Here is a 51,536-nt window from a genome sequence, read left to right on the forward strand (position 1 = left end):
CACCAGGACGGCCCGCAGCGTCGAGCTCGCGCCGCCCTCGAGGAGGTCCAGGGCGTCGGCCAGGTGATGCGGGGTCCCGTGCATCAGGGTGGGCCCGGCGAGGTCGGCGGCGCTCAGGCGTGCGCGGCGGGGCACCGACCACTCGATGCCCCGCGCCCGGGCGTGCGCCGCGCCGTAGACGGTCATGGAGGAGACCGGGTGCACCGGGAGCAGCATGCGGTCTCCGGCGCGCACGCCGAGCGCCCGGTCGATGCCGGGGTAGGAGGCCGCCCAGGAGGCGTCGCTGCGCAGCAGGATGCGGGGGCTCCCGGTGGTCCCCGAGGTCATGGTCGCCCATTCCGCGTCCTCCGGGAGGCGGGCCCCGGCCGCGCGGCGCACCAGGGTCGCCCAGGCGTCCTCGGACCACCTCTCGTCGCCGATCAGCGGGACCCCGCCGGCGGCGCGGACCTCCAGGGCGCGGCGGATCGCGGCGGCGCGGTCGGCGCTGCGGATCGGCGTGATCCGGCGGGCGCCCCGGGGAGTGCTCGTCACGGCGCCGCCCCTACTCGAAGGCCCGGGGGTAGGCGCGCCACAGGCCCATGGTGATCGCCGTGGCGAGCACGGCCTTGAGCAGGTCCCCGGGGAGGAAGACCATCGAGGCGAGCGCCGACTCGCGCAGGCCCAGCCCCGTGACCAGGGACTGGACGGGGATGCCGAGCAGGTAGATCGCCGCGATCCCGCCCACCACGCATCCTAGAAGGCCACGCCACCAGACCGGGCGCCGCGCGCCCGCCCGCACGATCAGGCCCACCACCACGACGCCGAGGATCCAGCCGAGCAGGAACCCGGCGCTGGGCGCCACGAAGACCCCCAGACCGCCCCGCCCCCCGGAGAGCAGCGGGAGCCCGAGCGCCACGAGCGCCTCGAAGAGCAGCACCGCCCCCAGCCCGCGCCACGGTCCCAGGACGGCGCCGGCGAGCATGACGCCCAGCGTCTGCAGCGTGATGGGCACCGGGATGACGGGCACCGGGATGGGCCCGGCGAGGCCCATGACCGCGATGAGGGCCGCGAAGACGGCGATGCGGGCCAGGCCGCGGGACGAGGACCCGGCGGCCGGGTTCCGGGGCCCGCGGGGGGCGGCCCCGGATCGCTCGGATCCGGGGGCGGGACGGTGCGCAGCGGTCATGGAGGCCCTCCACGGTCTCGACGGAGATTTTTGAACAGTGTTCAACTTATCCCATGCGGGCCCGCCGGGGTAGCCCAGCGGCCCGCGGCGCGCCCGTCCCGCGCAACCGTGATGTCGCCCACGCCCGCGTGCTCGCCGGTCCGCGACCCGCCGGGCGTGGCGCTACGGTGGGGGTGAACCAGATCCGTCCCCGCCCGCGAGGGCTCGCGCCATGGAGGCATTCGTGACCGTCCGTCCCATCACCATCACCGGGGAGCCGGTGCTCCACCGCCCCACCCGGCCCGTCACCAGCTTCGACGAGGAGCTGAAGCGGCTTGTCGAGGACATGTTCGAGACGATGGACCGCGCCCACGGGGTGGGGCTGGCCGCGACCCAGGTCGGCGTCGACCTGCGCCTGTTCACCTACGCCTACGAGAACGACGACGACGCGCCGGACCGCGGCGTCGTCGTCAACCCGCGCCTGACGCTCGGGAAGATCTCCGAGGAGGAGCCGGACCGGGACGAGGAGGTCGAGGGCTGCCTCTCGGTGCCCGGGCTGAGCTTCCCGCTCAAGCGTGCGGACGACGTCGTCGTGGTCGGCCAGGACGCGGACGGCGCGCCGATCCGGTTCGAGGCGCACGGCTGGTTCGCCCGCGTGATGCAGCACGAGACGGACCACCTGGACGGCCGCCTCTACGTGGACCGCCTGAACAAGCGCTGGTCCGCGAAGGCCCGCAAGGCCATCAAGCGCGAGGGCTGGGGGAAGCCGGGGATCACCTGGATGCCGGGCGAGGACGAGGACCCCTTCGGCCACTGAGCCCGACGCCGCGCCGCTCAGCCCTCGCGCACCACCAGGATCAGCTCGGCCGGCCCGCGGCCCGCGGGGGTCAGCTCAACCTCCCACCGCTCCCGCAGGACCTCGGCGAGTTCCGCGGGCGTCGCGGGGTCGACGTCGGCCTCCAGCAGGTACCGGGCCACCTCGCCGCGGTAGTGCTTGGCCATGTGCGAGACGACCTGGCGCCTCCCGCCCCGGACCCGCTCGACCCGGATGGCCGCGGTCGAGGCGGGCTCGGGCTTCCAGGCCGCCGCGTAGCCGGAGGAGCGGCAGTCGACGATCAGCTGCCCCCGCCCGTAGTCCTCGAGCACCGGGGCGAGCTCGCCCTTCCACCAGCTCGCGAGGGTCCCCTTCCGCGCGACCTTGGCCCCCATGGACAGCCGGTAGGCCGGGATCCGGTCGGCGGGCCTGACCGCGCCCCACAGCGCCGAGACGATGACGACGCTGCGGGCCGCCCGCTCCCGCGCGTCCTCGCTCAGCGTGGCGTAGCCCAGCGCGTCGTAGAGCACCCCGGTGTAGACGCCGATCGCGGGCCCGGCCGGCTCCGCGGCGAGGCGCGTGTTCCGCTCGACCTCCCCCTTCAGGCTCGCGCCGACCTTGAGGCGCTCGAGGGCGTCGTCGGCGGCGCTGACGTCGGCGAGGTGGCCCAGCATGGCCTCGCGGGCCTCGGTGAGCTGGGGGAAGCTGAGGTCGAGGAGGTCGGCTGGGGAGCCGGCGTCGGGGGCGGTCTTGGACTCGGAGGGCGGCAGGAGAATCAGCATGGCCCCTCCAGTGTAGAGTTGGACGCTGGACGGGTCGGCCTGGCGATCGCGCGGCGTGGTGAACGTCTCGAGGAAAGTCCGGGCTCCGCAGAGCAGGATGGTGGATAACGTCCACTCGGGGTGACCCGCAGGCCAGTGCCACAGAAAACAGACCGCCCGCCGTCTCGGCGGGTCAGGGTGAAACGGTGGTGTAAGAGACCACCAGTTCCCGCGGCGACGCGGGAAGCTCGGTAAACCCCATCCGGAGCAAGGCCAGACAGGATGCGCCACGAGGGCTGCTCGCCCCAGCATCCGGGTAGGCCGCTCGACCCCCGGAGCAATCCGGGGGCTAGATGGATGATCGCCCAGGCGCTCGGAGCGATCCGGCGCCGGACAAAACCCGGCTTACAGGCCGTCCCGTCCCCCGCCTTCCTCCCTCGTGCCGCGGCGCCCTCCAGCTCGGCGCCTTTTGCTCGACGGGCGCCTCCCCGCGCGCTGCATCAACGGGCGACGTCGTTCACGCTTGCGTGATACCGACGAGTCGAGCACCCGCTTGCCCGTCACATCCGGTGCGTACTGGTGAGCCCGCTTCCCCGCCTCCTAGGGTCGGAAGCATCGCACCATCGCCGAGAAAGGCCCGGGCCACCATGTCGGATCAGCTGTCGCCACCGAGGACCTCGATCATCATGCCGGTCCACGGCACCGAGGCCACCGTGCTGCGGGCCGTCCGGAGCGTCCTGGCCCAGACGGACTCGGACTTCGAGCTCATCGTCGTCGACGACGCCTCGCCCGACGACGCCCACCGGGTCCTCGCCGACCACCTGGCCGCCCACCCCGACTCCCGCGTCCGCTGCCTGCGCAACGAGCGCAACCGCGGCCTCGCCGCCTCCCGCAACCGCGGCCTGGACGAGGCGCGGGGCGCCTGGCTCGCCTTCCTGGACTCCGACGACGCCTACCGCCCCGAGTTCCTCGCGACGATGCACGCGCACTCCCCCGGCGTCGACGTCGTCGCTGCCGCCCACGACGTCGTGCACCCGGACGGCACGCGGCGGCGCCGCGAGCGCGGGCCCGCGGGAACGTACGGCGGCGCGGAGGCGCAGCTGATGGGTCTGCGCGACGAGCTGACCCCCTACGCCTGGGACAAGATCTTCCGGTCCGAGACCGTGGGCGACCTGCGCTTCCCCGTCGTCGACCGGGTCGAGGACGCGGGGTTCTGCATCCCCCTGCTCGGCCGCGCCCGGCTGGTCCGCGTCATCCCGGACTCCCTGCACCTGTACTCGATGAACCCGCGGTCGATCACGTGGGGCTCCGTCCCGCCGATCCCGGACAGCTACCGCTTCCTCGCCCACCTCAAGGCCGCCACGGGCGCCCACGAGGGCTCGGAGGGCCAGCGGGACGCCTTCGCGGTGACGTGGTCCCTGGTCTTCCTGAACTCCGCGCAGAGCGCCCTGCGCCTGCGCCCCGACGACCTGCGCGGGCACCTCCAGGCCTGCCGGGAGGCGCTCCGGCTGCCCATCCTGCGGCGCTGCCTGCGGGTCCGCCCGCTCTTCGGCGCCGCCGGGCTGCTGCTGAAGCTCTCCCCGGCCCTGTACATCCGCCTGTACGGCGCGTACGTCCGGCGGGCCTACGGGCTCTGAGGGGATGGGGGTGCCCGACCGCCGGGCGGAATAGACTCGGGGGATGCCCGCCTCCACACTCCTAATGGTCCTCCTCGCCGCCGTGCTCCGCGCGACCTGGAACCTGGCGGCCAAGGCCAAGCGGGGCGACTCCTACGTCTTCGTGTGGTGGTACGCGGTGCTGGGCGGCGTCGTGATGCTGCCGCTCGGGGCCCTCGAGGTGGTCCGCAGCGGCGGCTTCGACCGCTACGACCCCGCCCTGTGGTGGGCCCCGGCGGTCTCCGCGGCCCTGCACATGGGCTACAACCTCGCGCTGCAGACCGGGTACGAGCGCGCCCCGCTGAGCACGGTCTACCCCACGGCGCGCGGGACCGGGCCGGTGATCACCATGCTGGTCGCGATCCTGGTGCTCGGCGAGCGCCCGGGGTGGCTGGCCGCGGGCGGGGCGCTGCTGATCGTGGGCGGCATCGTGCTGGCCGCCGTGCCGCCCCTGCGGCGCGTGGGCGCAGCGTCGAGGGCCGCGGCGGTGCCGGGACCCAGCTCGGGGCCGGGCGTCGGGGTGGCCACGGGGCCCGGCTCAGCACCGAACGTCGGGGCCGCCCCGGGGCCCGGCTCAGCACCGAACGTCGGGGCGCCCCGGGCCCGGCGCGGCGCGGAGGTCCGGGGCCACCGCGGCGCCGCCCGCCGCGCGACCCTGGCGGGCGTCGGGTGGGGCTCGGCGACCGGACTGTTCATCGCCGGCTACACGCTCTGGGACGACCACGCGGTCACCGCCCTGGGCCAGCTGCCCCTCTCCTACTTCGCGGTGTGCAGCCTCTACCAGGCGGTCCTGATGACCGCCGGGATGAACCGCCGCCGGTGGGCCCTGGCGGGCACGACGCTGCGCCGCAACCTCTGGCCCACCGCCGCGGTCGTGGTGCTCTCTCCCGCCGCCTACATCCTCGTGCTGACGGCGATGCAGACGCAGCCGGTCTCGCTGGTGGCGCCGCTGCGGGAGACGAGCATCGTCGTCGGGACCCTGCTGGCGTGGCTGCTGTTCAAGGAGGCGGCGCCGGTGCAGCGGCTGCTGGGGGCCACGGTGGTGGTCGGCGGGGTCGCGCTGATCGCCGCCTGAGGCCCGCCCGCGCCGTCCCGCCGCCGGGGTCAGGCCCACCGGCCGTCGACGACGCGCCCGTCAGAGCCCCAGCCGCCGACGAGGCGCCGCTCGGAGCCCGCGCCGCCCCGCCTCCCTACCGCCCCGGGTACTCGGCGCGGTCGGCGTCGGTGCTGGCCGACCCGGGGTGCCGCTCGGGGCGGACCACGAAGTCCCACGGGTCCGTGTTGAGCCGGCTCAGCACCGTCTCGACCTCGAACCCGCGCGCCGCCAGCGCCTCGCGCAGCTGCACCGCGGCCGTCCCCAGCCACAGCTGCTCGCTCGCGAAGTGCGAGCAGTCGATCAGGTACGGCGTCCCGCCGCCCAGCAGGGCCCGCTCCCTGGCCTCCGACGCCGGGTGGTGCCGCAGGTCCGCGGTCACGTAGACGTCGGCCCCGGAGGAGCGCACGGCGTCGAACAGGGAGTCCCCGGCACCGCCGCAGACCGCGACGCGCCGCACCTGCGCCTCCCGGGGCCCCGCGACGCGCAGGCCGCCCGCCGTGGGCAGCAGCTCCCCCAAGAGCCGTCGGGCCAGCTCCTCCAGGGTGACGGCCTCGGGGAGCTCGCCCACCCGGCCGATCCCGGTCGGCTCGTCCCCGCCCAGCAGCGGCGCGGCGTCCTCGACCCCGCAGGCCCGGATCAGCGCGTCCGAGACCCCGCCGACCGCGCTGTCCGCGTTGGTGTGCGCGGCCAGCAGGCCCACGCGGTTCTCGATCAGCTCGTGGATCACCGCGCCCTTGTCGCTGGCGTCGGGGAGGAACTTGGCGCCGCGCAGCAACAGCGGGTGGTGGGTCAGGAGGAGGTCGGCGTCGCGCTCCACGGCCTCGCGGGCGGTGGCCGCCACGGCGTCGACCGCGAGCAGCACGCGCGCGACCGGCCGGGACCCCCTCCCGCAGATCAGGCCGCTGGCGTCCCAGGGCTCCTGCAGCCCCAGGGGCCACAGCTCGTGGGCGGTGCGGACGACGTCGTCGAGGGTGGGTCGGCTCATGGCGCCATTCTACGAGGCCGCGGCGCGCCGGCCGGGGAGCGTATCCCCCACGAGCGAAAGCGCCTGTACGCGTCCGGGGCCGAGGGGAAAGATGGAACGCATGCGAGAATTCACCGTTGCCGCAGGATGTTTCTGGTGCCTCGACGCCGTGTACCAGCGCACCGAGGGGGTCCTCTCCTCGGTCGCCGGCTACACCGGCGGGTACACCGAGGACCCCGACTACGAGCAGGTGTGCTCCGGGCGCTCCGGGCACGCCGAGGCGATCCGGGTCGTCTTCGACGAGACCGTGGTCCCGCCGGAGGTCATCATGGACATGTTCTTCACGACCCACGACCCCACCAGCCTCAACCGGCAGGGCTACGACGTCGGCACCCAGTACCGCTCGGCGCTGTTCTACCGGGACGAGGAGGAGCGGGAGTTCTTCCAGGGCGAGATCGAGCGCGCCCAGCGCCTCTTCGACCGTCCCATCGTCACGACGCTGGAGCCGCTGGGGACGTTCCACCGCGCCGAGGAGGTCCATCAGGACTTCGAGCGCACCAACCCCTACAACGGCTACTGCCTCGCGATCATCAGCCCCAAGCTGCGCAAGGCCCGGGAGCACTACAGCATGTGGCTCACGGCCTGACCGTCCCGCCCCCCTTCTCCCGGCCGCCGACGCCGGGGCGGGGCCGCCGCCCGCACCGGGCGAGGCCCCGCGCGACACGCCGGCGATTGTTACAGTATGTGGCTCGATCGAGAGCCCGGACGCTCCCCCGGACTACGGTGGTGAGTGACTGCCCGGGTCCCGACCGGCCCGGCCCCAGCCACGATCTCCAGAAAGGCCGACCATGGCGAAGATTCTCAACAACATCACCGAGGCCATCGGGAACACCCCGCTGGTGCGGCTCAACGAGCTGGACAAGGATCTGCCCGGCAACGTCGCCGTCAAGCTCGAGTTCTACAACCCGGCCAACTCCGTCAAGGACCGCATCGGCAAGGCGATCATCGACGCCGCCGAGGCGGCCGGGGCACTGAAGCCCGGCGGGACCATCGTGGAGGGCACCTCGGGCAACACCGGGATCGCCCTGGCCATGGTCGGCGCCGCCCGCGGCTACAAGGTCATCCTGACGATGCCCGAGACGATGTCGACCGAGCGCCGCGTCATGCTGCGCGCCTACGGCGCCGAGATCGTCCTGACCCCGGGCGCCGAGGGCATGCGCGGGGCCGTGGACAAGGCCCGCGAGATCGTGGACAGCACCGAGAACGCGGTGCTCGCCCGCCAGTTCGAGAACGAGGCCAACCCCAAGGTCCACTACGAGACCACCGGCCCGGAGATCTGGGACGCCACCGACGGCCAGATCGACGTCCTGGTGCTCGGCATCGGCACCGGCGGCACCATCTCGGGCGGCGGCAAGTACCTGCGCGAGCAGAAGCCGGACCTGCGCATCGTCGCGGTCGAGCCGGGCGACTCCCCGCTGCTGACCGAGGGCAAGGCCGGCCCCCACAAGATCCAGGGCCTGGGCGCGAACTTCGTCCCGGACACCCTGGACCGCGAGATCTACGACTCGGTCACCGACGTCGCCCTCGACGACGCCGTCCGCGTCGCCCGGGAGCTCGGGGCCAAGGAGGGCATCCTCGGCGGCATCTCCACCGGCGCCAACGTCTGGGCCGCCCTGGAGGAGGCCAAGAAGTCGGAGAACGAGGGCAAGCTGATCGTGACCGTGGTCTGCGACTTCGGCGAGCGCTACATCTCCACCGTCCTGTTCGAGGACATCCGCGGCTGACCGTCCCGGGAGGATCCCCGGTGTCCCTCCCCGAGGGGGGCCGGGCGCTCCCGGAGCGGTGCCGCACGGCGCCGGGCCCGGGTCGGTTCGTCCAACCGACCCGGGCCTTCTCGTGCCACGACGTCATCCGGCCGGGCGTTTTGGATCGGTCGTCCCCGCGCCCCTAATGTGGCATACGTAACCCAGGGGCCAGTCCTGGCCGGGACCCGGTCCGCGGGTCCTGCTGGGCATCGCCTCCCCGGCGTCGGACCGGGGCCCGATCTCTCAGGAGCGACCCCATGGCCCCCCTCGCCCAGCAGCTGTTCAGGCGCCGGATGCCCTACGGCGTGCACGACGTCGGCACCCCCATCTCCATCGCCCAGGTCCCGGCCCGCGGGGAGCAGCGCCGCTCCCTGCGGCGGTCCCTCTCCACGACCCAGCTGACCCTGGTCGGCGTCGGCGGCACCATCGGGACGGGCATCTTCTTCATCCTCTCCGAGGCCGTGCCCGAGGCCGGGCCCGCGGTGATCGTCTCCTTCGTGCTGGCCGCGGCCGTGGCCGGGCTGACCGTGCTGTGCTACGCCGAGCTCGCCTCGACCATGCCCTCCTCGGGCTCCTCGTACTCCTACACCTACGCGACCATGGGCGAGATCACCGCGTTCGTCGTGGGGGCGTGCCTCGTGCTCGAGTACGGGGTCTCCGCGGCGGCGGTCGCCGTGGGGTGGTCCGAGTACGTCAACCTGCTGCTGGAGAACCTCCTCGGGTGGAGCCTGCCCGCGGCCCTGTCCGCGGCGCCGGAGGCGGGCGGCGTCGTCAACCTCCCCGCGGTCGTCCTGGTCGGCCTGTGCGTGTTCCTCCTGATGCGCGGGGCGCGGGAGTCGGCGCTCGCCAACTCGGTCATGGTGATCATCAAGGTCGGGGTGCTCGTGCTCTTCGCCGCGATCGCCCTCACGGGCTTCCGGTCCGACCACTTCGAGAGCTTCGCCCCGGCCGGTCTCCCGGGCATCTCGATCGCGGCCGGCTCCCTGTTCTTCTCCTTCATCGGCCTCGACGCGATCGCGACCGCCGGCGACGAGGTCAAGGACCCGCGCCGCACCATCCCCCGCGCCCTGGTGCTCGCCCTGTGCATCGTGACGGGCGTGTACCTCCTCGTCGCGGTCGCGGCCCTCGGCGCGCAGCGGTGGACCGACTTCGAGGGGCAGAGCGCGAGCCTCGCGACCATCGTGCAGAACCTCGTGGGCTCCTCGTGGCCGGGGACGCTGCTGGCCGTCGGCGCCGTCATCTCGATCTTCTCGGTGACCCTGATCTGCCTCTACGGGCAGACGCGGATCCTGTACACGATGGGCCGCGACGGGCTCATCTCGCGGCGCTTCGCCCGGGTCAGCGCCCGCCGCTCGGTCCCGGTGTTCAACACGCTCACGGTGGGCGCCGGCGTCGCGATCCTGGCGGGCCTGCTGCCGATCGGCATCCTCGCCGACCTGACCAGCGTCGGCACCCTGACGGCCTTCGGTCTGGTCGCGGTGGGCGTGATGGTCCTGCGCCGCACGGCCCCGGACCTCGACCGGGGCTTCCGGGTGCCCGGCTACCCCGTGACGCCGCTCCTCACGGTCGTGGCGTGCCTGTACCTCATCTCCGGGCTCAGCGCGAGCACGCTGACGGCGTTCGCCCTGTGGATCGCCGTGGCCCTCGTCTTCTACCTCACCTGGAGCCGGCGGCACTCCGAGCTCGCGACCCTGTGAGCCGCCCCGCCTCCCCGGCCCTCGTCCCCACCCCCTACGAAAGGTTCCGCACCATGTCCACCATCGCCCTCGTCCGCCGCCCCGGTCCCGGACTCGACTCCGGGCTCGTCGAGAACATCGAGAAGGTCCACGTGGACCTCGACGCCGCCCGCGAGCAGTGGGAGGGCTACGTCGCGGCCCTGAAGGACCACGGCTGGAGCGTCGTCGAGGTGGAGGCCGCCGACGACTGCCCCGACGCCGTGTTCGTCGAGGACAGCGTCGTGATGTTCCGCAACGTGGCCGTGCTGACCCGCCCCGGCGCCGACGAGCGCAAGCCCGAGATCGAGGGCACCCGCCGCGCGCTCGAGGAGCTCGGCTGCTCGATCAACGCCATCAAGGCCCCCGGGACCCTCGACGGCGGCGACGTCCTCAAGGTCGGGGACACCGTCTACGTGGGCCGCGGCGGGCGGACCAACGCCGAGGGCGTGGCGCAGCTGCGCTCGATCCTGACCCCGCTCGGCGCGCGGGTCGTGGCCGTCCCGGTCACCCAGGTCCTGCACCTGAAGACGGCCGTGACCGCGCTGCCGGACGGCACCGTCATCGGCTACCCGGACTTCGTGGACGAGCCGGGGATCTTCGGCCGGTTCACGGCCGTGCCGGAGCCGCACGGGACCGCCGTGGTGTGCCTCAGCGAGACGGACCTGCTGATCTCGGCCTCGGCCCCGCGCACCGCTCAGATGCTGCGGGAGCGGGGGTACCGGGTCACGGAGGTCGCGATCTCGGAGTTCGAGAAGCTGGAGGGCTGCCCGACCTGCCTCTCGGTCAGGGTCCGCTGCCTCGTCTGACCGCCGGCGCGGGGGCCGCGGGCGGGGCGACCCTGCCCCGTCCCCCGCGGCCGCCGGCCGGCCCCGGACGCCCCGGGAATAGGACGACGCCGGACGGGGTTGTCCCAGCAGAATCCCGCCCCGGCGGGCCGGAGGCCGTCCTGGACGCCGCCGCATCCACCGTCAGACGAAAGCGTGACACGTGAGTTTCCTGAGCCGACTGCGAGAAGACCTCGACACCGCCCGCACCCACGACCCGGCCGCCCGGGGCGACGCGGAGATTCTCATCAACTACTCGGGGCTCCACGCCATCTGGATCCACCGTCTGGCGCACGCCCTGTGGCGCCGCGACGGGCTGCGCACCCTGGCTCGCACCGTCTCCCAGGCGGGCCGCCTGATCACGGGCATCGAGATCCACCCGGGCGCTACCATCGGCCGCCGCTTCTTCATCGACCACGGCATGGGCGTGGTGATCGGCGAGACCGCGGAGGTCGGCGACGACGTCATGCTCTACCACGGGGTGACCCTCGGCGGGCGATCCCTGGCCAAGGTCAAGCGGCACCCGACGCTGGGCGACGGCGTCACCGTCGGGGCCGGGGCCAAGATCCTCGGGCCGATCACGATCGGTGCGGGCTCGGCCGTGGGCGCCAACGCCGTGGTGGTCCGGGACGCTCCCCCGGCGTCGATCATCACCGGCATCCCCGCGACCGCCCGGCCGCGCACCCCGGAGAAGACCGCGCCGCTGGTGGACCCGGTGACGTACATCGACCCGGCCATGTGGATCTGACCCTTCGGAGCAGGCCGCGCGGTGCCGCGCGGGTGAACCGGTCCGCGCCGCCGGAGCAGGCCGCGCCGGACTGACGGCCCGGAGACGACGGAACGCCCCCGCTCATCGCGATGAGCGGGGGCGTTCCGTCACGTCCGGGCCCGGGCGTGCGCGGCGGGCCCGTGGGACCTACTTACTGGGCTCCTTGTTGACGCGGTCCACGGGCTCGGGGGCGATCTCGCCGTCCGTGCGGACCTCGGAGCGGTCCTCCGACCACAGGGTGTGGAAGGTCCCCTCCTCGTCCACCCGGTGGTAGGTGTGCGCGCCGAAGAAGTCGCGCTGGCCCTGGATGAGGGCCGCGGGCAGGCGCTTGCGGCGCAGCGCGTCGTAGTAGGACAGGGAGGACGCGAAGACCGGCACCGGGATCCCGAGCGCGGTCGCCTTGACCACTACGCGCCGCCACGAGGGCACGAGCTCCTCGACGACCTCGAGGAAGCCGGGCGCCAGCAGCATGTTCACCGGGGCGTCGTCCCCCTGGTAGGCGTCCATGATCTCGCCCAGCAGCTCCGCCCGGATGATGCAGCCGGCGCGCCACAGCGAGGCAATGGTGTCCAGCTTGAGGTCCCACCCGAACTCCTTGCCGGCGGAGCCGAGCATGTCCAGTCCCTGGGCGTAGGAGACCAGCTTGGAGGCGTACAGCGCGCGGCGGACGTCCTCGACGAACTCGGGGTCGGCGTGGGCGACGCCGGTCGAGGCGATGAGTCCGCTCGTCAGCTTCTCCTGCGCCTGCTCCCGTGCCTCCGGCTCGGAGGAGGACAGCGCGCGGGCGAAGACCGACTCGGCGATCCCCGACACGGGCGAGCCCAGGTCCAGGGCCGACTGCACGGTCCAGCGGCCGGTGCCCTTCTGCCCCGCCTGGTCGACGATGACGTCCACGAGCGGCTTGCCGGTCTTCTCGTCCACCTGCGAGAGCACCTCGGCGGTGATCTCGATCAGGTAAGAGCTGAGGTCGGTCTCGTTCCACCGGCGGAAGACCTCGGCCTGCTCCGCGGGCTCGATCCCGGCGACCGAGCGCAGCAGGTCGTAGGCCTCGCCGATGACCTGCATGTCGGCGTACTCGATGCCGTTGTGGACCATCTTGACGAAGTGGCCCGCGCCGTCGGTGTCGATCCAGGCGCAGCAGGGGGTGCCGTCGTCGGCCTTCGCCGCGATCTTCTCGAGCATGGGGCCCACGGACTCGTAGGACTGCTCGGAGCCGCCGGGCATGATGGACGGGCCGTTGAGCGCGCCCTCCTCGCCACCGGAGACGCCGACGCCGACGAAGTGCAGGCCGTGCTCGGCGCACTCCTTCTCGCGGCGGATGGTGTCCTTGAAGTAGGAGTTGCCGCCGTCGATGATGATGTCGTCCCGGTCCAGGAGCGGGATCAGCGACTCGATGACCGAGTCCACCGGGGCGCCGGCCTTGACCATGATCAGGATGCGGCGCGGGGACTCCAGCGAGTCCACGAGCTCCTGCAGCGACTCGGTGCGGACGAAGTCGCCGTCGTCGCCGTGCTTGGCCAGCAGCTCGTCGGTCTTGCCGACCGAGCGGTTGTGCAGCGCCACGGTGTAGCCGTTGCGGGCCAGGTTGCGGGCCAGGTTGGCTCCCATGACGGCGAGACCGGTGACCCCGATCTGCGCCGTGCCGGACTTTTCAGAGGATGAGGTGTCTACTGCCATGGTCTTAGCCTACGCGCACGGGCCCGCCGGTCCGGGCGGATCGCCGCGAGGACACGACGGGGGCTCGGGGCTCGGGGCTCGGGGCTCGGGGCTCGGGAGTAGCGTGGCACTATGCTCGAACTCGCGGACCGCGCGATCCCCGTGCTGGGGTTCCTCCTCGGGATGACGCTGGTCGCCGAGCTGGCCGACCGCGCCGGGCTGTTCCGCGCCGTCGCCGCGCTGCTGGTGCGCTGGACCAGGGGCTCGGTCCCCGTCCTCTGGCTCGGGATCGTCGTCGCGGCGATCCTGTGCACCGCGTTCCTCTCCCTGGACACCACGGCGGTGCTGCTGACCCCGGCGGTCCTCGCCGTCGCGCAGCGCCTGCGCATCGACCCGCGGCCCTTCGCCTACACCTGCGTCTGGCTCGCGAACACCGCCTCGCTGTTCCTGCCCGTCTCCAACCTCACCAACCTGCTGGCGATCTCGGCGCGCTCGCTGAGCACGCGGGCCCTCCTGGCCGAGATGTGGCTGCCCGGCTCGGTGACGGTCCTGGTGACGGTCGCGCTCCTGGCCCTGCTGTTCCGGCGGACCCTGTGGCGCGGCGGGCGCGCCGCGCGGGCCGCGGGGCGGGGGCGCCACCCGCTGCTCGGCGCCGCGGCGGCGGTCGTGGCCGGGCTGGCGGCCGCGATCCTCCTCGGCGCGGACGTCACGCTCGCGGCTCTGGGCGCGGCGGCGGCGCTGATCATTGCCACGGCCGTGCTCGAGCCCGGCCGGCTGCGTGGCCTCCCCGTGCCGTGGCGCCTGATGCTGGGGGTCGCGGCCCTGTTCGTCCTGGTCCAGCTCGCCCGGGGGGCGGTGCTCGACGACGCCCTCGCCGGCCTCGCGTTCGGCCACGACCCGCTGGGCCTCCTGGGCGTCGCCGGCGGCGGCGCCGCCCTCGCCAACCTCATCAACAACCTGCCGGCCTACCTCGCGCTGGAGGGCATCGCGGAGGGATCGCCCCTGCTGGGGGCGGCCCTGCTCGTGGGCGTCAATGCGGGCGCGCTCGTGACGCCCTGGGCGAGCCTGGCCACGCTGCTGTGGCTCGGCCGCTGCCGGGCGGCGGGCGTGCGGATCCACCTGGGCGGCTTCACGGCCCGCGGGGCCCTGCTGGTCTGCCTCGCGGTCCCGGCCGCGACGCTGGCGCTCGGCCTCGGGACGCCGGGCTGAGGTGCGCGGCCGGTGGCCGGGCGCAGGTCTGCGATTGGCGGCCGGGCGGGGCACCGGGTCGGCGGTCGGACGCCGGGCGGGGTGCCGACCGCAGGAATGCCGACCGCTGGGTGCCGACCGCGGGCGTCGTCGTGCCCTCCCGCGGCCCGGCCCCGGCTTGGGCCGCACCGAGCGTGGCGGTCAGGCCACCCCGAAGCCGGTGCTCAGGCGACCCCGAACTCGGCGCGGTAGTGCTCCACCAGCCGCGGGTGGTAGTCCGCGAAGTCGACCGACCCCGGGTCCTCCCCCGCCTCGGCGAGCTGCATCCGGTCGAGGTAGTAGTCCCAGCCGGGGCCGAAGTCGAGGGCCGCCTCGGGCGAGGTCAGCACGTGCGTGAACGACAGAACCGTCCGCTCCCCTTCCTGGGCGAGGTCGAAGGCGAAGAGCCACTCGTCCGCGGCCGCGTGCTCCCCCGGCGCGTCCGAGGCCGAGCGCACGGCCAGCCGGCGGGAGGGCACGCACTCGTCGATGGTCACGCGGCTGGGCGCGGGATCCTCGCCCTCGAAGAGCATGGTGAACTCCACGGCGCCCGACGCCGGGTCCCCCGACCAGGTGCCGACCCAGCGGGCCAGGCGGTCCGGGTCCGTCACGGCCGCCCACACGGAGTCGAGCGGCGAGTCGAGCGAGCGCCGGTAGGCGAGCATGAGGACGCCGTCGCGCTCAATGCGGCGGCCGGTCGCGGTGGGAGGGGTCGGGAGGGGCGGGGTCATGGGGTCCTCCTAGGATCCGGGGACGGGTCGCACCGAGGGCCGGCGCGCCGGCTCAGTGCCGGGCCGAGGCCGTGCCCGCCGAGCGCGGATGCGCTCCGCCGCGGCGGGATGGCGCCTCAGCATTAGTGAGCCAGGTCACTCCCACACCATAGCGCGCTCGGCATCGAGGCCGGTGCGCGGCGGGGTGGAGTCGACCCCGTCCCGGAACACGCATTCACACCGCGTGTGACTATTTGGGCAGATACTTGACAAAAGTAGATAATCTGCCAGAGTGAGAGTGCTTCACCGGTCAATGACGTCCGTCACAGGAAAGCCGGCCGCGGTCCCCGCGCCCCTCCTGTTCGGCTTCGTCGGGAACCGGTTCCCCGCACGTCGCCCGCACCCACGAACAGGAACACCATGACCACGGAAGTCATCGCACTGATAGGACTCGTCGCGATCTTCGCGATCTCGGCGATCCGCAACGTCCACATGGGCGCCCTCGCGCTCGTCGGCTCCTTCATCGTGGGGATCTTCGTCGTCGGCGAGGGCCTCGACGACGTGCTCGGCGGCTTTCCCGTCGACGCCCTGATCATCCTCCTCGGCATCACCTACCTCTTCGGCATCGCCCGGGAGACCGGCACCATCGACTGGCTCGTCGACCGCTCGCTGGAGAAGATCGGGCACCGCGTCGCCCTGCTGCCCTGGGGCCTCTGGGCCATCGCGACGCTCGTGGCCTGCCTCGGCACCTCGCACGCCGCCTTCGCCGTCGTGCCCATCGCCATGAGCCTGGCCCACAGCCACCGCATCAACTCGACGATGATGGGGCTGATCATGAGCTCCGCCATCGTGGGCGGCGCGCTGGCCCCCACCAGCATCGTCGGCATCACCGTGATGTCGGTGGCCAACAGCGCCGGCGTCGCCTACAGCCCGCTGCTGATGTTCGGGCTGTCCATCGGGATCAACGCCCTGATCGTCCTCGTGGTCTTCTTCATGTTCGGCGGCCGCGAGCTGATCGAGCGCACCCGCGGCGCGGGCCGCGGCGGCGAGGGCGCGACGTCGGGCCCCTCCGCCGGTGGCCCGGCGGGCGGCTCCCACGGCGCCGGCTCCGGCACGGCCGTCCTGACCGACTCCGGCTCGGGCTCCGTCAAGGTCGCGACCCGGCGGGCCACGCTCACCCCGCTGCAGGTGCTGGTGATGATCTCGATCCCGGTCCTGGTGATCGCGTTCTTCGCGCTGACCGTGGCCGACGTCGACGTCAACCTGGGCGTCGTCGCCCTCACCATCGCGGTGATCATCACGCTCCTGGACCCGCAGGTCGGCAAGCGCGGCCTGAACCGCGTGGACTGGAACACCATCCTGCTGCTGGGCGGCATCATCACCTACGTCGAGGTGCTGACGCGCCTCGGGGCCATCGACCAGCTGGGCGAGGTGGCCCGCTCGGTCAGCAGCCCGCTGCTCGCAGCACTCGTGCTGTGCATCATCGCCGCACTCGTCTCGGCGTTCGCCTCGACGATCGGCATCATCGGCGCGCTCATCCCGCTGGCCGTGCCGCTGCTGCTGCCCGGCGGCGGCCTGGAGACGACCGGCTTCATCTACGCCCTGGCGATCTCCGCCTCGCTGGTGGACTGCGCCCCCTTCGGGACCACGGGCGCCACGATCGTCGCCTCGACGGTCGAGGAGCACCGGGCCCGGGTGAACCGGAACCTCACCCGGTGGGGCCTGTCCATGGTGATCATCGGGCCGGTGGTCACCCTGGCGCTCATGGTGGTGCCCTTCATGCTGGGCTGATCGCCGCGGCGCCGCCCCTGCGAGGCGCCCGCCGCGCGGACCACACCCCCCGCCCGACCACGCCCCCGCCGCCCGACCCGTTCGAGGCTGCGGGGGCGTGGTCGTCCATCGGTTCACTGCGGGGCGCGTTCGTCCGTGGCCTGGGAGTCGGTGAGGGTGAGGGCGCCGATCCCGGAGATGAGCCCGACCGCGACGGCGAGCACGATGAACGCGACCTGTTCCCCGCGGAAGTACGACGAGACGAGCTCCGTGCTCCACGTCCCGTCCGGCAGCACCGCGGTCACGAGCACGGCGATGAACGTGCCGATGAACGCCGTGCCGATGCTCGTGCCGACCTCCTGGGCGGTGTCGTTGAGGGCGGCGCCCATCGACGTGCGCTCCTCCGGCATCGCTCCGACGAGCGCCACGGCGCAGATCGTCATGACGGTGCGGAGGCCGACGGTCATGACGACCATCGCGAGGGCGACGGCGAGGTACGTCTGCTCGACCGCCCACGCCATCGCGGCGAGGCCCGCTGCGAGCAGCACGGCGCCGATGAGGCAGGCGACGCGATGACCGAACCGTCGGACGAGCCACTCCGTCACGGGCGTCGCGAGGATCATCGTGACGATGAGGGGCAGGTTCGCGAGGCCGGCGATCGTCGGGCTCCATCCCCAGGCGTACTGGAAGTGGAGCACGAGGGCGAACATGACCCCCGCCATCGCGATCGAGGTCCCGATCTGCGCGAGCGCCGCGCCGCGCACGGTGCCGAGGCGGAAGAGCGACAGGTCGAGCATCGGCGAGGCCGTGCGTCGTTCGTGCGCGACGAAGAGGGCGGCGGATACGACGGCGCCCACCGCGACCGCGAGGGTGATCGGCGCCAGCCATCCGTTCTGCACGCCGCTGGTCAACGTGTAGCACGCGAGACCGATCGCGAGGATGCTCAGCGCTGCGCCCGGCAGGTCGAGGCGGTCCCGGGTGAGCCCGCCCGGCTCGTCGGCGGCGACGCCGAAGTGCACGCCGAGGCACGCGAGGAGCGCGAGCGGAGCGTTGATGAGCAGCAGCCACTGCCACGGCAGGTGCGCGAGCATCGTGCCGCCCAGCAGGGGCCCCGCGACGAAGCCCGACATGCCGACCACCATCATGAGCGTGATCGCCCTCATCCGGAGGGTGTCGTCGTCGAACAGGCGGAAGACGAGGGAGTTGGTGATCGGCGCCATCGCGGCCGCCGCGACGCCGAGCGCGGCGCGGAGGGCGATGAGCTCACCGGTGCCGCCGACCAGGAGGGCGGCGAGGCTCAGGATGCCGAACGCGGCCAGTCCGACCTGCAGCACGCGCCGTCGGCCGAAGCGGTCGGCGATCGAGCCGGCCGTGAGCAGCAGGCCGCCGAAGGTCAGGGAGTACGCGCCGTTGATCCACTGCAGTGCGGTCGTGTCGCCGCCCAGGTCCCGCCCGATCGTCGGCAGCGCGATGGACAGGAGCGTGTTGTCGACCATCTCCACGAAGAACGCTAGGCAGAGGGCGGCGAGGGGAATCCACGCCGCACGCAGGGAGGTGTACACGCGGGACGCGGGCGCGGTGACGGATGGGCTGGTCATGGTGACTCCTCCACGGTATCGAACAGCGTTCGTTACTCGAACGCTGATCGATAGAATAGATCACCGTTCGATAGAGCGCAATCCCTGTGATGGAATGGAGCCATGGCCGAACAGCGAGAGCAGCAGCAGACGCGGACACGACGACGGGTGCGCACGTCCCACTCCATCGAGGCCGTGCTGGCCGCGGCCGTCGGGATCCTGGACGAGTCGGGGGCGCAGGGGTTGACGATCCGGGCGCTCGCGACGCGCCTCGGCGGGGGCCCGGCGAGCATCTACTGGTACGTCTCCGGCCGCGACGAGCTGCTCGACCTGGCCGCGGACTCGGTGCTCGCCGGCGTGCTGAACGACGTCTCGGACGTCGGCGGCGGCGACCCCATCGACGACCTGCGCACGATCGCCGTCGCGATGTTCGACGCGATCGTGGACCGTCCGTGGCTCGGCGCCTACGCCATGCGCGACACGGGGCAGCAGGTGAACTCGCGGAAGCTCTACGAGAAGATCGGCGAGCAGGTCATGCGCCTGGAGCTGAGCCCCCGGCAGTGCTTCCACGGGACGTCCGCGATCGTCGGATTCGTGATCGGCACGGCGGCCGACATGGGCCAGGAGCCGCCCGCCGCGGTCGTCTCGGGCGAGATGGATCGCGATGACTACCTCGCGGGAGCGACCGCCGAGTGGCGCGCGCTCGACCCGGCGGAATACCCCTTCATCCACCACATCGTCGACGAATTCGCGACGCACGACGACCGCGATCAGTTCCGCGCCGGCCTGGACCTGCTCCTGGCCGGCCTGCGCCTGACGGCCGGACGCTGACCCCGGCGGGAGGCCGGGCGGCCAGTCACGTGGTCCCGAGACGGCTCCTCGCGGTCATCCCAATAGCCTCGAAGGCGGCACCGGCGAGCGGAAGGGGCCCCGGGGCGCGGAAGGGGCCCGACGAGAGCAAGGAGTCAGCCTCTGCTCGGCCGAAGTCGGAGAGGAGGACGACGACGCCGTGGCGTCGGCGTCTTTCGTGGATTCGCGCGGAGGAGCCCCTAGGCGTCCTTCGACGGCGACATTCTGGTGGGTCCTACCGGGATCGAACCGATGACATCCACGGTGTAAACGTGGCGCTCTACCAGCTGAGCTAAAGACCCTTGGGCGGCCGGGTGGGCTACTTGCGCAGCGGCCAGCACCCGATCCGAGAGATCACAGTACAGGAACCCCTCGCGCGCCCACGACCTGTCAGACACCCGCGCAGCGTGAGGTCGGACACACGCGCGCGGCTGTCCGGAGGGCGCCTAGAACTTGGTGGTGACCAGGCGCGTCGCGGCCCAGTCCGGCGAGACCGCCGCGGTGGTGGTGAGCTTGAGGCCCGCGGTCGGCGCCGCCTCCTGGAGGTCGGCCGGGGGCACGTGCCCCTCACGGCCGGACTTCGGGGTCAGGACCCACACCACGCCCTTCTCGTCCAGGGTGATCAGAGAGTCCACGAGCGCGTCCACGAGGTCTCCGTCGCCGTCGCGCCACCAGAGCAGCACGGCGTCGACCACCTCCTGATCGTCCTCGTCCAGGAGCTCGCTGCCCGTGAAGTCCTCCAGGTCCTCGCGAAGGTCGAAGTCGACGTCCTCGTCGTAGCCCAATTCCTGGATGAGGTCCTCATCCTTGAAACCAAGTAGGACTGCCGCGCGGGTGTCGGCGGTCTTGGTCTCGTTCACGTACGTTCCTCCTGAAGGTCGATGGACCCGGACACTCCCCGGGTTCCGGCGGGATGACTGGAACATCACATCCTGCGCTGTATCCAGCCAACACCGGATTTCGCACAGTATCAAGTAGTGACCAGATCTATGTGATCCCACACACGCATTGTAATCTTCGTGACGGACGGCGGTGACCACCGCCTCATCCCGGTTTATCCACCGGGGCGACGCATGCGCACGCATGCGTGTGACACCATAGGGACGAAGCCCGGGTGACCGACGTCGAGCACCTGAACCACCCCACCGGGTGGGAGCTTCTCCTCACATCGACACAGAGAGGTTAAACGTGGCTCCCTCAGAGACGAATGACCACATCCTCAGCGCCCTCACCCGTGGGCTCGCGGATCAGGACCACGAAGAGACGGCCGAGTGGATCGAGGCGTTCGATGACCTGGTGCAGACCCAGGGCAGCGAGCGCGCGCAGTACATCATCCGCCGCCTCCTTCAGCGTGCCGGCGCCAAGAGCGTCCAGGTCCCCACCGTGACCACCACGGACTACGTGAACACCATCCCCGTCGACCAGGAGCCCGACTTCCCGGGCGACGAGGAGATCGAGCGCCGCTACCGCGCCTTCCTGCGCTGGAACGCGGCCGTGATGGTGCACCGGGCGCAGCGCCCCGAGATCGGGGTCGGCGGTCACATCTCGAGCTACGCCGGCGTGGCGACCCTCTACGAGATCGGCCTCAACCACTTCTTCCGCGGCCAGGACCACCCCGGCGGCGGCGACCAGGTCTTCTTCCAGGGCCACTCCTCCCCCGGCAACTACGCCCGGGCCTACCTCGAGGGCCGCCTGACCGAGGACCAGCTCGACGGGTTCCGCCAGGAGAAGACCAAGGGCAAGGACGGCCTCCCCTCCTATCCGCACCCCCGGTGCAAGGAGGACTTCTGGCAGTTCCCCACGGTGTCCATGGGCATCGGCCCGCTCAACGCGATCCACCAGGCGCAGTTCAACAAGTACCTGGACAACCGCGGCATCAAGGACACCTCGCAGCAGCACGTCTGGGCCTTCCTGGGCGACGGCGAGATGGACGAGCCCGAGTCGCGCGGCGCCCTGCAGCTCGCGGCCAACGACAAGCTGGACAACCTGACCTTCGTCGTCAACTGCAACCTGCAGCGCCTGGACGGACCCGTCCGCGGCAACGGCAAGATCATCCAGGAGCTCGAGGCGTTCTTCCGCGGCGCCGGCTGGCACGTCATCAAGGTCCTCTGGGGCCGCGAGTGGGACGAGCTGCTCGAGAAGGACAAGAACGGCGAGCTCGTCCGCGTCATGAACGAGACGCTCGACGGCGACTACCAGACCTACAAGGCGGAGTCCGGCGCGTTCGTCCGCGAGCACTTCTTCGGCCGCTCGCCCGAGACCAAGGAACTGGTCGCGGACATGACGGACGACGAGATCTGGTCGCTCAAGCGCGGCGCCCACGACTACCGCAAGGTCTACGCCGCCTACAAGGCCGCGATGGAGACCAAGGGCCGCCCCACCGTCATCCTGGCCCAGGGCATCAAGGGCTACGGCCTCGGCACCCACTTCGAGGGCCGCAACGCGACCCACCAGATGAAGAAGCTGACGCTGGACGACCTCAAGGTCTTCCGCGACCGCCTGCGCATCCCGATCACCGACGAGCAGCTGGACAGCGACCTCTACGGCGCCCCGTACTACCACCCGGGCGCCGACTCGCCCGAGATCAAGTACATGATGGAGCGCCGCAAGGAGCTCGGCGGGTTCGTCCCCTACCGGGACGGTTCCCAGCGCGAGCTGATCCTGCCGGACGACAAGGCCTACTCGAGCGCCAAGAAGGGCTCCGGCAAGCAGATGGCGGCCACCACCATGGCCTTCGTCCGCCTGCTCAAGGACCTCATGCGGGACAAGGAGTTCGGCAAGCACATCGTGCCGATCATCCCCGACGAGGCCCGCACCTTCGGCATGGACTCGTTCTTCCCGACGTCGAAGATCTACAACCCCAACGGCCAGAACTACCTGTCCGTGGACCGCGAGCTGATGCTCGCCTACAAGGAGTCGGCCCAGGGCCAGCTGCTGCACGTGGGCATCAACGAGGCCGGCGCGACCGCGGCGTTCACCGCCGTAGGCTCGTCCTACTCCACGCACGGCGTGCCGATGATCCCGGTGTACATCTTCTACTCGATGTTCGGCTTCCAGCGCACCGGCGACGCCTTCTGGGCCGCCGCCGACCAGCTGAGCCGCGGCTTCATCATCGGCGCCACCGCGGGCCGGACGACGCTGACCGGCGAGGGGCTGCAGCACATGGACGGGCACTCGCCCCTCCTGTCCGCGACCAACCCGGCCGTCATCCACTACGACGCCGCCTACGGCTACGAGCTCGGCCACATCGTCAAGCGCGGCATCGAGCACATGTACGGCACCGGCGACGAGGACCACAACGTCATGTACTACCTCACGGTGTACAACGAGCCGATCGTCCAGCCGGCCGAGCCGGAGGACGTGGACGTGGCCGGCATCGTCGGGGGCATCCACCGCGTCAAGACCGCGGAGAACAGCGGCCCCAAGGCGCAGCTGCTCGCCTCCGGCGTCGGCGTCCCGTGGGCCCTCGAGGCCCAGGAGATCCTCGCCGAGGAGTGGGGCGTGGCCGCGGACGTCTGGTCCGTGACCTCGTGGAACGAGCTGCGCCGCGACGGCATGGCCGCCGAGAAGGACGCCATGCTCAACCCGGGCGACGAGCCGCGCGTGCCGTTCGTCGCGCAGCAGCTGAAGGGCGCCGAGGGTCCGATCGTCGCGGCCTCCGACTTCGCCTCGGACGTGCCGGACCAGATCCGCCAGTACGTGCCGAACGACTTCGCGAGCCTCGGCGCCGACGGCTTCGGCTTCTCGGACACCCGCGCGGGTGCGCGTCGCTTCTTCCACATCGACTCGCACTCGATCGTGGTCCGCGCCCTGGAGATGCTCGCCCAGCGCGGCGAGGTCGACAAGGACGCGCCGGCGAAGGCGATCGAGAAGTACGACCTGCTCGACGTCAACGCCGGGACCAGCGGCAACTCGGGCGGCGACGCCTAGCCGATCACCGTGACGACCGTGGCCGGGACCGTGAGGTTCCGGCCACTGTCGTACGGCCCGAATGTGACTGCCCCCCTCTTTTCTGGAAAGCTATAGCTCGTGCTTGCAATACTCTGCCCCGGACAGGGCTCTCAGAAACCAGGCTTCCTCGCCCCGTGGCTCGAGCTGGACGGCGTCGCCGACCGGCTGCGGACGCTCGGGGACGTCGTCGGACTCGACCTCATCCACTACGGGACCGAGGCCGACGAGGAGACCATCAAGGACACCGCGATCGCGCAGCCGCTGATCGTCGCGGCCGGGATCGCCGTCGGCGAGCTGGTGCACGAGCGCCTCGGCGACGCCGAGATCCTCTGGGCCGGGCACTCGGTCGGCGAGATCACCGCCAGCGCCCTGGCCGGCGTCCTTTCCCCCGAGGACGCGATGCGCTTCATCAAGGTCCGCGCCGACGGCATGGCCGCGGCCGCCGCGGCCGAGCCCACCGGCATGGCCGCGGTGCTCGGCGGCGTCGAGGACGAGGTCCGCGCCGCGATCGAGGCCGCCGGTCTGACCGCGGCCAACTCCAACGGCGGCGGCCAGATCGTGGCCGCCGGCACCCGGGCCCAGCTCGAGGCCTTCGCGGAGAACCCCCCGGCCAAGACCCGCGTCATCCCGCTCAAGGTGGCCGGCGCGTTCCACACCGCCCACATGCGCCCGGCCGTGGGCCCACTGCAGGAGGCCTCCGAGCGGATGCACCCCTCCGAGCCGGTGAGCACCCTGCTGTCCAACCGCGACGGCAAGCCGGTCACCTCCGGCGCCGCGGCGCTGCAGAGCCTCGTGGACCAGGTGACCCGCCCGGTGCGCTGGGACCTGTGCATGCAGACCATGCTGGAGCACGACGTCGCCGGCCTCGTCGAACTCACCCCGGCCGGCACCCTCGCCGGCCTGGCCAAGCGGGGGATGAAGGGCGTCCCGGCCGTCGCCGTCGCGACACCCGGACAGCTCGACGAGCTCCCCGGCCTCTGAACCCCCACGCAGCATCGAGACAGGTAAGAACCGTGGTCACTCTCAACACAGCCCCCGTAGAGCACTTCTCGAAGATCCTCGCCTTCGGGGCCGCCCGCCCCGAGGTCGTGGTCACCAATGAGGACGTGTGCCAGTGGATCGACTCCTCCGACGAGTGGATCCGCACCCGCACGGGCATCAGCACCCGGCACCGCGCGGACGAGGACACCAGCGTCCTCGACCTCGCGGTGGGGGCCTCCCTGCAGGCCATCGAGCGCGCGGGCATCGCAGCCGAGGAGGTCGACGGCGTGATCGTCGCGACCATCAGCCACCCGTACGCGACGCCGTCGATGGCCGCCCAGGTCGCCGACGCCGTCGGGGCCACCCCGGCCCCGGCCTACGACATCTCGGCCGCCTGCGCCGGCTACTGCTACGGCGTGGCCCAGGCCGACGCGCTGGTCCGCTCAGGCGCGGCGCGCAACGTGCTGGTCGTCGGCGTCGAGAAGCTCTCTGACTTCATCGACAACACCGAGCGCTCCATCTCCTTCCTGCTGGGCGACGGCGCGGGCGCCGTCGTGGTCGGCCGCTCGGAGACCCCCGGGATCGCCCCGACCGTGTGGGGCTCGGACGGCTCCCGCTGGGACACCGTGAGCATGAGCCACTCGATGCTCGAGCTGCGCAACCGCGACTGGGTCAACAACCCGGTCCAGGAGGGCGAGAAGGTCTGGCCCACGCTGCGCCAGGACGGCCCCACGGTCTTCCGCTGGGCCGGCTGGGAGATGGCCAAGGTGGCCCAGCAGGCGCTCGACGCCGCCGGGATCGCCGCCGAGGACCTCGGCGCCTTCATCCCCCACCAGGCCAACATGCGCATCATCGACCAGCTCATCAAGACCCTCAAGCTCCCGGAGTCCGTCAAGGTCGGCCGCGACATCGCCGACGCCGGGAACACCTCGGCCGCCTCGGTGCCGCTGGCCGCGCACCGGCTGCTGGAGGAGAACCCGGAGCTCTCGGGCAAGCCCGCCCTGCAGATCGGCTTCGGCGCGGGCCTGGTCTACGCGGCCCAGGTGGTCATCCTCCCCTGATCGGGTAGGCTGAATCGCCGATGCGCCCGGTCTCGTCCGGCGGGATATGTCGGGTACGCCCCGGTTCACCCGCTAAAATCGAGTCCGGACACCACTGACGTCCCGGCCACCGGGCCGGCCCCGCCAGGGGGAGCACGAGATCCCACGGAACGCCGCTGCGGACCGTGATCCACTATCAAAGGAGTAACCATGGCAGATCAGAACGAAATCCTCGCCGGCCTGGCCGAGATCGTCAACGAGGAGACCGGCGTCGAGACCGCCGACGTCCAGCTCGAGAAGTCCTTCACCGAGGACCTCGACATCGACTCGATCTCGATGATGACCATCGTGGTCAACGCGGAGGAGAAGTTCGGCGTGACCATCCCGGACGAAGAGGTCAAGAACCTCAAGACCGTGGGCGACGCCGTCTCCTTCATCGAGAACGCCTCCTAGGGTTCTCCTGCGGGGCGCGGCGCCGATGCGGCTGCCGCGCCCCTCCCTCATCACCCGTCCATCCCGCCTCGAAACCTGATCCGTCGCTCGGGTTCGGCACCTTGAGCACGTTGCGTTCCGCGCGTGGCGTGGAGACGAGAAAGTACGTCTGACATGAGTCGCAAAGTTGTAGTCACCGGCCTGGGCGCGATCTCCCCCATCGGCAGCAGCGCCCAGGAGATGTGGGACAACGCCCTGGCGGGCGTGTCCGGCGTCAAGGCCCTGACCGACGACTGGGTCGCCGAGTACGAGCTGCCCGTCTACATCGCCGGCCGCATCAACCGGCCCATCAGCGAGTCCGAGTTCATCAGCCGCGTGGAGGCCAAGCGCCTCGATCCCTCGGGCCAGTACGCGGTGCACAGCGCCCGCCAGGCCTGGCGGGACGCCGGCTTCTCCGGCGAGGACGCCGAGGACAGCACGGAGCTGGACCCGGAGCGCGTGGCCGTCTCCTACGCGACCGGCATCGGCGGCGTCTGGACCCTGCTGGACAGCTGGGACACCCTGCGCGAGCGCGGCCCCCGCCGCGTCATGCCCATGACCGTCCCCATGCTCATGCCCAACGGGTCCGCGGCCGCGATCGCCCTGAACCACAAGGCGCGCTCCACGGCGCAGACCGTGGTCTCGGCGTGCGCCTCGGGCACCGAGTCGATCCACCTCGGGCTGGAGCTCATCCGCTCGGGCAAGGCCGACGTCGTCATCACCGGCGGCACCGAGGCCTCGATCCACCCGCTGCCGCTCGCGGCCTTCGCGCGCATGCAGGCCCTCTCGACCCGCAACGACGAGCCGGAGCGCGCCTCCCGCCCGTACGACGTCGACCGCGACGGCTTCGTGATGGGCGAGGGCGCCGCCGCCCTCATCCTGGAGTCCGAGGAGCACGCCAAGGCCCGGGGCGCGCGGATCTACGCGGAGCTGGCGGGCACCGGCGTCTCCTCCGACGCGTACCACATCACCGCCCCGGACAACGAGGGCGAGGGCGCGGCGCGCTCCCTGCGCGAGGCGATGGCCTCGGGCGACTTCTCCGCCGAGGACGTCGTGCACGTCAACGCGCACGCGACCTCGACGCCGGTGGGCGACATCCCGGAGGCCACGGCCCTGCGCCGGGCGTTCGGCGACGCCACGGACCAGATGGCGGTCTCCGCGACCAAGTCCATGACCGGTCACCTCCTCGGCGCGGCCGGGGCGATCGAGTCCGTCATGACGGTCCTGGCCGTCCGGGACCACAAGGCGCCCGCGACCATCAACCTGGAGAACAAGGACCCGCAGATCGACCTCGACGTCGTGACCGAGGCCCGCGACCTTCCCGCCGGGGAGATCGTGGCGGTCTCCAACTCGTTCGGGTTCGGCGGCCACAACGCGGTGGCGGCGTTCCGCAGCGTGTCCTAGCGTCGACTGGCAGACTCTTCCGCGCCGGGCGCGGGCCGATCGCTGATCGGTCCGCGCTCTGGGCGTCTCTGGGGTTGATGGGTGGGGCTCCCGTCAGGGTCGATGATCGGGCTCTCCTGGGGGTCGATGATCGGGGCTGTCCTGGGGTCGATGATCGGGGCTGTCCTCGGGTCAATGATCGAGGCTGTCCTCGGGTCGATGATCGGGACTCTCGTTCCGTGCTCGAGACGAGTCTCCCCTCTGACGTCCCGACGAGCGTGTCCCGCGCTCCGAGCTCGGGCTCAGCCGACCCGGTACAGCTGGCGGACATCGCACGGCGCCGTCGCGCAGGAGCGAAGGGGCTCGAGCTCGTCGTCCCAGGCCTCCCCGAGCGCGAGCTGGAACTGGCGGAGCAGGGCGCGCGAGTCGCCGCGGGCCATCTCGTAGGCGTGCCGCACTCGGTCCTCCGTGATCACGGTGTTTCCCAACGCGTCGGTCATCCCGTAGAAGACGCCCAGCGCCGGGGTGCAGGCCCAGCGGCCGGCGTCGTGACCGCGGCTCGACTCCTCGTAGACCTCGAAGTAGAGGCCGGTGAGCCGCCGCAGGGCCGAGGCCAGCACGGCGCCGGTGCCCGGCGGGCCGTGCCACTCGAGCGTCGCGCGGACGTGGCCGGCCAGTTCGCTCTGGACGCCCCACTGCAGGTCCGTGGTCTGCCCGGCCACGGCCTCCAGCGCCCATTGGACGTGCGGGCACAGGGCCCGCGGGGCCGCGTGGACGTGGATGATCCCGCGGGTGTCGTCGCTGCTCACGGTGGCTCCCTTGCTCGTCAGATGCGTCTTCCCCAACGATCTGACGGTGTCCGGTGGCTGTGAGGCTCTCGGTCGGTTGTCCCCCATTGTGCACCACGACGCCGGCCGCCCGCGTCACACGGCGTCGTGCGGCCCGGCGTGTTGCCCGCGCGGGGCCGCTCGATCCGTGCTTAGGCCCGGGGGTGCGCTGACCTGTAGGAACGCGCGAGCCGGTCCACGGAGACGTGGGTGTAGATCTGCGTGGTGGCCAGCGTGGAGTGTCCCAGCATCTCCTGCACGGCCCGGATGTCCGCACCGCCCTCCACCATGTGCGTCGCGGCCGTGTGGCGGAAGACGTGGGCCCCGCTGGCTCCCTGCGTGGTGGCGGCGTCGAGCACGCGGTTGAGGTCCTCCCGGAGCTGGCGCTGGTCCGCCCGTCCCCCTCGGGGGCCGATGAAGACGGCGGCCTGCACGGGCGGCGCTCCCGCTCCCCCGCCGTGGAACCATGCGGGCCTCCCGCGGCGGACCCATGCCTCGAGCGCGGCCAGGGCCGGCGCGCCGATGGGCACGGTCCGCTGCTTGTCGCCCTTTCCCGTGACGGTGACGGTCCGCCGCTCCCGGGAGACGTCGCCGAGGTCGAGCCTGCACAGCTCGGAGATCCGCAGTCCCGCGCTGTAGAGCAGCTCGGCGACGGCGCGGGTGCGCAGCGTCCGCGGGTCGCGCGGGTCCTCCTCCTCCCGCCGCCGGATCTCGGCCAGCACGGCCTCGACGTCGGCGTGGCTGAGCACTTTGGGCAGCGTCTGGCCGCCGCGCGGGGAGCGCAGCTGTGAGGCCGGATTGGCCCCGACCATGCCCTCGTTCTCGGCCCAGCGGAAGAAGGAGCGCGCTCCGGAGGCCCGCCGCGCCATGGTGGTGCGCGCCGTGTCGCGTTCGAAGGAGCGGGCCAGCCAGTCCCTCAGGTCCGCGAGCGTGACCTCGCCCGGCGCGGCCCGGCCCGCCGACTGCGCGGCGGTGAAGAGGTCGGTCAGGTCGGACCGGTAGGCGCGGACCGTCTCCTCGCTGCGGGACCGCTCGTACCGCAGGTACTCCTCGTAGCGTCGCAGCGCCTCGGCGAACTCGCGCCCCAGCTCCTGCCGCCCGGGGTGCCGCTCCGGGCCGTCGGCGGCGCCGGCGCCGGGCCCGCCCCGCGCCCGGCTCACCGCGGGCGCCCGTCGCCGCGGCGGGTTGGGCCCGCCGGGATGGCCGCCTCCCGCCGCGGGCTCCGCGTCGGCCGCGGCGTTGAGTCCAGCGGCGGCCCGGCGCCCGGTGCGCTCGATCCCCCACTCCGCCACCTGCCGCAGCATCGCCCCGAGCCGGTTGCGCGGCGGAAGGTGCACCGTCAGCCCGGCCTCCTCGAGGGGCCGCGCCGTGACCGGCCCGACCGTGAACAGCCCGAGCTCGCCCCGGCGGCTCAGCGCGGCGATGGCCGCCCGCTGCTCCTCGTCGGCCGCCCGCAGCCACTCGACCGACCCGCCGGCCGCCGTGAACAGGACGGCGTCGACCCGACCCGCGGCGGACTCGCGGACGCTGCGCAGCACCGGCCCCGGATCCTCCGGCGTGACGTAGCGGTAGACCACGACGCCGAGCGGCTCGGCCCCCGCGGCGCTCAGCTTCTCGTCGAGCCCGTCGGTGCCCATGCCGTGGTACTGCACGACGACGCGCCGGCCCGCGAGGTCCCCGCCCCGCAGGTAGCGCAGCACGTCCTCCGCCGTCTCCTCGGGCGAGGTCCACTCCGCCTCCAGCCCCGCGGCCCGGATGGCACCGTTGGCCTTGGCGCCGCGCGCGATGATGCGCGCGCCGGCGAGCGCGGCCAGGAGCTCGGGTTTGAGGCCGTGGGCGTCGGCGGCCTCGAGCCAGCCGCGCAGGCCGATCCCGGTGGTCACGATGACGATCTCGGGGGCGGCGGCGATGACCTCGCGGGTGCGGCCGGGCAGCTGATCGTCCCGGTCCACCGGGGTGGTGACCATGGACGGGCAGTGGAAGACCTCGGCCCCGCGCCGGGTGAGCGCGGCGTCGATGTCCTCGGAGCGACGCTGCGCGGTCAGGTGGACGCGGAAGCCCGCGAGGTCGGTGCTGCTGGTCATGGCGGAGACGTTCCTTTCGAGAGGGGGCTGATTCAACTGTAGTCATCCGGGGGCGGGCGGGCACGGCGTGGGGCGCCCCTCCGGGCGACGCCTCAGCTTCCACCCCGCTCCCTTCCGCTCCGCCACCCCCAGCGCCTCGAGCTGGGCGAGCAGGGTCAGGAGCTCGCGGATGCCCAGCCCCGCCACGCCCGCCAGCCGATCGGCCCGGACGGGCCGGCCGACCGGGAGGGCGTCCTTGACCCGGTGCTGCCCCTCGGTGAGGGAGGGCTCGGCCGTCGGGGAGTCGGCCGGCGCCTCGAGCGCCTCCCCCAGATCGAGCGAGGTCTGGCGGCCGGGCAGCAGGTCGCGTAGGTCCTGGGTCGTGGCGACCGCGCGCACGTACCCCTCGCGGAGCAGGCGATTGCACCCGCCCGACTGGGCCGAGAACACCGAGCCGGGGACCGCCGCCACGGTCCGGTCGAGCTGGAGGGCGTGATTCGCGGTGTTGAGCGCTCCGGATCGCAACCGGGCCTCCACGACGACAGTCACCGCGGCCATCGCCGCGATCAGGCGATTGCGCTGCAGGAAGCGATGGCGCATGGGGCTCCCCCCGGGCGCCACCTCGGTCAGGATCATGCCCCGGTCCTCGATGCGCTGCAGCAGTTCGGCGTGAGCCTGAGGGTAGGCGCGGTCGATCCCGCATGCGAGGTAGGCGACCGTGGCGGTCTGGCCGGAGGAGGCGGCGAGCGCCGCCCGGTGCGCCGCGGCGTCGATCCCGAAGGCCGCGCCGGAGAGCACGCCGTACCCCTCCGCGGCCAGGTCGCCGGCGAAGTGGCTGGCCACGCTCTCCCCGTAGGAGGTGGAGTCGCGGCATCCCACGAAGGCGACGTTCTCCTCGAGCGGGGCGGACAGGCCGGCGCGGTCGCCTCGGCCCCAGAGGCCGATGGGGGCCAGCTCCCCCAGCCCCCGCAGCGACTCGGGCCAGTCCGGGTCCTCCGGGCAGGCGAACCAGGCGCCGATGCGGTCCATGGACTCGAGCAGCCGCTCCGGGGTGCGATGATGCCTCCGAGCGGCCCACCGGGCGAGCCATCGGTCGAGCACCGGCTGGTCCAGAAGGCTCAGGCCCTGCGGCGCCCGCTCCCCGATGGCGTCGACGTCGGCCTCGGTGATCGTCTCCCCGGCCACGATCTGCTCCGCGCGCACCGGGCCCAGGGCCTGGATCAGCACCATGCCCAGGCTGTCCTGGGGTTCGAGGCGCTCCATGAGGCGCAGGCGGGCCGATCTCGCGGCATGCAGGCCCTCGGACGGGCCGGTGAGGACGGACGGGCCGGCGGGCTCCGGCGGTGGCGTCGGCGACGCCACGGTCGCCGCGGAGTGGTGGCCGGTTGGGCGGTGCGCGGCCGAATGGCGGTCGGCCGGCTGGCAGTCGGCTGAGGGAGTGCTCATGGGTCCTCCTCGAGGTGGGTGGGTCCGGGTGTTCAGGCGATCAGGCGGGGTCCGGAGCTGATGCGCAGGGCGATGGCGGCCTCCAGGTGTTCGGAGGCGGGGGACGCGGCGCCCTCCAGATCGGCGATGGTCCAGGCGATCCGCTGGACTCGGTCACTGCCGCGCACCGTGAGGTCTCCGCGCTCGATCAGCCGATGGAGGGGTGAGAGCAGCGCGGACGGCAACCGGAGCCGGTCCCGCAGCTGAGCCCCGGTGAGGTCCGCGTTGGCGCGCACGCCCAGGGGCTGAAGGCGCTCCCGGGCGGCCTCCCGGGCCGCCCGGACGCGGGAGGCGACGACGTCGGAGGGCTCACCGCGCGTGGTCGCGGTGACCTCGGCGTAGGAGAGCCTGGGGACGCTCAGGTGCAGGTCGACCCGGTCCATCAGCGGACCCGACAGCCTCCCCAGGTAGCTCCTGCGCTCCCGCGGGGAGCAGGTGCACCGGTCCCCCAGGCCGGTCGAGAGGCCGCAGGCGCAGGGGTTGGAGGCCAGGACCAGCTGGAACCGCGCCGGGTACCTCGCGCTGGCCCGGGAGCGGTCGATGGTGATCTCCCCCGACTCGAGGGGCTGGCGCAGGGCGTCCAGCACCCCGCGGCGGAACTCCGGTGCCTCGTCCAGGAACAGCACCCCGCGGTGGGCCCGGGAGGCCGCCCCCGGAAGCGGCACCCCGCTGCCCCCGCCGACCATCGAGGCCGTCGACGCCGTATGGTGCGGGGCCTCCCACGGTGCCTCGGTCATCAGGCGGGTCAGCCGCGTTCGGCGGGCGCCGAGGGAGTGCACGGCCGTGACCTCGTGCGAGGCGGCCGCGTCCAGCGGAGGCAGGATGCCCGGCAGCCTCTCGGCGAGCATGGTCTTGCCCGAGCCGGGCGGGCCGATCATCGACAGGTGGTGGCTCCCCGCGGCCGCGATCTCCAGGGCCCACCGGCCCTCCGCCTGGCCCACGACGTCGGCCAAGTCGGGCCGGCGCCGCGGTTCCGGAGGGTCCTCGGTGCGCGGCGCCTGCCCCGGAGGCCTCGAGAGGCGAGGGCTGGTGCTGCCGGCCCACTCCAACACGTCCGCGACGCTCCGGAAGCCGCTGACCTCGGCGTCGGGGACCAGGCGAGCCTCTTCCAGGTTCTCCCGCGCGACCACGACCCGCCGGTGTCCCGACCGCACGGCCGCCGCGACCGCGGGGAACACGCCGGGGACGGGGCGGAGCCCGCCGTCCAACCCCAGCTCGGCGAGGAAGACCGCGCCGCCGGTGCCCGGGACGTCCCCGGCGGCCTGCAGGGCGGCCATGAGGATCGCCAGGTCGAACACCGTGCCGCCCTTGGGCAGGGTCGCCGGGGTCAGGCTGGCCGTGATCTTCCGGCTCGCCAGGGGTACGCCGCTGTTCTTGGCCGCGGCCCGGATCCTCTCCTTGGACTCCATCAGCGCCGAGTCGGGCAGGCCCAGGAGGACGAAGGCGGGGAGGGTCTGGCCGATGTCCGCCTCGACCTCGACCATGTGGCCGTTGAGACCCAGCAGGGCCACGGCGTAGGTGCGCGCGAAGCCCATTCACACCACGCCCTCGAGGTGCTCGAAGGTGAACATGAAGGGTCCCCCGGTGATGGCGACGGCGTCGACCCGGACCGCGCTGCCGGGACGGTGCGCGGCCGCCCAGTTCCTGGCCAGCAGGCGCAGGCGCGTGGCCTTGCCCTGGTCGATCGACTCGAGCGGGTGCCCGTAGCCCAGGCCGGTGCGGGTCTTGACCTCGCACGCGACGTACTCGGTGCCGTCGAAGCAGATCAGGTCGAGCTCCCCGCGCGGGGTGAGCGGGCCCGGCGTCGGGCGCCAGTTGCGCTCCAGGACCTGCCAGCCCCTGGCTTCGAGCACCTTCGCGGCGGTGCGCTCTCCCCACGATCCGGTGGCCCGGCGTCGTTCGGTGGTGGTCATGGCGTCTGTTGTCGATCTCCTCATGAGCCTCATCATGCGACGCCCGTGCGTGCGCCCGGCGCGAGCGGCGGCGCGCGAGGGGGCTTCTGTGGACGGGCGCCCGGGGACATCAGGACGGACCCGCGCTGTGGACGACGGACCCTCCCGAGGCCTGGGAGGCCCGCCGGAGCCGGGCTCCCGTCTCGTCTCCACCGGCGTCCGGAGCCGGGCTCCCGTCTCACCGCTGCCAGCGTCCCGCACCGCCGATCGGGGGGGGGGGCGGGCGTGGGAGCCGGGCTTCGGGCCGCGGAGCACCGCGATAGGCTGGGGGTGAATCCCCGATCGAGAAGAGTCTCCCCTGATGACCGAATCCGCCGACGGCCGCGTCGCCGTCTACATCGACTTCGACAACATTGTGATCTCCCGGTACGACCAGGTGCACGGCCGCAACCAGTACCAGCGCGACAAGTCCAAGGGCCTCAGCGCGACCGACGCCGGCGAGGAGGTGGCCGAGCGGCTCGCCCGCGCGACCGTCGACATCGGCGCCGTCATCGACTACGCCTCGTCCTTCGGCACCCTCGTGCTGACCAGGGCCTACGCCGACTGGTCGACGCCCATGAACGCCGACTACCGCGGGCAGCTCGTCGGCCGGTCCGTCGACCTCGTGCAGCTCTTTCCCGCCGCCGCCTACGGCAAGAACGGCGCCGACATCCGCCTCGCCGTGGACGCCGTCGAGGACATGTTCCGGCTGCCCGACCTCACCCACGTGGTGGTCGTGGCCGGCGACTCCGACTACATCGCGCTGGCCCAGCGGTGCAAGCGCCTGGGCCGGTACGTCATCGGCGTGGGCGTCGCGGGCTCGACGGCGCGCTCGCTCACCGCCGCCTGCGACGAGTTCTCCACCTACGACGCGCTGCCCGGCGTCGAGCCGGTGCCCCCGGCCACGGCGAAGCAGCGGAAGGCCGACGAGGCGGAAGCGCGCGACTCCGAGACCGATTCCAAGGAGTCCGAGGCCGACGCGGCCAGCGGTGCGTCGAAGCGCAGGAGGGGCAGGGGCCGGAAGGCCGAGACCCCCGCCCGGGCCGACTCCACGGCCGCCGCCGAAGCGGCCGCGGAGGCCACCTCGGAGGCCGATGCCGCCGAGGCCGCCGCCGAGCCGGAGCGGGACGCCGCCGAGGAGCGGCAGGCCCCGCGGAGGCGCGGCTCGCGCCGGGCCCAGGCTCCCGCGACCATGCTCGTCGAGGAGGAGCCCGAGGACTCGGAGGACCCGCAGGAGGTCGCGAGCGTCCTGCTCGAGTACGCGCTGCGCCTGTGCCACGACCGGGACGACTCCGACTGGCTCCACAGCTCGCAGGTCAAGACCCAGCTCAAGCGCCTGGACCCGTCCTTCAGCGAGAAGTCGCTGGGCTACCGCTCCTTCTCGGACTTCATCAAGTCACGGCCCGAGATCGTCGAGATCGACGAGAGCAGCACCGCCCGGATGGTGCGGCTCATCTAGGGCCGCGCCGGTCGGCTACGCCTCCGCGGTGCCGTCCGCCGCGTCCTCCGCGGTCGCGAACCGCGGGTCGAGGGCGTACTCGTCGAGCCGCCGCCGCAGCACCGCGGCCACCTGGCCGGGCGCGTCGTCGCCCACCAGCAGCCGCAGGCGACCGTCGGACGGCGCCTCGACGTGCCGGAGCAGCTCCTCGGCGATCTCGCGCGGGGCGGTCCCGCCCCCGGTGGCGCCCGGCTCGCTCAGCCACGGCACCTCGGAGGTGCCCAGGACGCCGTCCCGGACGGCGTCGTAGGCGGGGTCCGGGGCGGCGAAGCGCATGCTGCCGGTCCCCCACTGCGTGTCCACGGCGCCGAGCTCGGCGATGCTGACGCGGACGCCGAATTCCCGGACCTCGCCGGCGAGGGCCTCGCTGAAGCCCTCGAGGCCCCACTTGGCCGCGTTGTAGAGGCCGAGGAATGGCATCGCGCCCACCGCCCCGGTCGTGGAGATCTGCAGGACGTGGCCGGAGCCGCGGGCGCGCATTCCGGGCAGCACCGCCTGGGTCAGCCAGAGCGCGCCGAGCAGGTCGGCGTCGACGATCTCGCGGGCCTCGGCCTCCGAGACCTCCTCGACGGCGCCGACGAGCCCGTAGCCGGCGTTGTTGACGAGCACGTCGACCCCGCCGTGGCGCTCCTCGGCGCGGCGCACGACGTCGCCCGGTGGCGCGGGGCCGGGCCGCACGACGTCGCCCGTCGCCGGTGCGGTGACTCAGGCGTCCGCGGTCGGACGCCCCTTGGGGGTGCGTCCGGCGGGGCGCGCCTCGGAACCGTTGAACGGCTTGCTGAAGACCGGGAGCATGATGTCGCGGGAGTTGTACTCCTCGGGCATGACCTTGCTGAAGCTCTCCCCCGGGTGGGTGTGGTGGAACTGCCGGCGCCGGGCGAGCCACAGCCCCTCGGAGAACAGGTACTGGCCCAGGACGCCGCCCACGGACAGGCAGAAGGCCGTGATGAGGGCCTCCAGCAGCGTGGCCCCGGAGTCCTCCAGGCCGAAGAGCGAGCCGAGCAGACCCTGGTAGATGAGCATGCCGGGGAAGAGCGGCATGAGCGAGACCATCATGATCGCGTTCGAGGACAGGTTGATGGGCCGGGAGATCAGCACGCACGCTGCGCCCGTGATCGCGGTCGAGACGGTGATGCTGAGGAACGGGGTGGTGCCCACCTCGAGGAGGAAGAGGTAGACCAGCTCCGTGGCACCGCCCAGACCGGTCAGCGCCAGGAGCCGCACCGCCCACCCGCCGCTGGCCAGGGTGAACCCGGCGGCCACGAACATGGCCCCCAGGATCGACGCCGTCCAGTGGGTGGTGTCCGCCTCGACGGTCTCGATCAGCTGGACGGAGGGCCCCCAGAGCAGGCGCACCGCGCCGATGCCCGCGGCCACGCCGGCCACGAGGCCCGCGGTGCTCGTGGCGACCTCCATCATGCGCCCGGTCGCGGAGATGTACCAGCCGGTGATGGCGTCCTGCACGGCGCCGTAGGAGGCGATCCCGGCCAGCCGGGCCGCGATCGCGGCCACGATGCACACGGCCACCTGGTCCAGGCTGAAGGCGGTGTTGAGGGCCGTGGCGGCCAGGACGGCGACGAAGCCGCCCGCCGCGTAGCCGAAGATGCCCGGGGCGCCCAGGTGCCCCAGGATGCGGAAGATGAACGAGATGACCATGGAGGTCAGCGCCCCGCCGATCGCGGTGAGGGGCTGCCCGCCCAGGATCAGGCCGAAGCCGGTGCCCAGGACGCCGTACCCGACCACGAGCTTCCACCACTGGTGGGAGGGCTTCTGGTTCACCTGGTCCTCGATCTCCTCGAGGGCCTCCTCCAGGCCGACGTCGCCGAGCAGGTAGTGCTCGGTGATCTCCTCGGCCCGCGTCCGCCACCGGATGTCGAGGGCCCCCGGCTCGATCTCGTGGAACCGGGTGCGGGGCGGCGAGCCGTCGTCGGGCTGGTCGCTGACCATGAGCTGGCCCAGGGTCACGCTGACGGACGGGTGCTTGAGCCCCGCGCGGGTGCACACGGCGAGCAGGGCCTTGGTCGTGGTCGCGGAGCTGGCCCCGCTGCGGATCAGCGCATCGCCCAGGCGGAAGACGAGGCGGTACACGCTCAGATCGGGGGGTGTCATTCGATGCACATTACCCGCGCGGCACGTATCCCGGGAGGCGGGGCTCCCGGTGTGATCGGTCACCTCGCAGGGCGGTCCCCGGCGGTCGGCGGCCGCTCGGCCAGCCCCGGGCCTGGGAGGGACGGTCTGCGCTGTTCTCGCGCACCGCCGCCCGCTCGGTCTCAGACCTTCTCGGTCTGAGCGACCGACCGCCCCGCCCGCTCAGCCGCCTGCAGCGCCCGGACCCGCCGCTCCTCCCCGAAGGTCACGATCGCCAGCAACAGGATCCCGAGTCCCAGGGCGGCGTAGAAGACCGTGAACACGGCCGGCCACCCGTGCAGCAGGTGCCCGAAGACGGTCAGCCCGTCCGACTCGGGGTCCGCGATGGCCGCCAAGCCGATCTTGGCCATCGAGTCGCCGAAGAGGTACGCGAAGGTCCCGGTCATGCCATTGGCCACGCTCACGGCCCGCTTGGGCACGAAGCCCACGAGCGAGACGCCGATCAGCAGCTGCGGACCGAAGATCAGGGCGCCCAGCCCGAAGAGCGAGATGTTGACCATCCCCACGCTCGTGGCGTCCTTGTAGAACCCGACGACGAAGACGATGAGGACCATGCACAGCAGGCCCACGAGCGCGCGCCGGCCCTTGAGCAGGTCGGAGACGTACCCCCACAGCAGACTCGCCACCAGCGCGCCGATCTCGAAGTAGAAGATGGTGTTCACCGCGTCGACGGCGTCGAAGTGCAGCGCCTCGGTCACGTAGAGCGGCGCCCAGTTGTCGATCCCGATCCGGACCACGTAGACGAAGACGTTGGCCACGCACAGGATCCAGATCCACGGATTCTTGAGGATGTAGGTGGTGAAGATCGACCAGCGGGTCATCGTCTCGGCCGTGGCGTTCTCCTCCTCCACCGCCTCGCCGAAGATCTCCTCGCAGCGGTTCCAGCCGAGCTCCTCGGGATCGTCCTTGCCGACGAAGAACCCGACGCAGCCGATCGCGAGCCCGATCAGGGCCGGGAAGACGAACATGCCCACCACGTGCCCGCCGAAGAAGGCGTGGGCTCCCCACAGCGCCAGGCCGCCGGCCAGCGCGCCGCCGATGTTGTGCGAGGCGTTCCAGAAGCCCAGGAACTTCCCTCGCTGGGTGCGCGGCGCCCACCGGGAGATCGTGGAGTACGACGCCGGGCCGCCCACCGACTGGAAGACCCCGTTGAGCCCCCAGAGCACCACGAAGACGCCCACGATGGAGCCGAATGCGCTGAGCACCAGCCCCATGACGAGCACCGAGGCCGAGGCGCAGACCAGCAGGAAGCTGATGATGCGCTTGGTGTTCCGGCCGTCGATGAAGTACCCGAGCAGCGTCTTGCCCAGCCCGTAGGTGACGCTGAAGGCCAGCCCGATGTACCCGAGCTCCAGGGTCGAGAGCCCGAACTCGTCCTTCAGCAGCGGCTGGGCCGCCTTGAAGTTGTTGCGGACCAGGTACATGGCCATGTAGGTCACGAAGACGACGAAGAACGCCTTGAGGAACTGGCCCAGCCACAGCTTGCGCTGGACGCTGAGGGGGATTCCGCGCGGGGGGATCTTCCGGATGGCGAAGGGGTGAGACATCGTTGTCCTCGGGGATGAAGTGGATCGACCCCGTTAGTTTAGCCCTGGGCGTAGCCGGGGTTCTTGACACATCGTCTCTGAAGTGTGGCACATCACGGCCGAATTCACCGGATGACGTGAATCGTCGTACCGGCTCCATGGTGGGTGAGGTGAGTTGATGTGGTCCAAGACACTGCTATTGTCAGCTGCTAAGTCGATATAGCAAGGATCGGCGGGGCCTCCGCGAGGGCCCGTCGACCCATGATCCGAGGGGGCACCGTGGCCGCACCGATCCGAATCATGGCGCAGTTCAAGAACGCGTCGTATCTCCAGAGCTCGACGACGTTCCTGCTCTTCTTCGCCTCCTGGGGCATCTGGTGGTCCTTCTTCCAGATCTGGCTCACCGACTCCGATCAGGGGCTGGGCCTCAACGGGGCGCAGGTCGGCACGGTCTACTCCGTCAACTCGGTGGCGACCCTGACGCTCATGCTCTTCTACGGCACCCTGCAGGACAAGCTGGACACCAAGCGCACCCTGGTGGCCACGGCGGCGGTGGTCATGACGCTGATCGGGCCGTTCGCGATCTGGGTCTACCGGCCGCTGCTGGAGAGCAGCTTCATGCTCGGGGTGACGCTGGGCGCCGTCGTCCTCTCGGCGGGCTTCCTGGCCTCCGCGGGGCTGTTCGAGGTGCTCAGTGAGCGGCTGAGCCGGCGCTACGGGTACGAGTACGGGCAGGCCCGGATGTGGGGGTCGTTCGGCTACGCCGTCGTCGCGCTCTTCGCCGGGTTCCTCTTCACCGTGGACCCGGAGCTGAACTTCTGGCTCGGCTCCGTCTTCGGGCTGGCGTGCCTGCTGGTGATCCTGCTGTGGCGGCCGCCGGCCGGGGGCAGGGAGGCCGGCAGCGTCGCGGAGGCGGTGCAGATGACGCCGAGCCTGCGGGAGATGATCGGGGTCTTCCGGATGCCGCACCTGTGGCTGCTGGTGGTCTTCGTGTTCCTCTCCTGGACCTTCTACGGCGTCTTCGACGGGCAGATGTTCCCGGAGTTCTACACCCTGCTGTTCGAGACGCCCGCGCAGGGCCAGCAGGTCTACGGGGTGCTGAACTCGGCGCAGGTCTTCCTGGAGGCCGCGATGATGGGCCTGGTGCCGCTGATCATGCGCAAGCTGGGCGTGCGGACCACGCTGATGCTGGGGATCCTGGTGATGTTCCTGCGGATCCTGGGGTGTGCGGTGTTCGAGGACCCGTACGTCATCTCGTTCGTGAAGATGTTCCACGCCCCGGAGGTCGCGCTGTGCGTGCTGCCGATCCTGCGCTACTTCACCCTGCACTTTAATCCCGCGCTCTCGGCGACGCTGTACCTGGTGGGCTTCCAGATCTCGGGGCAGATCGGCAGCGTGATCCTCTCCCCGATCCTCGGCTCGCTGCGGGACGCCATCGGCTACCAGCCCACCTTCTACGTCATCGCGGGCGTGGTCTTCGTGGCGGGGATCTACGGGCTGCTCGTGCTGAAGCGGGACGACCAGGACGTGCAGGGCGAGCCGTTCCTGCGCGACCGGGACCGGCGGGCGCGGGAGGCTGAGGAGGCCCCGGCCCGGACCTGACCGGGGGTGGCCCGCGGGGTCTACTCCGGCACCTCGACCGCCCTGCGCTCGCCGTCGTTGCACTCGTTCCAGTGCCGGTAGACCTCGACGGCGGCGTCGCGCTGGTCGTACTCCATGGGCAGGCGCCGCTCGTCCCAGCTCTTGCCGAACTCCCCGTAGAAGGTGCTCAGCTCGAAGTACTTGCGGTCGTCGACGTAGTAGTCCTCGTACTGGTCGCGGGTCGTGAGGAAGACGACGCGGTCCGGCGAGCAGTAGTACAGGGCGCCGAGGCACATGGGGCACGGCTCGGCGAGCACGTAGATCGTGGTCCCCACGAGGTGCTCGGTGCCGAGCATCGCGCAGGCCTGCCGGATCGCGACGACCTCCGCGTGGGCCGTGGGGTCGCCGGTCTGCTCGACGAGGTTGGGGCTCTCGCAGAGGATCTCGCCGTCCTTGACGATCACGGTCGCGAAGGGCCGCCCGCCGTTCTCGACGTTGCCGTTCGCCAGGTCGATGGTGTGCTGGGCGAAGTCCATGGGGGTCTCCTGAGGTGGGGATGAGTCGGAATGAGTGGGGTCAGGTCGGGTGGGAAGAGAGGGCGAGGTCAGGCGGAACGAGGAGATGGGGTCAGACGTCATGGGCTGGATCGGGGCGGGACGGCGAGGGGACGCCGTCGCCGGACAAATCCCGGGGCATCAGCCGCCCCCGCCCGCGAGCACCTCGCCACTCCCGCCCGCGAGCACCTCGCCGTCCTCGACGACGAGCGCCCCGCCGGAGACCACGGTCCGCCGCGGCGGGCAGGCGGTCAGCGCGTCCCCCACGGTCTCGCCCTCCAGCAGCACCAGGTCCGCGGGAGCGCCCACGACGACGTCGTGCACCTCCCGCCCGACCAGCGGCGCCGCGGCCGAGCTGGCCCACCTGGCCGCCCGTTCCAGATCCTCGTCCGTGCCGTAGCGCAGCATCGCGGCGAGGTTCTGGGCGATCCGCAGCACGTCGCCGTCGCCGAAGGGGGACCAGAGGTCGCGCACGCCGTCGGTGCCGAGGCCGAGGCTCATGCCGCGCTCGGCCATCTCGGCCAGCGGGAGAGGGGGCCGGCCGAGCGGGGCCACGGTCGTCCAGCCGACGCCGGCCTCGGCGAGCACGTCCAGCAGCTCGAGCCGGCGCCGCTCGGGCAGCTCGCCCAGGAAGAAGCCGTGGGAGATGGTCACGCGCCCGCCCAGCCCGGTGGCGGCGGCCCGCTCGGCGATGAGCTCGGCCTGCCACGAGCCCAGCTCACCGGGGTCGTGCAGGTGGACGTCGACGCCGATGCCGTGGCGCTCGGCCACCCGGAAGATCCCGTCGAGCTGCCGGACGGGGTCGCGGTCGATGCCCGCCGGGTCGAGGCCGCCGAGGTGGTCCGCGCCGGCCCGGGCGGCGTCGTCGAGCAGATCCAGCACGCCGGGGCGCCGCACGACGCCGTCCTGCGGGAAGGCCACGACCTCCATCGCGACCGCACCGCCCACGCGCTCGCCGGCCTCGCGGACCGCCTCGATCCCGCGCAGCCCGACGCCGGGGTCGACGTCGACGTGCGTGCGGATCGCGGTGGTCCCGGCCTGGAGGAAGCGGCGGAGCATGCGGGTCGCGGCGTCGGGGTCGGGGATGCCCAGCCGGTCCCGGTGCTCCCGCTCCTGGGCGATCCGGCCCTCGACCGTGCTCGCGCCCGGGGAGGAGACCCAGGGGCCGCCCCACCACGTCTTGTCCACGTGGCAGTGGGCGTTGACCAGGCCCGGCAGCGCGATCCGGCCGCGGCCCTCGACCACGCGGGGCCGGGATGAGCCGGGACCGAAGGAGGGCGGGGCAGAGTCGTTCGCGGGCGGCGCGAGCCCCGGGCCGATGCCGCGGACGACGCCGTCCTCCACGGCGAGGTCCACGGGCGGGCCACCCCACGGCCGGACGTCTCGGATCAGCAGGCTGTGCATGCTCCGGAGTCTAGACCCCGGCGGCGGACCGCGTCCGGCCCTGTCCGCCCAGGGGCGAAGCGTGTACGGGAGGGGGCGGGGTTCGCTATGCCGTGCCCGGCGGCTTGGCGCGCCCCACTCTGCTCCGGCCCCTCCGGCCCCGTCCCGCAGCGTCTCACCCTCCGGACTCTCAGCGCCGCGCCCCCCAGCGGAAAACCCTGCGCATACACTGTGTTCATGACCCCACCACGCCCCGTCAGCAGCCAGCGGCGCGCCTACGAGCACATCCGGTCGGAGGTCCTGGTGGACCCCTCGACCCAGGGCACCTTCCTGAACGAGCAGCGCCTGGCGGAGACCATCGGCGTCTCCCGGACCCCGGTCCGCGAGGCGCTGCGCGTCCTGGACTCGGAGGGCCTGGTCGAGCTGATCCCGAACCGGGGCGCCTACGTCCCGGTCATCACCGCGGCCCAGGCCCACGACGTCATGGAGCTGCGCGAGATCCTGGAGTGCCACGCGGCCTCCGTGGCGCTGGGCTCCGCGGGCGAGGTCGCCGCCGCGATGCGCGAGGTGCTGGCCCGGCAGCAGGAGCTGGCCGGCGTCGGGGCCGCCGGGTCCCAGCTGGAGTTCATCGCCCTGGACCGCGACTTCCACTTCGCCCTGCTCCGCGCGAGCGGCAACCGGGAGATCATCCAGACCTACGACCGCCTGCAGACCCGCCAGCGGATCATCGGGGCCCAGGCGCTCAGCGCGCTCTCGCGCCGGCGGGAGGTCTGCCGGGAGCACCTGGCGATCGTCGAGGCCCTGGAGGCGGGCGACCTCGACGCCGCGCACCGCGCCATCCGCGAGCACCTGAGGATCACCGAGGGCGTGCTCATGCGGGACGTCCGGGCGTAGGCCGCCGGCCGGGGACCGACCGGAGCTGTTAGGCGACCTCGTCCCGCTCGTGCTGGCGCAGGTATTCCAGGTCCTCGTCGGGCACGGAGTCCCGGCCCATGAGCAGGCCCACCAGCGTCAGGACGCACGCGCCCGTCACGTAGACCGAGACGGGCAGCGAGTTCGCCTCCTCGCCGGAGAGCACCGTGAACATCAGGGGAGCGAGCGCCCCGCCCACGACGCCGGCGATCGTGTACGCGAGCGAGGAGCCCGTGTAGCGCAGCCGCGGGTGGAACTGCTCGATCACGAAGGCCGCCTGCGGCCCGTACATGAACGAGTGGCAGGTCCCCGCGACCACCATCGCCAGCGCCACGGTGAGGAAGCTCGAGGGCTGCATCAGCGCGAACATGACGTAGGACCAGATCGCGGCCCCCACCGCCGCGACCGCGTAGAGCAACCGCCGGTTGACGTAGTCGGAGAGCCATCCGGCCAGCGGGATCGTGATCACCTGCGAGGCCGAGCCGATCAGCACCCCGCTCAGGATCGTGCTGCGGGACAGTCCCAGGGTCTGCACGCCGTAGGTCAGGATGAAGACGGTGAACAGGGCGTAGAAGACGTCGGGCCCCACGCGGGAGAGGATCGCGGCCGTGAGCTGCCGCCGCTGCGTCGTGAGGACCTCGGTGACGGGTTTCTCCGAGCGGTCGCCCTTGGACTGCAGGACCTGGAAGATGGGCGTGTCCTCGAGCCGCAGCCGGATCCACAGGCCGAAGGCGACCAGGACCAGGGACATGACGAAGGCGACCCGCCAGCCCCAGGAGAGGAACGCGGCGTCGGACATGACGCTGGTCAGCAGGGCGAGCATGCCGTTGGCGAGCAGGTTGCCGGCGGGCGGGCCGACCTGGGCGGCCGAGGCCCAGAACCCACGGCGCCGCGGGTCGCCGAACTCGCTGGAGAGCAGCACCGCACCGCCCCACTCGCCACCGACGCCGACCCCCTGGGCGAACCGCAGCAGCACCAGGAGCACGGCCGCCGTGAGGCCGATGTGGTCGTAGGTCGGCAGGATGCCGATCAGGAAGGTCGCGACGCCGATCAGCATCAGCGTGATCACCAGGACCTTCTTGCGCCCGATGATGTCCCCGAGCCGCCCGAAGACGATCCCGCCGATCGGCCGGGACACGTACCCCACCGCGTAGGTGGAGAACGCCGCGATGGTCGCGGTGTGCGGGTCGGAGGCGGGGAAGAACAGCTGCCCCAGGACCAGGGCGGACGCGGCCGAGTAGACCGCGAAGTCGTACCACTCGAGGGTGGTCCCCGAGAGCGAGGCGGCGAACGCCTTGTAGAGATCCTTGCGCTGGATGCCGGGGGCGTGGGCCCCGGCGGATGGTGCATCGGTCACGGTGTCCTCCGAGATGTGGTTCAGATCTCACCCAGTATTGTATACAGTGGGTATACACGAAAGACCCCCGGTGTAAAAAGCCGGTAAAAACCGGATGCGAGGAATGATCCACATGCCGACCGAGCCCCAGCCGCAGCCCACCGTCCTGTCCTTCGAGCTTCCTGACGGCTCGCGCTCCACCGTCACCGTCCGCCGCCTGCTCAACGCCGGATACGCTGGCCGGGACCAGGCGGAGGTCAAGGCGCACATCGACGAGCTCGCGGAGCTCGGCGTCCCCGGTCCGTCCACGACGCCGACGCTGTACCCGGTCTCCCCGTACCTCGCCCAGCAGGCCGACGCCGTGGACGTCCAGCACGCCCGTACTTCCGGCGAGGCCGAGTGGGCCCTGGTCATCGACGACGAGGGGCGCGAGCTGATCACCTGCGCCTGCGACCACACCGACCGTCAGCTGGAGACCCACGGCGTCGCGTGGTCCAAGAACGCCTCCCCGGACGTCCTGGGCCGCCGGGCCTGGCCCTACGCGCAGATCGCGGACCGGCTCGACGACGTCATGATGCGCGGCTGGGTGGGGGAGGGTCGCACCCCGATCCAGGAGGCTCCCATGAGCACCCTGCTGGCCCCGGGTTACTGGCTCGACGTCCTGGAGGGGCGCGGCGAGCGGGAGCCGGGGACGGTCCTGCTCTCGGGGACCATCACGATGGCTGCGGGCGTGGACCAGTTCGCCTCCGCCTGGGGCGCCTCGCTCGAGGACCCGGAGCTCGGCGTGATCTCCGTGGAGTACGCGGTGCGGCCGATGGCCGAGCCGATCGATTAGCGCGGCGACCGCGGGCAAGCTCCTGCGCCGCGTCGTCGCGCTCCGCCCGGGGTAGCCCGCCTTCACCCCCGTACCTCCTCAGTGGTACCATTTTTCGTACCACTGAGGAGGTGTCGTCATGTCCATGACCGCCAGCGAGGCCCGCAAGAACCTGTTCCCCCTGATCCAGCAGGTCAACGACGACAACGCGCCCGTCGAGATCACCTCCCGGGCGGGCGACGCCGTCCTGATGTCCCGGGCGGAGTTCGAGGCGCTGGAGGAGACGGCCTATCTGCTCCGCGTCCCGGCCAACGCCCAGCGGCTCCTGGAGAGCCTGGCGCAGGCCCGGGCGGGAGCGATCGAAGAGCACGGGCTGATCGAGTGAGGCTGGTCTTCACCCCGCACGGGTGGGCCGACTACACGCACTGGCAGACCGCGGACCGGCAGAACCTCAAGCGCATCAACCGCCTGATCGACGCGGCCCTGAAGGACCCGTCCGAGGGGATCGGGAAGCCGGAACCCCTGCGCCATCTCTTCGCCGGGGCATGGTCCCGCAGGATCACCACGGAGCACCGCCTGGTCTATCTCGTGGAGGGCGAGGATCTGATCGTCCTGCAGGCCCGGTACCACTACTCGGCCTGAGCGTCCGCCCCGTGAGTGCGCTGACGCGACTCGCACCTCGCCCGCGCGAGCCATGTGGGAGTCCTCGTGCGGAATCACCGCGTCCTCGGTGGCCGAGGCCATGATCCGCGTCGTTCCGACGCGACCCGGCAGCCATGCCGGAACCGCGAAAGCCGGCGCCCCCACCCGATCCCCTTGAGGTTCGGATGGAGGCGCCGGCTCGTCGCGCGCGGGACCGCGAGGATCAGACGTCCTTCTTGGTCCGGCTCACCACCTTGTTGCGGACCGCCAGCAGCAGGGTCACCACGAGCAGCCCGTAGAGGGTCAGCACGATCGGCCCCTGGACCAGCACCGAGGCGTCGCCGTCGGCGCTGATCAGCGCGTCGCGGAGGCTGGTCTCGGCCAGCGGCCCGAGGACCATGCCGATGATCAGCGGCGCCAGCGGGTAGTCGTGGACCCGCATCAGGAAGCCGAGGACACCCACGGCCAGCAGCATGATGAGGTCGAACGTGGAGCCCGACGTCGCGTAGATGCCGAGCCCGCAGAACACCGTGATGCCCGCGTAGAGGTACGGGCGCGGGATCAGCAGCAGCTTGGCCCACACCATGGCGAACGGCAGGTTGATGATCAGCAGCACGATCATGGCGATGAAGAAGCTGGCCAGCAGCGCCCACACCAGGTCGGGGGCCCGCTCGAAGAGCAGCGGGCCGGGCTGCAGGCCGTACTGGCGGAAGGCCGCCAGCATGATCGCGGCGGTCGCCGAGATCGGCAGGCCCAGCGCGAGCAGCGCGCCCATCGCCATGCCGGTGGTCGAGTTGCCGGCCGCCTCCGGGGCGGCGAGGCCGCGGATCGCGCCCTTGCCGAACTGGGGGTCCTTGCGACGCCGGTCGAGCTTGCGCTCCGCGCCGTAGGCCAGGAACGTCGGGATCTCGGAACCGCCCGCCGGCACGACGCCGAAGGGCAGGCCGATCGCGGTGCCTCGGGCCCACGCGGGGGCGGCCTCCCTGACCTCCTTGCGGGAGAGCCACGGCCGGCCCTTGGCCTTCAGCAGCTGCCCCTCCTTCTTGAACCGCGCGATGACCGCGAAGTAGATGACCTCGCCCAGCGCCAGGATCGCCACGGTCACGGTGACCAGGGAGATGCCGTCGAACAGCAGCGGGGAGTCCATGGTGAAGCGGGGGATGCCGGTCACGGAGTCGATGCCGACCACCGCGACGCCGAGTCCCACGGCCAGGGACAGCAGGCCCTTGACCGCGGAGTCGGTGACTACGGACGACGTCGCGATGAACGCGAACAGCGCGAGGGCGAAGAACTCGGCGGGCCCGAAGCTCGTGGAGAACGCCGCCAGCCAGGGGGCGAGGAACACGACCACGATCGAGGCGATGAAGCCGCCGACGAACGCGCCGATGGCGGCGGTGGCCAGGGCCTGCGGCGCTCGCCCGGCGAGCGCCATCTTATGGCCCTCGAAGGTCGAGGCGATGGCCGAGGCCTGCCCCGGTGTGTTCATCAGGATGCCCATGGTCGAGTCGCCGAACAGGCCGCCGAAGTAGACGCCCGAGAACATGATGAACGCGGCGGTGGGCTCCAGCGCGAAGGTCACGGGGAGGAGGAGGGCCACGGCCATCGAGGAGCCGAGGCCGGGCATGACGCCCACGGCGGTGCCGAGCAGGCAGCCCAGCACCACCCAGAACAGGTTCTGCCAGGTCAGAGCGCCGGCGAAGCCGTCGGCGAGCAGGGATAGGGTATCCACGCTAGAAGCCACCTCCCAGGATGCCGGAGGGCAGCGAGAGCCCCAGGGCCATGTCGAATGCGATGTAGGCGAGCGAGCTCACGGTGAGCCCCGTGATCAGGGACATGATCGGCCTCTTGGCGCCGAAGCCCTGGGCGACGCACCAGAAGAGCAGCCCGGCCGCGATGATCCAGCCGAGGAACTCCAGCAGCAGGGCGAAGCCGAGGAAGCCGCCCACGACCCAGAGCAGCGAGCCCCAGGCGAAGCGGATCGCGGAGTCCTCGCTCTCGGCGGTGAGGTTCCCGGCGCTCCAGTGCCGGATCGACTGGACGACCTGGACGATCACCAGGAAGTAGAGCACGCCGGTGATGACGGCCGGGAAGAACCGCGGGCCGGGGAAGTCCACGGACTCGGGGACCTCCATCAGCAGCATGTTCACCAGCAGGTAGGTCGCGAAGGCCGCGAGCACGATCGGCATCGTGAGCTCTTTGAGCAGCAGGCCGCCCGTCCGGGGGGTGCGTTGGCCGGGAGCCGGTCCGGGATCGGAGGCCGCCTCCGGCTGCACGGATTGCTGTGTCACAGTCCCAACTCCTCGTAAAGGCCCTCGATGCGCACGCGCTCGCTCTCGAGGAAGTCCTGAAGCTCGGTGCCGAACTTCACGTTCTCGTTCCAGGTGTAGCGCTCGATGGCGTCCTGCCACTCGGGCGTCTCGATGGTCTCCCGGATGATGTCCTCGAGCTGCGACTTCTCCTCGTCGGTGATGCCGCCCGGGGCCACGATGAGGCGCCAGTTGGTCAGGGTCACGTCGTAGCCCTGCTCCACCGTGGTGGGGATGTCGATGGCCTCGACGGGCTCGGGCGCCACCAGGGCCAGGGCCTTCAGGCGGCCCGACTCGATCTGGTCCACCGAGTCCGGGTAGCCGCTGGCGGCCGCCACGACGGTGCCGTTGAGCAGCGCCTGGGTGGTCTCGCCGCCGCCGTCGGAGGGCACGTAGATCATGTCCTGCGGGTTGAGGCCCGCGGCGATCGCCATCTCGGCGACGACCAGCTGGTCGAAGGACCCGCCGCCGCTCCACGGGACCGCTCCCGGGTTCTCGCGCCACGCGTTCATGAGGTCGTCCAGGGTCTCGTAGGGAGAGTCGCCCGGCACCACGATGACGCTGTACTCCTCGACCGTGAGCGCCAGCGGGTTGACGTCGGCGTAGGTGGAGTCGGAGTCGTACTGGATGCTGCCCGCCAGCTGGCCGGTGCCGCCGACCATGAGGGTGCTGGCCTCGCCGTCGAGGACCGCGAGGTTGTTCAGGGCGATGGTTCCGCCCGCGCCCGGCATGTTGACCACCTGCGTGTTGTTCACGATGCCGTTGGCCCGCTGGGCCTGCTGCATCTCGCGTGCCACGGTGTCCCAGCCGCCGCCGGCCGCGGCCGGGGCGATGATGGTCAGGGACGCGCGGAGGTCGCTGCCGCTGGAGGCGGAGGCGATGGACGCGGTCGCCGCCGTGCCGATGGCGGCGACGGCGATGACCCCGCCGACGCCGCGCAGGATGAACTGGCGGCGGCTGGGCGGTTGTCTGTGGTGGGGGCCCGATGGGGCGGGCTGGCTCGTGTCGGCCAACTGAACTCCTCGATCAACTACGTCGTTGGTGGGGTGATGCTGGTGGCTCGCCGTCGCTCCGGTCATGCCGAGGACGCTGCCTGCGTGCTCCGGCGCGGCCCACGGGTGGGGGCCGCGCCGGATGGCGCCAAGTCGTCTTGCTCGACTTTGGAATGTGATTCACCATACACTGAAGATCCGCACAATATGAACTCGGCTGAAGGTATGACGTGTCCGTCATATGCGGCGGCCGGGTATTATCGCGTGTGGACCGACGACGTTCCCGACAACGAGGAGAGAATCCCACCATGACAATCGTTCTTGCCAGCGCCGACAGTCCCGCCGGCCAGGCGGCTCGGGACTACGCGGTCGCCGAGGCCAAGCGGCGCGACGCCGACCTCGTGGTCTTCCCCGTGGACGGCTCCTCGCCCGACCCGGCCCAGTTCGACTACGACCGCGTCTCGGTGCAGACCCCGGACGAGCGCAGCAAGGACGCGGTGGGCGACCTCATCGACATGACCTCCCGCGACGACGTCGAGGTCGTCGTGGTGGGGGTGAGGCGCCGCAGCCCGGTGGGCAAGATGTTCCTGGGCTCCTCCGCCCAGCAGATCATCCTCGAGGCCGCCGCTCCGGTGATCACGGTCAAGCCCACGCAGGGCGAGGGCTGATCACCGCAGCCTCGTGTGAGCCAAGAGGAGGCCGGGTCGTCGAAATCATTCGACGGCCCGGTATTTTTTTCGAGGGTGTGAGAATCGTCAAAAAGATAGCATAGCGAACCTTTAGTGAAATGGCCGATCGGGAGAGGCTGCCGCCAAATCCGTGCGGACTGGGGGAGGCGCGGTGGCGCTGCGGGCGGCGTGAGGCGGGCGCGTCGGGCGGCCCGGCGAGGGGCGGTGAACGCGCGAGGCGGCGGCGACCATAGTTGCACGGATACTTAATTGATAACAGGTCGCAATAGCAATAATCTTCGAGGCTGAACCCGCTCACGCCCGGCGGCCCCGGGCACATCGCCCGAGGATTGAAGATGACCCTGCTCGACGTCCGCTCCCTGGCCGCCTCGGCCGGTGGGAACCGGCTGCTCGGCCCGCTGGACCTCACCCTGCACCGCGGTCAGCGGCGGGCGCTCCTGGGCCCCTCCGGCTCCGGCAAGAGCCTGACCGCCTCGGCTGTCATGGGGACCTCGGCGGAGAACGTCGCCTTGGAGGGACGCGTGCTCCTCGAGGGCGCCGACGTCCTGGGCGTCCCCCTGGCCCGCCGCTCCGCGAGCCTTCCCCGCATCGCCTTCGTCAGCCAAGACCCCACCCGCAGCCTGAACCCCGCCGTGCGGGTGGGTGCGCACCTCGAGCGGGCCCTCGGCGCGCCGCACGGTCCGGGCGGATCCGAGACCGGGCCGACGGCGGCACCCCGTGGCACGCGGTCCGGTGCCGACTCCCGCCGCACGCGGTCCGGGCCCGGCTCCCGGCGGACTCCGGCGGGGCCCAGCGAGGCGGCCCTCCGCCTCCTGGCGGACCTGGCCTTCGAGGACCCCCGGCGCGTCCACCGCGCCTACCCCCACGAGCTGTCCGGCGGGCAGCGCCAGCGCGTGTGCCTCGGCCTCGCGCTGGCCCGCCAGCCGGACCTGCTCGTCGCCGACGAGCCCACCACGGCCCTCGACGCCGCCACCCAGGCGCAGGTGCTCGCCCTCCTGGACGAGCTGCTCCCCGAGTCCTCGGCCCTCCTGTTCATCACCCACGACGCCGCCGCCGCGGCCGCCGTCCGCGCCGACCGCCTCCACCTGGAGGGGGGCCGCATCGTGGCCCACCCGGACGGGCCCACCACGGCGGCGCTGCCCGCCGCGCCGCCGTCGCACCCGCACGCCCGGGTCGCGCCCGCCGAATCGTCGCCGACTCCTCAGGTCCGGCCTCGACCGCGGGGCCGACGGCGTCGGCCCCGCTCCTGGAGGCCCGCGGGGCCAGCGTCGTCCACCCGCGGCGGGCCTCGCGCCTGCTGCGTCGCGGCCCGGGGGAGCGGGAGCCGATCCGGGCGCTCGCCGAGGCGGGCCTGCGCGTGGGCGCGGGCGAGAGCGTCGGCGTCGTCGGCAACTCCGGCTCGGGCAAGACCACGCTGATCAGCGTCCTGCTGGGCCTCCGGGCGCCCGACGCCGGGACGGCCCTCTACGACGGGCGTCCCCTCCCGGCCCTGGACCGCGCCGGGCTGCTGAGGTTCCGCCGCGAGGTCCAGCTCATCCCGCAGGATGCGCGGGGCAGCCTCGACCCCCGGGCCGGGGCCCTCCGGCAGGTCGCGGAGCCCCTGCGTCGCCTCACCGCGGCCGGCGGGGTCTCCCGCGGAGCCGCGCGGGACGAGGCCGCCCGGTTGCTCGAGCGCGTGGGCCTGGAG

General features: G+C 72.1%; 46 protein-coding genes, 1 tRNA gene, 1 other RNA gene and 1 pseudogene. 26 read left to right on the top strand and 23 right to left on the bottom strand.

The features are described from left to right. Both NBM05_RS09940 and NBM05_RS09945 read right to left on the bottom strand, forming a co-directional pair. A pseudogene (locus NBM05_RS09940) lies at nucleotides 1–531 on the bottom strand (long-chain fatty acid--CoA ligase); the annotation flags it as partial. Nucleotides 532–541: 10 nt separating this feature from the next. Beyond that, the gene (locus NBM05_RS09945; protein WP_254166909.1) at nucleotides 542–1,165 is read right to left on the bottom strand and encodes a biotin transporter BioY; all 624 of its coding nucleotides are present in this window, start codon (nucleotides 1,163–1,165) and stop codon (nucleotides 542–544) included. A 223-nt stretch (nucleotides 1,166–1,388) separates the two neighbouring features. Here NBM05_RS09945 and def point away from each other — a divergent pair, with 223 nt between their 5' ends. Beyond that, nucleotides 1,389–1,961, top strand: coding sequence for a peptide deformylase (def, locus tag NBM05_RS09950; protein WP_254166910.1), 573 nt, complete (start codon nucleotides 1,389–1,391; stop codon nucleotides 1,959–1,961). Nucleotides 1,962–1,978: 17 nt separating this feature from the next. On the opposite strand, the gene NBM05_RS09955 is transcribed toward def, so the two are convergent. Beyond that, nucleotides 1,979–2,740 (bottom strand): YaaA family protein, encoded by a 762-nt coding sequence (locus NBM05_RS09955; protein ID WP_254166911.1) that lies wholly within the window; start codon nucleotides 2,738–2,740, stop codon nucleotides 1,979–1,981. A 30-nt stretch (nucleotides 2,741–2,770) separates the two neighbouring features. Here NBM05_RS09955 and rnpB point away from each other — a divergent pair. The 3 genes from rnpB to NBM05_RS09970 all read left to right on the top strand — a co-directional run bounded on the left by rnpB (nucleotide 2,771) and on the right by NBM05_RS09970 (nucleotide 5,449). After that, nucleotides 2,771–3,143, top strand: an RNA gene (rnpB, locus tag NBM05_RS09960) — RNase P RNA component class A. A gap of 223 nt (nucleotides 3,144–3,366) precedes the next feature. Then, nucleotides 3,367–4,356 (top strand): glycosyltransferase family 2 protein, encoded by a 990-nt coding sequence (locus NBM05_RS09965; protein WP_254166912.1) that lies wholly within the window; start codon nucleotides 3,367–3,369, stop codon nucleotides 4,354–4,356. Nucleotides 4,357–4,399: 43 nt separating this feature from the next. Then, nucleotides 4,400–5,449, top strand: coding sequence for an EamA family transporter (locus tag NBM05_RS09970; protein ID WP_254166913.1), 1,050 nt, complete (start codon nucleotides 4,400–4,402; stop codon nucleotides 5,447–5,449). Between the two features lie 115 nt (nucleotides 5,450–5,564). Here NBM05_RS09970 and NBM05_RS09975 read toward each other — a convergent pair whose 3' ends face one another. Continuing rightward, entirely contained in the window at nucleotides 5,565–6,455 is an 891-nt protein-coding gene (locus tag NBM05_RS09975; protein WP_254166914.1) for a Nif3-like dinuclear metal center hexameric protein, read from the bottom strand. A 100-nt stretch (nucleotides 6,456–6,555) separates the two neighbouring features. Here NBM05_RS09975 and msrA point away from each other — a divergent pair, with 100 nt between their 5' ends. The 5 genes from msrA to epsC all read left to right on the top strand — a co-directional run bounded on the left by msrA (nucleotide 6,556) and on the right by epsC (nucleotide 11,526). Next, a complete protein-coding gene (gene msrA, locus NBM05_RS09980; protein WP_254166915.1) occupies nucleotides 6,556–7,080 on the top strand; it encodes a peptide-methionine (S)-S-oxide reductase MsrA in 525 nt (174 codons plus the stop codon). A 202-nt stretch (nucleotides 7,081–7,282) separates the two neighbouring features. Then, on the top strand, nucleotides 7,283–8,218 hold the full coding sequence (gene cysK, locus NBM05_RS09985; RefSeq protein ID WP_254166917.1) for a cysteine synthase A: 936 nt from the start codon (nucleotides 7,283–7,285) through the stop codon (nucleotides 8,216–8,218). 278 nt (nucleotides 8,219–8,496) lie between these two features. Then, a complete protein-coding gene (locus NBM05_RS09990) occupies nucleotides 8,497–9,936 on the top strand; it encodes an APC family permease (RefSeq protein ID WP_254166918.1) in 1,440 nt (479 codons plus the stop codon). Between the two features lie 53 nt (nucleotides 9,937–9,989). Further along, nucleotides 9,990–10,760 (top strand): dimethylargininase, encoded by a 771-nt coding sequence (gene ddaH / locus NBM05_RS09995; protein WP_254166919.1) that lies wholly within the window; start codon nucleotides 9,990–9,992, stop codon nucleotides 10,758–10,760. Between the two features lie 181 nt (nucleotides 10,761–10,941). Next, nucleotides 10,942–11,526 (top strand): serine O-acetyltransferase EpsC, encoded by a 585-nt coding sequence (gene epsC, locus NBM05_RS10000; protein WP_254166920.1) that lies wholly within the window; start codon nucleotides 10,942–10,944, stop codon nucleotides 11,524–11,526. A 168-nt stretch (nucleotides 11,527–11,694) separates the two neighbouring features. Here the strand turns inward: epsC and gnd are convergent, their stop codons facing one another. Beyond that, on the bottom strand, nucleotides 11,695–13,224 hold the full coding sequence (gene gnd, locus NBM05_RS10005; RefSeq protein ID WP_254166921.1) for an NADP-dependent phosphogluconate dehydrogenase: 1,530 nt from the start codon (nucleotides 13,222–13,224) through the stop codon (nucleotides 11,695–11,697). A 111-nt stretch (nucleotides 13,225–13,335) separates the two neighbouring features. On the opposite strand from gnd, the gene NBM05_RS10010 reads away from it, so the two are divergent. Beyond that, a complete protein-coding gene (locus tag NBM05_RS10010; RefSeq protein WP_254166922.1) occupies nucleotides 13,336–14,412 on the top strand; it encodes an SLC13 family permease in 1,077 nt (358 codons plus the stop codon). Between the two features lie 203 nt (nucleotides 14,413–14,615). Here the strand turns inward: NBM05_RS10010 and NBM05_RS10015 are convergent, their stop codons facing one another. Then, entirely contained in the window at nucleotides 14,616–15,161 is a 546-nt protein-coding gene (locus NBM05_RS10015) for an SRPBCC domain-containing protein (RefSeq protein ID WP_254166923.1), read from the bottom strand. 399 nt (nucleotides 15,162–15,560) lie between these two features. Here NBM05_RS10015 and NBM05_RS10020 point away from each other — a divergent pair, with 399 nt between their 5' ends. Further along, nucleotides 15,561–16,931, top strand: a complete 1,371-nt coding sequence (locus NBM05_RS10020; RefSeq protein WP_254166924.1) for an SLC13 family permease — start codon at nucleotides 15,561–15,563, stop codon at nucleotides 16,929–16,931. Between the two features lie 113 nt (nucleotides 16,932–17,044). Here NBM05_RS10020 and NBM05_RS10025 read toward each other — a convergent pair whose 3' ends face one another. After that, entirely contained in the window at nucleotides 17,045–18,508 is a 1,464-nt protein-coding gene (locus tag NBM05_RS10025) for an MFS transporter (protein WP_254166925.1), read from the bottom strand. Nucleotides 18,509–18,610: 102 nt separating this feature from the next. Between NBM05_RS10025 and NBM05_RS10030 the strand changes: the two genes are divergently transcribed. Continuing rightward, nucleotides 18,611–19,318 (top strand): TetR/AcrR family transcriptional regulator, encoded by a 708-nt coding sequence (locus NBM05_RS10030; RefSeq protein ID WP_254166927.1) that lies wholly within the window; start codon nucleotides 18,611–18,613, stop codon nucleotides 19,316–19,318. 244 nt (nucleotides 19,319–19,562) lie between these two features. Here NBM05_RS10030 and NBM05_RS10035 read toward each other — a convergent pair. Continuing rightward, nucleotides 19,563–19,638 (bottom strand) — tRNA-Val (locus NBM05_RS10035). Between the two features lie 144 nt (nucleotides 19,639–19,782). Next, nucleotides 19,783–20,196 carry a DUF3052 domain-containing protein gene (locus tag NBM05_RS10040; RefSeq protein WP_254166928.1) on the bottom strand — a complete coding sequence of 138 codons (414 nt, stop codon included), beginning with the start codon at nucleotides 20,194–20,196 and terminating at the stop codon, nucleotides 19,783–19,785. Nucleotides 20,197–20,524: 328 nt separating this feature from the next. On the opposite strand from NBM05_RS10040, the gene aceE reads away from it, so the two are divergent. The 5 genes from aceE (at nucleotide 20,525) to fabF (ending at nucleotide 27,183) form a co-directional block, all read left to right on the top strand. Further along, the gene (aceE, locus tag NBM05_RS10045; RefSeq protein ID WP_254166929.1) at nucleotides 20,525–23,266 is read left to right on the top strand and encodes a pyruvate dehydrogenase (acetyl-transferring), homodimeric type; all 2,742 of its coding nucleotides are present in this window, start codon (nucleotides 20,525–20,527) and stop codon (nucleotides 23,264–23,266) included. 99 nt (nucleotides 23,267–23,365) lie between these two features. Continuing rightward, nucleotides 23,366–24,268 carry an ACP S-malonyltransferase gene (locus NBM05_RS10050; protein WP_254166930.1) on the top strand — a complete coding sequence of 301 codons (903 nt, stop codon included), beginning with the start codon at nucleotides 23,366–23,368 and terminating at the stop codon, nucleotides 24,266–24,268. Nucleotides 24,269–24,300: 32 nt separating this feature from the next. After that, a complete protein-coding gene (locus tag NBM05_RS10055; protein ID WP_254166931.1) occupies nucleotides 24,301–25,329 on the top strand; it encodes a beta-ketoacyl-ACP synthase III in 1,029 nt (342 codons plus the stop codon). Between the two features lie 189 nt (nucleotides 25,330–25,518). Next, nucleotides 25,519–25,761 (top strand): acyl carrier protein, encoded by a 243-nt coding sequence (locus tag NBM05_RS10060; protein WP_129658672.1) that lies wholly within the window; start codon nucleotides 25,519–25,521, stop codon nucleotides 25,759–25,761. Nucleotides 25,762–25,914: 153 nt separating this feature from the next. Continuing rightward, complete coding sequence (gene fabF, locus NBM05_RS10065; protein WP_254166932.1) at nucleotides 25,915–27,183, top strand: beta-ketoacyl-ACP synthase II; 1,269 nt, start codon at nucleotides 25,915–25,917, stop codon at nucleotides 27,181–27,183. Nucleotides 27,184–27,464: 281 nt separating this feature from the next. Here the strand turns inward: fabF and NBM05_RS10070 are convergent, their stop codons facing one another. The 5 genes from NBM05_RS10070 to NBM05_RS10090 form a co-directional block, all read right to left on the bottom strand. After that, the gene (locus NBM05_RS10070; protein WP_254166933.1) at nucleotides 27,465–27,971 is read right to left on the bottom strand and encodes a DUF3145 family protein; all 507 of its coding nucleotides are present in this window, start codon (nucleotides 27,969–27,971) and stop codon (nucleotides 27,465–27,467) included. 170 nt (nucleotides 27,972–28,141) lie between these two features. Continuing rightward, nucleotides 28,142–30,073 carry a tyrosine-type recombinase/integrase gene (locus tag NBM05_RS10075; protein ID WP_254166934.1) on the bottom strand — a complete coding sequence of 644 codons (1,932 nt, stop codon included), beginning with the start codon at nucleotides 30,071–30,073 and terminating at the stop codon, nucleotides 28,142–28,144. 42 nt (nucleotides 30,074–30,115) lie between these two features. Next, on the bottom strand, nucleotides 30,116–31,498 hold the full coding sequence (gene dprA / locus NBM05_RS10080; protein WP_254166935.1) for a DNA-processing protein DprA: 1,383 nt from the start codon (nucleotides 31,496–31,498) through the stop codon (nucleotides 30,116–30,118). Nucleotides 31,499–31,530: 32 nt separating this feature from the next. Next, nucleotides 31,531–33,072 (bottom strand): YifB family Mg chelatase-like AAA ATPase, encoded by a 1,542-nt coding sequence (locus tag NBM05_RS10085; RefSeq protein WP_254166937.1) that lies wholly within the window; start codon nucleotides 33,070–33,072, stop codon nucleotides 31,531–31,533. Beyond that, entirely contained in the window at nucleotides 33,073–33,450 is a 378-nt protein-coding gene (locus tag NBM05_RS10090) for a YraN family protein (RefSeq protein WP_254166938.1), read from the bottom strand. 340 nt (nucleotides 33,451–33,790) lie between these two features. Here NBM05_RS10090 and NBM05_RS10095 point away from each other — a divergent pair, with 340 nt between their 5' ends. Beyond that, nucleotides 33,791–34,927 carry an NYN domain-containing protein gene (locus tag NBM05_RS10095; protein ID WP_254166939.1) on the top strand — a complete coding sequence of 379 codons (1,137 nt, stop codon included), beginning with the start codon at nucleotides 33,791–33,793 and terminating at the stop codon, nucleotides 34,925–34,927. A 15-nt stretch (nucleotides 34,928–34,942) separates the two neighbouring features. On the opposite strand, the gene NBM05_RS10100 is transcribed toward NBM05_RS10095, so the two are convergent. The 3 genes from NBM05_RS10100 to uhpT all read right to left on the bottom strand — a co-directional run bounded on the left by NBM05_RS10100 (nucleotide 34,943) and on the right by uhpT (nucleotide 38,661). Further along, complete coding sequence (locus tag NBM05_RS10100) at nucleotides 34,943–35,644, bottom strand: SDR family NAD(P)-dependent oxidoreductase (RefSeq protein ID WP_254166940.1); 702 nt, start codon at nucleotides 35,642–35,644, stop codon at nucleotides 34,943–34,945. A gap of 27 nt (nucleotides 35,645–35,671) precedes the next feature. After that, entirely contained in the window at nucleotides 35,672–37,075 is a 1,404-nt protein-coding gene (locus tag NBM05_RS10105) for a threonine/serine exporter family protein (RefSeq protein ID WP_254166941.1), read from the bottom strand. A 161-nt stretch (nucleotides 37,076–37,236) separates the two neighbouring features. Then, the gene (gene uhpT, locus NBM05_RS10110; protein ID WP_254166942.1) at nucleotides 37,237–38,661 is read right to left on the bottom strand and encodes a hexose-6-phosphate:phosphate antiporter UhpT; all 1,425 of its coding nucleotides are present in this window, start codon (nucleotides 38,659–38,661) and stop codon (nucleotides 37,237–37,239) included. Nucleotides 38,662–38,919: 258 nt separating this feature from the next. On the opposite strand from uhpT, the gene NBM05_RS10115 reads away from it, so the two are divergent. Further along, on the top strand, nucleotides 38,920–40,242 hold the full coding sequence (locus NBM05_RS10115; RefSeq protein ID WP_254166943.1) for an MFS transporter: 1,323 nt from the start codon (nucleotides 38,920–38,922) through the stop codon (nucleotides 40,240–40,242). A 20-nt stretch (nucleotides 40,243–40,262) separates the two neighbouring features. Here NBM05_RS10115 and NBM05_RS10120 read toward each other — a convergent pair whose 3' ends face one another. Continuing rightward, nucleotides 40,263–40,757, bottom strand: a complete 495-nt coding sequence (locus NBM05_RS10120; protein WP_254166945.1) for a nucleoside deaminase — start codon at nucleotides 40,755–40,757, stop codon at nucleotides 40,263–40,265. A 159-nt stretch (nucleotides 40,758–40,916) separates the two neighbouring features. Further along, nucleotides 40,917–42,179 (bottom strand): amidohydrolase, encoded by a 1,263-nt coding sequence (locus NBM05_RS10125; protein ID WP_254166946.1) that lies wholly within the window; start codon nucleotides 42,177–42,179, stop codon nucleotides 40,917–40,919. Between the two features lie 216 nt (nucleotides 42,180–42,395). Between NBM05_RS10125 and NBM05_RS10130 the strand changes: the two genes are divergently transcribed. Further along, the gene (locus NBM05_RS10130) at nucleotides 42,396–43,052 is read left to right on the top strand and encodes a GntR family transcriptional regulator (protein ID WP_254166947.1); all 657 of its coding nucleotides are present in this window, start codon (nucleotides 42,396–42,398) and stop codon (nucleotides 43,050–43,052) included. 28 nt (nucleotides 43,053–43,080) lie between these two features. Here the strand turns inward: NBM05_RS10130 and NBM05_RS10135 are convergent, their stop codons facing one another. Beyond that, the gene (locus NBM05_RS10135; RefSeq protein WP_254166948.1) at nucleotides 43,081–44,427 is read right to left on the bottom strand and encodes an MFS transporter; all 1,347 of its coding nucleotides are present in this window, start codon (nucleotides 44,425–44,427) and stop codon (nucleotides 43,081–43,083) included. Nucleotides 44,428–44,539: 112 nt separating this feature from the next. On the opposite strand from NBM05_RS10135, the gene NBM05_RS10140 reads away from it, so the two are divergent. The 3 genes from NBM05_RS10140 (at nucleotide 44,540) to NBM05_RS10150 (ending at nucleotide 45,862) form a co-directional block, all read left to right on the top strand. Next, on the top strand, nucleotides 44,540–45,241 hold the full coding sequence (locus NBM05_RS10140) for a DUF2848 domain-containing protein (RefSeq protein ID WP_254166950.1): 702 nt from the start codon (nucleotides 44,540–44,542) through the stop codon (nucleotides 45,239–45,241). 118 nt (nucleotides 45,242–45,359) lie between these two features. Continuing rightward, nucleotides 45,360–45,605, top strand: a complete 246-nt coding sequence (locus NBM05_RS10145) for a type II toxin-antitoxin system Phd/YefM family antitoxin (RefSeq protein ID WP_254166952.1) — start codon at nucleotides 45,360–45,362, stop codon at nucleotides 45,603–45,605. Beyond that, the gene (locus tag NBM05_RS10150; protein WP_254166954.1) at nucleotides 45,602–45,862 is read left to right on the top strand and encodes a Txe/YoeB family addiction module toxin; all 261 of its coding nucleotides are present in this window, start codon (nucleotides 45,602–45,604) and stop codon (nucleotides 45,860–45,862) included. The genes NBM05_RS10145 and NBM05_RS10150 overlap by 4 nt, the downstream gene beginning before the upstream one ends. A gap of 223 nt (nucleotides 45,863–46,085) precedes the next feature. Here the strand turns inward: NBM05_RS10150 and NBM05_RS10155 are convergent, their stop codons facing one another. From NBM05_RS10155 to NBM05_RS10165, 3 genes are read right to left on the bottom strand one after another with little or no spacing between them, the layout of a single operon-like run. After that, a complete protein-coding gene (locus NBM05_RS10155) occupies nucleotides 46,086–47,591 on the bottom strand; it encodes a tripartite tricarboxylate transporter permease (protein ID WP_254166956.1) in 1,506 nt (501 codons plus the stop codon). 1 nt (nucleotide 47,592) lies between these two features. After that, a complete protein-coding gene (locus NBM05_RS10160; protein WP_254166958.1) occupies nucleotides 47,593–48,150 on the bottom strand; it encodes a tripartite tricarboxylate transporter TctB family protein in 558 nt (185 codons plus the stop codon). Beyond that, nucleotides 48,147–49,181, bottom strand: coding sequence for a tripartite tricarboxylate transporter substrate binding protein (locus tag NBM05_RS10165; protein WP_254166960.1), 1,035 nt, complete (start codon nucleotides 49,179–49,181; stop codon nucleotides 48,147–48,149). Before NBM05_RS10165 ends, NBM05_RS10160 begins: the two co-directional genes overlap by 4 nt. A 287-nt stretch (nucleotides 49,182–49,468) precedes the next feature. Here NBM05_RS10165 and NBM05_RS10170 point away from each other — a divergent pair, with 287 nt between their 5' ends. From NBM05_RS10170 to NBM05_RS10180, 3 genes are all read left to right on the top strand, one after another. Further along, the gene (locus NBM05_RS10170) at nucleotides 49,469–49,828 is read left to right on the top strand and encodes a universal stress protein (protein WP_254166962.1); all 360 of its coding nucleotides are present in this window, start codon (nucleotides 49,469–49,471) and stop codon (nucleotides 49,826–49,828) included. Nucleotides 49,829–50,184: 356 nt separating this feature from the next. Further along, the gene (locus tag NBM05_RS10175) at nucleotides 50,185–51,267 is read left to right on the top strand and encodes an ATP-binding cassette domain-containing protein (protein WP_254166964.1); all 1,083 of its coding nucleotides are present in this window, start codon (nucleotides 50,185–50,187) and stop codon (nucleotides 51,265–51,267) included. Next, on the top strand, nucleotides 51,207–51,536 hold a 330-nt coding region (locus NBM05_RS10180), incomplete at its 3' end, for an ATP-binding cassette domain-containing protein (protein ID WP_254166966.1). The genes NBM05_RS10175 and NBM05_RS10180, both read left to right, overlap by 61 nt.

Source organism: Rothia santali (assembly GCF_024199905.1).
In the GTDB taxonomy this organism is placed as follows: Bacteria; Actinomycetota; Actinomycetes; order Actinomycetales; family Micrococcaceae; genus Rothia; species Rothia santali.

Bases quoted from the DNA above. Each gene is read 5' to 3' on its own strand.
- NBM05_RS10085 (WP_254166937.1), bottom strand. From the start codon at position 33,072: ATGGGCTTCGCGCGCACCTACGCCGTGGCCCTGCTGGGTCTCAACGGC.
- NBM05_RS09970 (WP_254166913.1), top strand. From the start codon at position 4,400: ATGCCCGCCTCCACACTCCTAATGGTCCTCCTCGCCGCCGTGCTCCGC.
- dprA (WP_254166935.1), bottom strand. From the start codon at position 31,498: ATGAGCACTCCCTCAGCCGACTGCCAGCCGGCCGACCGCCATTCGGCC.
- NBM05_RS10120 (WP_254166945.1), bottom strand. From the start codon at position 40,757: ATGGACTTCGCCCAGCACACCATCGACCTGGCGAACGGCAACGTCGAG.
- gnd (WP_254166921.1), bottom strand. From the start codon at position 13,224: ATGGCAGTAGACACCTCATCCTCTGAAAAGTCCGGCACGGCGCAGATC.
- NBM05_RS10140 (WP_254166950.1), top strand. From the start codon at position 44,540: ATGCCGACCGAGCCCCAGCCGCAGCCCACCGTCCTGTCCTTCGAGCTT.
- NBM05_RS10020 (WP_254166924.1), top strand. From the start codon at position 15,561: ATGACCACGGAAGTCATCGCACTGATAGGACTCGTCGCGATCTTCGCG.
- NBM05_RS10075 (WP_254166934.1), bottom strand. From the start codon at position 30,073: ATGACCAGCAGCACCGACCTCGCGGGCTTCCGCGTCCACCTGACCGCG.
- msrA (WP_254166915.1), top strand. From the start codon at position 6,556: ATGCGAGAATTCACCGTTGCCGCAGGATGTTTCTGGTGCCTCGACGCC.
- NBM05_RS10175 (WP_254166964.1), top strand. From the start codon at position 50,185: ATGACCCTGCTCGACGTCCGCTCCCTGGCCGCCTCGGCCGGTGGGAAC.
- NBM05_RS10015 (WP_254166923.1), bottom strand. From the start codon at position 15,161: ATGACCCCGCCCCTCCCGACCCCTCCCACCGCGACCGGCCGCCGCATT.
- NBM05_RS10030 (WP_254166927.1), top strand. From the start codon at position 18,611: ATGGCCGAACAGCGAGAGCAGCAGCAGACGCGGACACGACGACGGGTG.
- NBM05_RS10010 (WP_254166922.1), top strand. From the start codon at position 13,336: ATGCTCGAACTCGCGGACCGCGCGATCCCCGTGCTGGGGTTCCTCCTC.
- NBM05_RS10145 (WP_254166952.1), top strand. From the start codon at position 45,360: ATGTCCATGACCGCCAGCGAGGCCCGCAAGAACCTGTTCCCCCTGATC.
- NBM05_RS09945 (WP_254166909.1), bottom strand. From the start codon at position 1,165: ATGACCGCTGCGCACCGTCCCGCCCCCGGATCCGAGCGATCCGGGGCC.
- uhpT (WP_254166942.1), bottom strand. From the start codon at position 38,661: ATGTCTCACCCCTTCGCCATCCGGAAGATCCCCCCGCGCGGAATCCCC.
- NBM05_RS10060 (WP_129658672.1), top strand. From the start codon at position 25,519: ATGGCAGATCAGAACGAAATCCTCGCCGGCCTGGCCGAGATCGTCAAC.
- NBM05_RS09965 (WP_254166912.1), top strand. From the start codon at position 3,367: ATGTCGGATCAGCTGTCGCCACCGAGGACCTCGATCATCATGCCGGTC.
- NBM05_RS09955 (WP_254166911.1), bottom strand. From the start codon at position 2,740: ATGCTGATTCTCCTGCCGCCCTCCGAGTCCAAGACCGCCCCCGACGCC.
- NBM05_RS10125 (WP_254166946.1), bottom strand. From the start codon at position 42,179: ATGCACAGCCTGCTGATCCGAGACGTCCGGCCGTGGGGTGGCCCGCCC.
- NBM05_RS10170 (WP_254166962.1), top strand. From the start codon at position 49,469: ATGACAATCGTTCTTGCCAGCGCCGACAGTCCCGCCGGCCAGGCGGCT.
- NBM05_RS10095 (WP_254166939.1), top strand. From the start codon at position 33,791: ATGACCGAATCCGCCGACGGCCGCGTCGCCGTCTACATCGACTTCGAC.
- NBM05_RS10090 (WP_254166938.1), bottom strand. From the start codon at position 33,450: ATGACCACCACCGAACGACGCCGGGCCACCGGATCGTGGGGAGAGCGC.
- NBM05_RS10130 (WP_254166947.1), top strand. From the start codon at position 42,396: ATGACCCCACCACGCCCCGTCAGCAGCCAGCGGCGCGCCTACGAGCAC.
- NBM05_RS09975 (WP_254166914.1), bottom strand. From the start codon at position 6,455: ATGAGCCGACCCACCCTCGACGACGTCGTCCGCACCGCCCACGAGCTG.
- fabF (WP_254166932.1), top strand. From the start codon at position 25,915: ATGAGTCGCAAAGTTGTAGTCACCGGCCTGGGCGCGATCTCCCCCATC.
- NBM05_RS10105 (WP_254166941.1), bottom strand. From the start codon at position 37,075: ATGACACCCCCCGATCTGAGCGTGTACCGCCTCGTCTTCCGCCTGGGC.
- NBM05_RS10025 (WP_254166925.1), bottom strand. From the start codon at position 18,508: ATGACCAGCCCATCCGTCACCGCGCCCGCGTCCCGCGTGTACACCTCC.
- NBM05_RS09990 (WP_254166918.1), top strand. From the start codon at position 8,497: ATGGCCCCCCTCGCCCAGCAGCTGTTCAGGCGCCGGATGCCCTACGGC.
- ddaH (WP_254166919.1), top strand. From the start codon at position 9,990: ATGTCCACCATCGCCCTCGTCCGCCGCCCCGGTCCCGGACTCGACTCC.
- cysK (WP_254166917.1), top strand. From the start codon at position 7,283: ATGGCGAAGATTCTCAACAACATCACCGAGGCCATCGGGAACACCCCG.